General features: G+C 70.5%; 50 protein-coding genes, 1 other RNA gene and 5 pseudogenes (2 of these 56 cut by a window edge). 22 read left to right on the forward strand and 34 right to left on the reverse strand.

The annotated features are described in order from the left end of the window. Both OG858_RS13370 and OG858_RS13375 read left to right on the forward strand, forming a co-directional pair. Positions 1–133: the final stretch of an antitoxin VbhA family protein gene (locus tag OG858_RS13370; protein WP_328544861.1), read on the forward strand. It extends 218 nt beyond the left edge of the window; 133 of the gene's 351 nt are visible here — the last part of the coding sequence; its start codon lies off the left edge, out of view; the stop codon is at positions 131–133. Next, a complete protein-coding gene (locus OG858_RS13375) occupies positions 130–699 on the forward strand; it encodes a Fic/DOC family protein (protein ID WP_328544860.1) in 570 nt (189 codons plus the stop codon). The genes OG858_RS13370 and OG858_RS13375 overlap by 4 nt, the downstream gene beginning before the upstream one ends. A 209-nt stretch (positions 700–908) precedes the next feature. Here OG858_RS13375 and OG858_RS13380 read toward each other — a convergent pair whose 3' ends face one another. The 5 genes and pseudogenes from OG858_RS13380 to OG858_RS13405 form a co-directional block, all read right to left on the reverse strand. After that, positions 909–3479: a GmrSD restriction endonuclease domain-containing protein gene (locus OG858_RS13380; RefSeq protein ID WP_328544859.1), complete on the reverse strand. Its 2571-nt coding sequence runs from the start codon at positions 3477–3479 to the stop codon at positions 909–911. A gap of 434 nt (positions 3480–3913) precedes the next feature. Continuing rightward, positions 3914–4326: RNase P RNA component class A (gene rnpB / locus OG858_RS13385), an RNA gene on the reverse strand. A gap of 145 nt (positions 4327–4471) precedes the next feature. Then, a pseudogene (locus tag OG858_RS48135) lies at positions 4472–5251 on the reverse strand (DMT family transporter); the annotation flags it as partial. Between the two features lie 70 nt (positions 5252–5321). Then, positions 5322–6152: a helix-turn-helix domain-containing protein gene (locus tag OG858_RS13400; protein WP_319259177.1), complete on the reverse strand. Its 831-nt coding sequence runs from the start codon at positions 6150–6152 to the stop codon at positions 5322–5324. An 84-nt stretch (positions 6153–6236) separates the two neighbouring features. Further along, the gene (locus OG858_RS13405; RefSeq protein ID WP_408059392.1) at positions 6237–6392 is read right to left on the reverse strand and encodes a hypothetical protein; all 156 of its coding nucleotides are present in this window, start codon (positions 6390–6392) and stop codon (positions 6237–6239) included. 176 nt (positions 6393–6568) lie between these two features. Between OG858_RS13405 and OG858_RS13410 the strand changes: the two genes are divergently transcribed. Both OG858_RS13410 and OG858_RS13415 read left to right on the forward strand, forming a co-directional pair. Beyond that, positions 6569–7375 carry a MerR family transcriptional regulator gene (locus tag OG858_RS13410; protein ID WP_319259180.1) on the forward strand — a complete coding sequence of 269 codons (807 nt, stop codon included), beginning with the start codon at positions 6569–6571 and terminating at the stop codon, positions 7373–7375. Then, positions 7372–7998: a hypothetical protein gene (locus tag OG858_RS13415; RefSeq protein WP_319259183.1), complete on the forward strand. Its 627-nt coding sequence runs from the start codon at positions 7372–7374 to the stop codon at positions 7996–7998. Before OG858_RS13410 ends, OG858_RS13415 begins: the two co-directional genes overlap by 4 nt. On the opposite strand, the pseudogene OG858_RS13420 reads toward OG858_RS13415, so the two are convergent. Further along, positions 7949–9417 (reverse strand): annotated as a pseudogene (locus OG858_RS13420) (RNB domain-containing ribonuclease). The gene OG858_RS13415 and the pseudogene OG858_RS13420 overlap by 50 nt on opposite strands. Before the next feature lie 212 nt (positions 9418–9629). Between OG858_RS13420 and yaaA the strand changes: the two are divergent. Then, the gene (gene yaaA / locus OG858_RS13425; protein ID WP_327723926.1) at positions 9630–10412 is read left to right on the forward strand and encodes a peroxide stress protein YaaA; all 783 of its coding nucleotides are present in this window, start codon (positions 9630–9632) and stop codon (positions 10410–10412) included. A gap of 90 nt (positions 10413–10502) precedes the next feature. After that, entirely contained in the window at positions 10503–11168 is a 666-nt protein-coding gene (gene eda / locus OG858_RS13430; protein WP_327723927.1) for a bifunctional 4-hydroxy-2-oxoglutarate aldolase/2-dehydro-3-deoxy-phosphogluconate aldolase, read from the forward strand. On the opposite strand, the gene OG858_RS13435 is transcribed toward eda, so the two are convergent. The 3 genes from OG858_RS13435 to OG858_RS13445 form a co-directional block, all read right to left on the reverse strand. After that, the gene (locus OG858_RS13435) at positions 11154–12989 is read right to left on the reverse strand and encodes a histidine phosphatase family protein (RefSeq protein ID WP_328544857.1); all 1836 of its coding nucleotides are present in this window, start codon (positions 12987–12989) and stop codon (positions 11154–11156) included. The two genes, eda and OG858_RS13435, sit on opposite strands and share 15 nt — an antisense overlap. Positions 12990–13068: 79 nt before the next feature. Then, positions 13069–13812: a zinc ribbon domain-containing protein gene (locus OG858_RS13440; RefSeq protein WP_086752384.1), complete on the reverse strand. Its 744-nt coding sequence runs from the start codon at positions 13810–13812 to the stop codon at positions 13069–13071. Continuing rightward, positions 13809–14732, reverse strand: coding sequence for a Nif3-like dinuclear metal center hexameric protein (locus OG858_RS13445; RefSeq protein ID WP_319321780.1), 924 nt, complete (start codon positions 14730–14732; stop codon positions 13809–13811). The genes OG858_RS13440 and OG858_RS13445 overlap by 4 nt, the downstream gene beginning before the upstream one ends. Before the next feature lie 194 nt (positions 14733–14926). On the opposite strand from OG858_RS13445, the gene OG858_RS13450 reads away from it, so the two are divergent. Beyond that, complete coding sequence (locus tag OG858_RS13450; protein WP_330346563.1) at positions 14927–16306, forward strand: hypothetical protein; 1380 nt, start codon at positions 14927–14929, stop codon at positions 16304–16306. A 131-nt stretch (positions 16307–16437) separates the two neighbouring features. Continuing rightward, on the forward strand, positions 16438–16602 hold the full coding sequence (locus OG858_RS13455) for a hypothetical protein (RefSeq protein ID WP_086749606.1): 165 nt from the start codon (positions 16438–16440) through the stop codon (positions 16600–16602). 858 nt (positions 16603–17460) lie between these two features. On the opposite strand, the gene OG858_RS13460 is transcribed toward OG858_RS13455, so the two are convergent. The 4 genes from OG858_RS13460 to OG858_RS13475 all read right to left on the reverse strand — a co-directional run bounded on the left by OG858_RS13460 (position 17461) and on the right by OG858_RS13475 (position 22038). After that, the gene (locus OG858_RS13460; RefSeq protein ID WP_328544856.1) at positions 17461–18459 is read right to left on the reverse strand and encodes an SMP-30/gluconolactonase/LRE family protein; all 999 of its coding nucleotides are present in this window, start codon (positions 18457–18459) and stop codon (positions 17461–17463) included. Between the two features lie 143 nt (positions 18460–18602). Next, positions 18603–19451 (reverse strand): aldo/keto reductase, encoded by an 849-nt coding sequence (locus OG858_RS13465; RefSeq protein WP_086749611.1) that lies wholly within the window; start codon positions 19449–19451, stop codon positions 18603–18605. A gap of 227 nt (positions 19452–19678) precedes the next feature. Beyond that, the gene (locus OG858_RS13470) at positions 19679–20701 is read right to left on the reverse strand and encodes an aldo/keto reductase (RefSeq protein ID WP_328544855.1); all 1023 of its coding nucleotides are present in this window, start codon (positions 20699–20701) and stop codon (positions 19679–19681) included. An 83-nt stretch (positions 20702–20784) separates the two neighbouring features. Next, on the reverse strand, positions 20785–22038 hold the full coding sequence (locus tag OG858_RS13475) for an MFS transporter (protein ID WP_327723932.1): 1254 nt from the start codon (positions 22036–22038) through the stop codon (positions 20785–20787). Positions 22039–22843: 805 nt separating this feature from the next. Between OG858_RS13475 and OG858_RS13480 the strand changes: the two genes are divergently transcribed. After that, positions 22844–23779, forward strand: a complete 936-nt coding sequence (locus OG858_RS13480; RefSeq protein WP_086749602.1) for an NADP-dependent oxidoreductase — start codon at positions 22844–22846, stop codon at positions 23777–23779. Between the two features lie 210 nt (positions 23780–23989). Here OG858_RS13480 and OG858_RS13485 read toward each other — a convergent pair whose 3' ends face one another. From OG858_RS13485 to OG858_RS13500, 4 genes are all read right to left on the reverse strand, one after another. After that, entirely contained in the window at positions 23990–24388 is a 399-nt protein-coding gene (locus tag OG858_RS13485) for a MerR family transcriptional regulator (RefSeq protein ID WP_086749601.1), read from the reverse strand. Positions 24389–24605: 217 nt separating this feature from the next. Then, positions 24606–25613: a DJ-1/PfpI family protein gene (locus OG858_RS13490; RefSeq protein ID WP_086749600.1), complete on the reverse strand. Its 1008-nt coding sequence runs from the start codon at positions 25611–25613 to the stop codon at positions 24606–24608. Between the two features lie 91 nt (positions 25614–25704). After that, positions 25705–26415 carry an SDR family oxidoreductase gene (locus OG858_RS13495; protein WP_086749599.1) on the reverse strand — a complete coding sequence of 237 codons (711 nt, stop codon included), beginning with the start codon at positions 26413–26415 and terminating at the stop codon, positions 25705–25707. A 461-nt stretch (positions 26416–26876) separates the two neighbouring features. Next, a complete protein-coding gene (locus tag OG858_RS13500) occupies positions 26877–27506 on the reverse strand; it encodes a TetR/AcrR family transcriptional regulator (RefSeq protein ID WP_086749598.1) in 630 nt (209 codons plus the stop codon). A gap of 404 nt (positions 27507–27910) precedes the next feature. Between OG858_RS13500 and OG858_RS13505 the strand changes: the two genes are divergently transcribed. The 3 genes and pseudogenes from OG858_RS13505 to OG858_RS13515 all read left to right on the forward strand — a co-directional run bounded on the left by OG858_RS13505 (position 27911) and on the right by OG858_RS13515 (position 29376). Further along, a complete protein-coding gene (locus tag OG858_RS13505; RefSeq protein WP_086749596.1) occupies positions 27911–28684 on the forward strand; it encodes an SDR family NAD(P)-dependent oxidoreductase in 774 nt (257 codons plus the stop codon). A gap of 180 nt (positions 28685–28864) precedes the next feature. After that, positions 28865–29049, forward strand: a pseudogene (locus OG858_RS48140) (hypothetical protein). A gap of 33 nt (positions 29050–29082) precedes the next feature. Next, positions 29083–29376, forward strand: coding sequence for a Dabb family protein (locus OG858_RS13515; protein WP_086749595.1), 294 nt, complete (start codon positions 29083–29085; stop codon positions 29374–29376). Positions 29377–29588: 212 nt separating this feature from the next. Here the strand turns inward: OG858_RS13515 and OG858_RS13520 are convergent, their stop codons facing one another. The 8 genes from OG858_RS13520 to OG858_RS13555 form a co-directional block, all read right to left on the reverse strand. Then, entirely contained in the window at positions 29589–30467 is an 879-nt protein-coding gene (locus tag OG858_RS13520; RefSeq protein WP_327748965.1) for a helix-turn-helix transcriptional regulator, read from the reverse strand. A gap of 513 nt (positions 30468–30980) precedes the next feature. After that, entirely contained in the window at positions 30981–31574 is a 594-nt protein-coding gene (locus OG858_RS13525; protein WP_327748964.1) for a hypothetical protein, read from the reverse strand. 11 nt (positions 31575–31585) lie between these two features. Then, positions 31586–33121 (reverse strand): hypothetical protein, encoded by a 1536-nt coding sequence (locus OG858_RS13530; protein ID WP_327748963.1) that lies wholly within the window; start codon positions 33119–33121, stop codon positions 31586–31588. 230 nt (positions 33122–33351) lie between these two features. Continuing rightward, entirely contained in the window at positions 33352–33699 is a 348-nt protein-coding gene (locus OG858_RS13535) for a helix-turn-helix domain-containing protein (RefSeq protein ID WP_086749591.1), read from the reverse strand. 4 nt (positions 33700–33703) lie between these two features. Beyond that, a complete protein-coding gene (locus OG858_RS13540; protein WP_408059393.1) occupies positions 33704–34864 on the reverse strand; it encodes a tyrosine-type recombinase/integrase in 1161 nt (386 codons plus the stop codon). A gap of 204 nt (positions 34865–35068) precedes the next feature. Continuing rightward, complete coding sequence (locus tag OG858_RS13545; RefSeq protein WP_086749590.1) at positions 35069–36040, reverse strand: 3-oxoacyl-ACP reductase; 972 nt, start codon at positions 36038–36040, stop codon at positions 35069–35071. A gap of 35 nt (positions 36041–36075) precedes the next feature. After that, on the reverse strand, positions 36076–37152 hold the full coding sequence (locus OG858_RS13550; protein ID WP_319064655.1) for a Zn-dependent alcohol dehydrogenase: 1077 nt from the start codon (positions 37150–37152) through the stop codon (positions 36076–36078). A 180-nt stretch (positions 37153–37332) separates the two neighbouring features. Next, entirely contained in the window at positions 37333–38193 is an 861-nt protein-coding gene (locus OG858_RS13555) for a MaoC/PaaZ C-terminal domain-containing protein (RefSeq protein WP_086750962.1), read from the reverse strand. A gap of 483 nt (positions 38194–38676) precedes the next feature. Between OG858_RS13555 and OG858_RS13560 the strand changes: the two genes are divergently transcribed. The 3 genes from OG858_RS13560 (at position 38677) to OG858_RS13570 (ending at position 42196) form a co-directional block, all read left to right on the forward strand. Further along, the gene (locus OG858_RS13560; RefSeq protein WP_319320279.1) at positions 38677–39309 is read left to right on the forward strand and encodes a response regulator transcription factor; all 633 of its coding nucleotides are present in this window, start codon (positions 38677–38679) and stop codon (positions 39307–39309) included. 273 nt (positions 39310–39582) lie between these two features. Beyond that, positions 39583–41169, forward strand: a complete 1587-nt coding sequence (locus OG858_RS13565) for an MFS transporter (RefSeq protein WP_328544854.1) — start codon at positions 39583–39585, stop codon at positions 41167–41169. A 343-nt stretch (positions 41170–41512) separates the two neighbouring features. Next, positions 41513–42196: a class I SAM-dependent methyltransferase gene (locus OG858_RS13570; RefSeq protein WP_328545339.1), complete on the forward strand. Its 684-nt coding sequence runs from the start codon at positions 41513–41515 to the stop codon at positions 42194–42196. Between the two features lie 176 nt (positions 42197–42372). On the opposite strand, the gene OG858_RS13575 is transcribed toward OG858_RS13570, so the two are convergent. Further along, positions 42373–44508 carry a restriction endonuclease gene (locus OG858_RS13575; RefSeq protein WP_319064658.1) on the reverse strand — a complete coding sequence of 712 codons (2136 nt, stop codon included), beginning with the start codon at positions 44506–44508 and terminating at the stop codon, positions 42373–42375. A gap of 202 nt (positions 44509–44710) precedes the next feature. Here OG858_RS13575 and OG858_RS13580 point away from each other — a divergent pair, with 202 nt between their 5' ends. The 6 genes and pseudogenes from OG858_RS13580 (at position 44711) to OG858_RS13605 (ending at position 48716) form a co-directional block, all read left to right on the forward strand. Next, positions 44711–44995: a hypothetical protein gene (locus OG858_RS13580; protein ID WP_319064659.1), complete on the forward strand. Its 285-nt coding sequence runs from the start codon at positions 44711–44713 to the stop codon at positions 44993–44995. A 10-nt stretch (positions 44996–45005) separates the two neighbouring features. Then, positions 45006–46001 carry an N-acetylmuramoyl-L-alanine amidase gene (locus OG858_RS13585; protein ID WP_319259204.1) on the forward strand — a complete coding sequence of 332 codons (996 nt, stop codon included), beginning with the start codon at positions 45006–45008 and terminating at the stop codon, positions 45999–46001. Between the two features lie 60 nt (positions 46002–46061). Continuing rightward, positions 46062–46214 (forward strand): annotated as a pseudogene (locus tag OG858_RS13590) (N-acetylmuramoyl-L-alanine amidase); the annotation flags it as partial. Between the two features lie 169 nt (positions 46215–46383). Beyond that, entirely contained in the window at positions 46384–47220 is an 837-nt protein-coding gene (locus tag OG858_RS13595) for a DUF5336 domain-containing protein (protein WP_179201044.1), read from the forward strand. Positions 47221–47372: 152 nt separating this feature from the next. Continuing rightward, a complete protein-coding gene (locus tag OG858_RS13600; RefSeq protein ID WP_319064661.1) occupies positions 47373–48383 on the forward strand; it encodes an LLM class F420-dependent oxidoreductase in 1011 nt (336 codons plus the stop codon). Positions 48384–48428: 45 nt separating this feature from the next. Beyond that, positions 48429–48716, forward strand: coding sequence for a hypothetical protein (locus OG858_RS13605; protein WP_086748942.1), 288 nt, complete (start codon positions 48429–48431; stop codon positions 48714–48716). A 223-nt stretch (positions 48717–48939) separates the two neighbouring features. Here the strand turns inward: OG858_RS13605 and OG858_RS13610 are convergent, their stop codons facing one another. Genes OG858_RS13610 through OG858_RS13620 form a run of 3 tightly spaced genes read right to left on the reverse strand, consistent with a single transcriptional unit; the run spans position 48940 to position 52315 of the window. Next, positions 48940–50019, reverse strand: coding sequence for a prenyltransferase/squalene oxidase repeat-containing protein (locus tag OG858_RS13610; protein ID WP_060907193.1), 1080 nt, complete (start codon positions 50017–50019; stop codon positions 48940–48942). Further along, positions 50016–50762 (reverse strand): class I SAM-dependent methyltransferase, encoded by a 747-nt coding sequence (locus OG858_RS13615; RefSeq protein ID WP_086748941.1) that lies wholly within the window; start codon positions 50760–50762, stop codon positions 50016–50018. The genes OG858_RS13610 and OG858_RS13615 overlap by 4 nt, the downstream gene beginning before the upstream one ends. Continuing rightward, positions 50756–52315: a glycosyltransferase family 4 protein gene (locus tag OG858_RS13620; RefSeq protein ID WP_086748940.1), complete on the reverse strand. Its 1560-nt coding sequence runs from the start codon at positions 52313–52315 to the stop codon at positions 50756–50758. The genes OG858_RS13615 and OG858_RS13620 overlap by 7 nt, the downstream gene beginning before the upstream one ends. Before the next feature lie 217 nt (positions 52316–52532). Between OG858_RS13620 and OG858_RS13625 the strand changes: the two genes are divergently transcribed. Continuing rightward, complete coding sequence (locus tag OG858_RS13625) at positions 52533–53171, forward strand: TetR family transcriptional regulator (protein ID WP_086748939.1); 639 nt, start codon at positions 52533–52535, stop codon at positions 53169–53171. A gap of 488 nt (positions 53172–53659) precedes the next feature. Here OG858_RS13625 and OG858_RS13630 read toward each other — a convergent pair whose 3' ends face one another. From OG858_RS13630 to OG858_RS13650, 5 genes and pseudogenes are all read right to left on the reverse strand, one after another. Further along, positions 53660–53899 (reverse strand): hypothetical protein, encoded by a 240-nt coding sequence (locus OG858_RS13630; protein ID WP_256960506.1) that lies wholly within the window; start codon positions 53897–53899, stop codon positions 53660–53662. A 78-nt stretch (positions 53900–53977) separates the two neighbouring features. Further along, positions 53978–55201: an RNA-guided endonuclease InsQ/TnpB family protein gene (locus tag OG858_RS13635; RefSeq protein WP_086748945.1), complete on the reverse strand. Its 1224-nt coding sequence runs from the start codon at positions 55199–55201 to the stop codon at positions 53978–53980. Positions 55202–55376: 175 nt separating this feature from the next. Continuing rightward, positions 55377–55853, reverse strand: a pseudogene (locus tag OG858_RS13640) (tetratricopeptide repeat protein); the annotation flags it as partial. Positions 55854–55917: 64 nt separating this feature from the next. Next, entirely contained in the window at positions 55918–56151 is a 234-nt protein-coding gene (locus OG858_RS13645) for a ferredoxin (RefSeq protein ID WP_319259225.1), read from the reverse strand. Positions 56152–56153: 2 nt separating this feature from the next. Next, a protein-coding gene (locus OG858_RS13650) for an aldehyde dehydrogenase (RefSeq protein WP_327748957.1) crosses the window boundary here: on the reverse strand, positions 56154–56813 show its 3' end. The gene runs 852 nt beyond the window's last position; only the last 660 of its 1512 coding nucleotides appear in the window; its start codon lies beyond the right edge, outside the window; it ends in the stop codon at positions 56154–56156.

Genomic DNA, 56813 nt, shown 5'->3' on the forward strand with positions numbered 1-56813 from the left:
CGAGGGGCTCCATGCCTCCAATACCTCAGACCGCGACACCGAGGCATACGTGAAGGGCGACCTCGACGTGGACACCCTTGTGGCCCGCGCGATCGCCCGCCACCAGCAGACTTCGGAGCGTCGGGCAGGGTGAACGATCCGTACGCCATGCCGGGCGGCGTGCTGCGCAACAAGCTCGGTATCACCGATCATCAGCTGCTCGCGGCAGCGGAGGCGGACATCACCCGGGCGCGCCTCGTCATGCTCGCCGAGCGCCCCCTACCCGGCGCGTACGACCTCGGCCATCTCCAAGCGTTCCATGCCGCGATCTTCGGTGACATCTATCCGTGGGCAGGCGAGTTACGCACCGTGAACATCGCCAAGCGCACACCGTTCTGTCCGGCGAGAAACCTGATGTCCTACGCCGGAGAGGTATTCGGCCGTCTCGCCTCATCCGGCCGGCTGCGGAGTCTCCCTCGGCAGGAATTCATCATCCAACTGGCCACGTTGTACGGCGACCTGAACGTCCTCCACCCGTTCCGCGAAGGCAACGGCCGTGCCCAGCGGGCGTTCCTGGCCCAGCTCAGCACCGACGCGGGATACGCCCTGAACTGGTCGGGCATAGACCCTCAACGCAACGAGGACGCCTCGGTGAAGAGCTTCCTCGGTGACAACAATCTGTTGGAGCAGCTACTCGACGAGCTGGTCACCACGAGCTGACGCCTGTCACTCCGGCCGGCAAGGAAGCCCGGAACAGGGCGTCGCCCCTTGGGAACACCAGAGATCTTCAGGTGGGGAATCCGCCGTGGGTCAGGCCGCGCTGGGAGGAGAACCCGCTCCTCGCCGAGCACGAGCCCTGGCACGGCGCTACGTGCGGCGCGAGACGCGTGGCGCTCGCATCGGACGGTACTTCCCGCCCTCCCAGCGACTCAGACGGGGTTCCGGTCCTGCCAGCGGTCCCGGAACCAGGTGAGCGTCTCAATCAGCAACTCGCGGTTGCTGCTCTCCGCCAAGTGCACCAGGCGGAAGTTGGGCCGCAGTTCGAGCTTGCCCTCCGGGATGTCGACGCCCGCCAACTCGTTGAGCCGCGCTAGGAGTTCGGCGCGTAGCGCACGGTCCGTGAACGGCTCCCGGGTCGCCATGTGCTGGAACACGACTTCGGCAGTACCGCCCCGACCACCGCCCGGGTACAGGGTGAGCGGCCAGACGCCTCGGCCCGGGAGGCCCGCTTCACCCAGCATCAGGAAGGCGCTGGTCGTGACCTTCCCAGTGCCGTAGCCGATCCAGCCGCCGAGTTCTTCCCACCGCGCCAGCACCTCACTCACCGCGCTCACGGTCTCCGCGCTGTCGTCCGCCGCGAGCTGCCGGAGGAACCGCGCGGCCCGGGTCTGCAGGGCCTGGCCCCCGGGAGCGGGCCGTGCCACCTCCCCGGCCTCCTCCGGCTCACCCTCCGCGTCGGCAACGAGCAGCGCGAGGTCGTCACTGGTGAGCCGCTGGGCGGGATCGGCGGCCCCGGTGATCGTGAAGTGGATGCCGTCGGCCGTCAGTAGCGCGCGGACGTCACCCTGGTCCTCGGAGCCCCAGCGAAAACCGTCGGCGACCTTGCCCTCCGCGTTGAGCACCCGGTACACGTTGGCCACACCGGCGGTACCGGCAAGGTGGTTGCCCACGGCCTGGGCTCCGGAACCGATGAACCCCGCAAGATCGCCGTACGACGTCCAGGTGCCGTGCGGAAGCGCGGCGAGAACCTGGTGGGCAAGGTGCCAGTCGCGGCTGCGCTCGGCACGGCCGACGCCGCTCAACGGGGCGGGCCACAACATGATCGCCCGGTCGGCGAGATCGTCGGCCCGGGCCAGGACCTCCTTCACACCCCAGCGGTCGGTGGCAGCGATACGGCGGTTCATTTCCAGATGGCTGCCCTGCAGCAGTCCCTGTTTCCTCTCGAAGGGATGGTTGGACAACTCCGAGTTCACCGTGGTCAGCGTGAGGTTCCCGAGGGAGTGGATCAGCCGGGCGTGCAGGTCCTCCGCGCTCTCGCCGTCACCCGCCTCCTCCTCCAGCACTCTCATCCACTCCTGTCCGGGGGACTGGGGCATGACGTGCTCGATGGTGAGCTGCGCCAAGGCGAAGTCCACCGGCTCGGGGTGGCCGTAGCTCTCCTCAAGGCGTTGCAGCACACGCCTGCGCTGATGCGGGAGGCCGTACCGGTAGAAGGGCGCCTCCCGGACCTTCGTACGCAGCTCCTCGTCGTCGGGCCAGAAGCGGTTCTCCGCGGAGAGCAGCTGATGCAGGCCGTCCGCGACCGGAACGCCCTGCGGGAACTGTGCGGGGACGGCCTGGAAGATCCTGTTCAGGTTGTTCGGCGGCACCCGGCAGATCGTCCGGCGCACGAGGAAGCTCTCGATGTACTCCATGGCCCGTGCCGTCTCCGCGGCGTCCGCCTCCCCGCGTGCCCGACGGTCGAGCAGCAGCATCAGCGCGGGGTAGGCCACCACCGCCTGCCAGTCCTGCAGCCGGATCAGGTGCCCTCGTACCAGCGGATCGGGTTCGTTCTTGGGGCGGACGATCCGGCGGAAGTGGGCGCTGCGGCGGTGGAGTTCCCTGATGTACGCCTCGATGTCGGCCTCGCTCACCTCCGGGCGCTCGAATCGCTGCTGCTGCGCGGCATAGAGGTCCTGGCGGCGGACCCGGTCGTCGCCGTCGAGCACCAACTGCAGCCACATGAGCTGTTCCAGCTCGCCGTTGCTCAGACTGTCCTGCATGGGCAGCCAGTACGTTTCGTACACCTGCTCCCCGAGCGTCGGCAGCCGCATGAACAGGTAGTTCCGCAGCAGATCCGCCTGACTGAGCTTCAGGCCGGTGTTGTTGAGGGACTCGAAGATGCGGTGGACGTTGTCGCCGCGTTCGGCGGTCACCGAGACCAGCGTGAGACGGGACGTGATCGCCTGCTCGATGCGCAGCACATTCTGGAACGCTGTCGGATCGTGCGCTTCGACAACTTTGCGGCGGAAGAAGCGGTAGGCAGCGGCCACCCTGTCCCCCGCGCTCTGCTCCTCCTGGGCCACACGAATGTGCGCGGCGTACTGTGCACGGTCGGCCTGGGTCGGCAGCAGGCGGAAGTAATCGCTGCCGCGCTTGCGCTTGTTGATGAGGTACTCCTCATCAATGCGCTCCGCTTCCTCCGGCTGCGTGTCCGCGATGTGATCACGGATCGCGGCCAACGCCAAGGAGAGCGTGGTCAACCGCTGCTGGCCGTCGACAACGAGCCAGCGGGGAAAGGTCGCTTCGTTCTGCGGGGAGGGCGCGAGCACGACCGAGCCGAGGAAGTGTGTGCTCGCCTCCGCACCGGACTCCAGTAGTTCGGCCTGTTCGAGGATGTCACTCCACAACTGCGCCAGTTGCTTCTCCGTCCAGGAGTAGGTCCGTTGGTAGAGAGGAACCTGGAACTGCTGGGCTCGTCCCTGCACAAGGTCGGCGAACAAAGTCTCTTTGGCCTGCATGACGTCTTGCGCTCTCCATCGCTTCACCTGGTTGGCACTTGAGGCAGAAGAACCCATAGTGCCCTCCGAACAACGGGCGCGGGTTCCTCATCGACTGGAGCGGTGACACGAAGCAAGACCCGTCCCTGGTTCGCCGCGGGTTCGAATGGGCCGCGCGGACCGACACGACGGCCAACGCCGAGGCCGCGTAATCCCGCCGGGCCAGGACCGCCCGATGCCTCGGCTCCAACACCATGCTCCAACGGCTGTCGCCAACGCCCAGCCCTGAGGCCTCGCCCGCCCCTCCGCTCCAGGGACTTTTCAGGGACTTTCAGCTCTGTCCGACGGACTTCCGAGGGACTTTTCGCCGCCTAACACGGCAAGCTCCTGAAAGATCGGAAAGGGCCTCCGTCGCAGATCAGAGGCCCTTTCCCAGGCAAAGCCGCAGGTGGCGGCAGACGAGTCGGGCTGTACGCCGGGTTCTGTCGCCCGGTCGCCTCGCGGCGGCCGGGGAGACGGCCATCCATCTAGGGCCAGCGTTGCCACTGGCCTCGTGCGGTCTACCCGCGGACTCGGGCGGGCAGCCCTCGAACGTCCGCGCAGAGCCACCCTTCTTGCGAAGAGGCGGCCCCTCTTGACCTTGCTCCGGGTGGGGTTTACCTAGCTGCCCAGGTCGCCCTGGGCACTGGTGGTCTCTTACACCACCGTTTCACCCTTACCGAGGACCGAGGTCCCCGGCGGTCTGTTTTCTGTGGCACTGTCCCGCGGGTCACCCCGGGTGGCCGTTAGCCATCACCCTGCCCTGTGGAGCCCGGACGTTCCTCGGGGAGGTCCGTGAGGACCTTCACGCGGCCGTCCGCCCGGCTCGTCTGCCGTGTCGACCATGCTACCCGGCGCCCACCGGTCCTCTGTCCCGTCGATGCCGTCGATGCCGTCGAGGCCGTCGATGCCGTCGCCAGGAACGAGCCCGCCAGGATCAGGGCGAAGGACGCCAGGATTCCGGGTGTGAGGCGCTCGTCCAGGAAGAGCGCGCCCGCCGCTACCGCCACCGCCGGGTTGACGTACGTGAAGACCGTCGCCCGTGTCGGGCCCACCTCCCGGATCAGTTCCAGGAAGGCCACGAAGGCCAGGGCCGTGCAGATCACGCCCAGGGCGGCGAGGGAGACCAGGGCGGGCGTCGAGGGGAGGGTCGGTGGGCGGGTCAGGGCTGCCGCGGGGGCGTAGACCAGGGCCGACAGGAGCAGGACCGGGGCTATCAGCTGGAGGGTGGGGACCTGCTTGAGGTGGCGGGCCATGATCAGAGGGGCCGTGGCATAGCCGATCACCGTGATCAGGACCTCGGTGAGGGAGAGGACGTTGCCGCCGGTGAGGTGCGGGACGGTCAGGACCGCCACGCCCGCCAGGCCAAGGGCCAGGCCGGTAGTGCGGCGGGCTCCCAGCCGTTCCGTGTCGCCGAAGAAGCGGGCCAGGAGGATGCTCACGATCGGTACGCCCGCGATCAGGAGGCCGGCCGTGGAGCTGGAGAGGTGGCGTTCGGCGTCGGTCAACGTCCACCAGGGGCCGATGACCTCGATCACGGCGAAGGCGAGCATCGGGCGCCAGTGCTGCCTGACTACGGGGATCAGCCCTCCCTGGCGCATCGCGAAGGGGAGCAGGAGGGCCGCGCCCAGGGCACAGCGTACGAAGACGACCATGGACGGGGAGACCTCGTCCACCGCCACTTTGATCATCAGGTAGGGGATGCCCCAGAGGACTCCCATCAGGGAGAAGAGGAACCAGCCGCGTGCAGTCATGGGGTGAGTTTCGAGGCATGGGCCGTCATCCGTCTTGAACGCTGTTGCGCGCCCACTGCCCCCGGCGCCTCTACGGCCGCACGCTCGTCCGGTACGCCGCCGGCGTCACCCCCAGCACCCGTCTGAACCAGCGCGTCATGTGTGCCTGGTCCGCGAACCCCACCTGCCCGGCGACCTCCGCCGGGCGGGCGCCGGTCTCCAGCAGCCCCCGGGCCCGGCTCACCCGGTGCTGGGCCAGCCAGGCGTACGGGGGCATGCCCATCGTCGTGCGGAAGGCTCGCAGGAGTTGGTAGCGGGAGAGGCCCAGGTCCGTGGCGAGGTCGGCGAGGGAGGGTGGGGCGAGGAGTTCGTCGGCCAGACGGTCGCGTACGGCGAGGGCGATCGTGCCGGCGCCGGGGACCGTGTCGGGGGCTGCGCGGGACGTCGAATGGCGGCGGGCCAGGGCCGTGAGCAGCCAGGGGAGGCGGGACTCGGCCTCCAGGGGGTCGGGGCAGGTGCTCAGCTCGGCGTGGGCGGAGCGCAGGGCGGCGGCGAGTTCGGGGTCGTGGACGAGGGGGTCGCGGAAGTGCGGGGTGCCGCCGAGGATGCCGTCGGTGAGGAGGGCCGGGGTCGGGTAGAGGGCGCGGTAGGCGTAGGTGCCGTAGGCCGACTCTCCGGTGTGGACCTCGCCGGGGGCCAGGACGACGATCGAGCCCTCCCCCACCCTGAGGCCACCGCCCCGGTAGTCGATGCACGAGGCGCCGAGGACGCAGATGCCGATGCTGAATTCCTCGTGGGTGTGCGGGGCGTAGCGGTGGTGGTCGAAGCGGGCGGTGAGGAGGTCGAGGGGGCGGTCGGGGCGGCCGAGGGTGGCACGGGTCCACCGGGTCTGTCCGTGTCTTTCTTGTCCGCCGCCGCCCATCCTCGCGCACCCCTTTCCAAGGCTGTAAGGGGTGCAACACCTGGGAGTCCGGCTTTCATACCGCCGCCGCATGCCCCCCGGTACTCAGAGAAAGTCCGCCGTGTCCAGGTCGAGCGGCTTGCCGAAGGCACGCGTGCAGTGGTCGCGGTAGTCGTCCTTCTCCGGGCTGCTGAAGAGTGTGACCTGGGATGTGTCACGGTCGGCCAGCAGGTAGAGGGGGATGCCGCTGCGGGCAGTCATGTCACGCCCCTCCTTCTTCGGTCGCTCGCCGGACTGGGACATCGGCTGATCACCTGGCCGTGAGGTCGGGAACCGTTCCCTCGATCGTGGCACATGATCCCGGTCACCGTCAGTCGCCGCCAGTTACCGAATCCGTCGCTTGACCCTGCCGCAGCGTCAACGTTTCTACTGGTCGTATGCGGATCGGAGAACTCGCCGCGACTGTCGGGGTCACCCCGCGGGCCGTGCGGCATTACCACCACCTCGGGCTGTTGCCGGAGCCGGAACGGCGGGCGAACGGGTATCGGGACTACACGTTGCGGCACGCGGTCGTGCTGGCGCGGATTCGGCGGTTGACGGAGTTGGGGCTCGGGCTGGCCGAGGTGCGGGACGTGCTCACGGACGATGCCGGGCGTGAACTCGTCGAGGTGCTCGGGGAGTTGGACGAGGATCTGGCTCGGCAGGAGACGGAGATCCGGGAGCGGCGGGGGCGGTTGCGTGTCCTGATGGAGGACGCGCGCACCGGGCGGTTGCCGGTCGAGGGGCCGGTGTCCCCGGAACTCGCCGCCCTCTTCGGGAAGTTCGGGCCGGCGCCGCAGTCACCGATGGCCGCCAGGGACCGGGAGGTGTTCGCGCTCCTGGAGACGACCGCTACGCCCGAGGTGCGGGCGGGAATGCTGGCCGGACTGGAGAGCATGATGGCGGTCCCCGGCGCGGTGGAGCGGGCGCACGAGGCGTACGCGCTGCTCGACGCGCTCGCCGACGCCGAGCCCGACGACCCCCGCGTGGCAGAGGCGGCTCGCGTGCTGGCCGGTCTCATCCCGCCGGAGATGGTCCCGCCGGGCACCGACATCGACCTCGACAGCAGCAACAGCGGCACTGGCGGCAACGGCACCGGCACCGGCACCGGCAGCTTCCTGCGCGCCTTCTACGCCGACTTCGCCCCGGCCCAGGCGGAGGCCATCCGCCGCTCGCTCCGGATACTGATGGAGGACCGCCCATGAGAAGCGCCCACCGGATCGCCCACTCTCTCGTACGTCATGAACTCCTTTTGCTGGGGAGTGTGTTGCGCTGGATCGCGCGTCGACCGCACGGGATCGGCGATGGAGGGCGGGCGTTCGGGTACGCGCGGGGGCAGGGGGCCATGATGTTCGGGTTCGGCTTCGTGTGTGTCGTCGAGACCGTGACCATGTCCGTCCTGCTGCACGACCATCCGCTCGTGCACCAGGTCTTCCTCGTCCTCGACCTCTACACGATCCTCATCGTCGTCGGGCTCCACGCGGCCTCCGTGACCCGCCCCCACGTCCTCGCCGGCACGACCCTGCGCCTGCGCCGCTTCGCCACCGTGGATCTGTGCGTGCCGCTCACCGCTGTGGCGTCGGTGCGCCGTGAGCTGCGTACGACGCACGAGAAGCGGGACGGTGAGCTGAGCATGGAGGTCGGTTCCCAGACCACCGTCACCATCGAACTGGACGAGCCCGTCGCGTACTTGACCTTCTTCGGCCGTCGCAGGGAAGTACGCCTGGTGCGCTTCCACGCCGATGAGTCCGATCAGCTCGTACGCCTGCTGCGGGAGTTCACGCCGGAACGAACCGCACCTTCGCCACTCCCGGTTCCGCCTGCGTGAGCCGTACCGGAAGCCGCTCCCCCAGCGGCAGCCGGGGGTTCCCACCACGCGGCCGATGACCGCCGGAGACTCCAACTGCACGGTTCCGACGGTGGGTCGGTCCTCCTCCACGTCCACCACGCACCCCTCGAAGACCTCCCCCACGCGGTCCCTGAGCAGCGCCGCCTCGACGATGTCCACGCACTCGCCCTCCACGCGTCCGGCCCGCCGGGTGCCCTCGGCCATCTCGTCGGGCAGGGTGTCGAAGGCCGCCAGGACCCAGTCGGGGGTCGCGGTGCCGGTGGCCGCCGCGAGGCAGACCTCCGAGGCGTAGCGGTCCACGAGGCGGCGGAGCGGGGCCGTGCAGTGGGCGTAGGGGGCGGCGACGGCGGAGTGGGTGGTGATGTCGGGGAAGTGACCGTCGCGGAAGGGCGTGTAGTGCGCGCCACGCAGCAGGGTCGTGCACTCCAGGAGGAAGGCGGCGTGGCGGGGGTCGTGCGGGTCGAGGGAGCGGACGAGCTGCGCGTACGAGACGTGGTGCGGCCAGTCGATGCGCAGGGCCTTGGCGGTGCGGCGGAGGCGGCCCACCGCGCCGTCCGGGGCGGCGGGGAGGGTGCGCAGTACGCCGGTGCCGTGGGCGAGCATCAGTTCGGCGGCGGCCATTCCGGTGAGGAGGGAGATCTGGGCGTTCCAGCCGTCGGCGGGGAGGGGGACGCGGTACACCGGCTCATAGCTCTCGCCGCCGTCGCCCGGGGTGCCGTGCTCGATGATCTCCTGCTCGGGGATGTTGAGGGAGATGCCGCCCCGTTCGACTTCCAGGCGCTCGCGCAGTTCGCCGATCTCCTTGAGCAGGGCGAGGGGTTCCTCGGCGGTGCCCGCGTCGATCTGTTGCTGTACGCCGGCGTAGTTCAGCTTGGCACGGCTGCGTACGAGGGCTCGGCGGACGTCGACGGTCTCGGTGCGGCCGTCCGCGTCGAGGTCCAGTGTCCACAGGACCGCCGGGCAGGTGTGGTCCGGGAGGAGGCTGGCGGCGCCCTCGGAGAGGCAGGCGGGGTGGAGGGGGACCTTGCCGTCGGGGAAGTAGAGGGTCGTCACCCGGCGGTGGACCTCTGCGTCGAGTGCGCCGCCGGGGGTGACGAAGGCGGCGACGTCGGCGATGGCGTACCGGACGCGGTAGCCGCCATGCCCTCCGTCGCCCGGCCGCCGCGACAGGTGCATCGCCTGGTCGAGGTCGGTGGAGGCGGGCGGGTCGATGGTGAAGAGGGGGATGTCCGTGGCGTCGTGCGACGGCAGGCGCGGTGACTTCGCGGCGTGCTCCGCCTCGACGAGGACCTGGAGGGGGAAGACGTCGGGGACACCGAGGTCCCCGCGCAGCGCGCGCAGGGCCGCCCGCAGGGGAGCGTCTGCGGCGCCCTTGACGCGGAGATGGCGGCTGGGCATGGGTCGAGCGTAGGGCGGGGCGGGCGGCACGGCACCCCGGCGGCACCCCGGCGGCGGCATCCTGGTCTGCCGCATACCAGGAGCGCCTTGCCCGGAAGCCCGCACGCCCATGTCCCCTGGCCCCGGCCCTGGCCTGGCCCTGGCAGGTCCTCCTCTCCCCACCCCGTACGCTTTTGCGGAGCCCCGAGACCCCCCGAGAACAAGGAGCGCCCGTGCTCGTCCTGCTGCCCCCGTCCGAAGGCAAGGCCCCCTCCGCGGGTGGCGCTCCGCTGAAGCTGGAGGGGCTTTCGCTGCCGATGCTCACCGGGGCGCGGGAGGCGGTGATCGGTGAGCTGGTGGAGTTGTGTGCCGGTGACCAGGACAAGGCGCGTGAGGTGCTCGGGCTGAGCGAGGGGCTGCGCGGGGAGGTCGCCAAGAACGCGGAGCTGCTGACGGCCGGGACACGCCCGGCCGGGCAGGTCTACACGGGGGTGCTGTACGACGCCCTCGACCTGGCCACCCTGGAGACCGCGGCCAAGCAGCGGGCCGCTCGCTCGCTGCTGGTCTTCTCGGGGCTGTGGGGCGCGGTCCGCGTGACGGACCGTATCCCCTCCTACCGTTGCTCGATGGGCGTCAAGCTGCCGGGCGTCGGCGCGCTCGGCACGCACTGGCGTACGCCGATGGCGTCGGAGCTCCCCGAGGCCGCCGGCGACGGACTCGTCCTGGACCTGCGGTCCTCGGCGTACACGGCCGCATGGAAGCCGAAGGGCGAGGTGGCGGGGCGGACCGCGACCGTACGGGTACTGCACGCCCCCACCCGGAAGGTCGTCAGCCACTTCAACAAGGCGACCAAGGGCCGCATCGTGCGGAGTCTGCTGTCGGCCGGGATCGCGCCCAAGGGCCCGGCGGAGCTGGTGGAGGCCCTGCGGGACCTCGGATACGTGGTGGAGGTGGAGCCTGCGGCGGGGGCCGGGAAGGCGTGGACGTTGGACGTGCTGGTGAACGAGGTCCACTGACCCTCCCCCGCTGCCCTCCCTCGCCCTCTGGTATTGCAGCATGCGCAACGCTCGTTGTGCATGCTGTGACACCCGGGCAGGATGACAGGCATGCCCTCGTCGCCGCCCCCGTTGTCGTACGTCTCCGTCCTCGACCTGGCGCCCGTGCTGCCGGTGGTCGTCGTCGACGACCCCGCCGACGCCGTGCCGCTCGCGCGGGCACTGGTCGCGGGCGGGCTGCCGGCGATCGAGGTGACCCTGCGGACGCCGGGCGCGCTGGACGCCGTACGGGCGATCGCCGCGGACGTTCCGGCGGCGGTGGTCGGGGTGGGCACGGTCGTCACCCCGGCGCAGGTGACGGAGGCCGTCGCGGCGGGCGGGCGCTTCCTGGTCAGTCCGGGGTGGACGGACGTACTGCTGAAGGCGATGCGGGCGTCCGGGGTGCCGTTCCTGCCGGGGGTGTCGACCGCGTCGGAGGTCGTGGCGCTCTTGGAGCGAGGGGTGCGGGAGATGAAGTTCTTCCCGGCGGAGGCGGCCGGCGGTACGGCGTATCTGAAGTCGCTGGCCGGGCCGCTCCCGCAGGCGCGCTTCTGCCCGACCGGGGGGATCGGCGCGGGCAACGCGCCGGAGTATCTGTCCCTCCCCAACGTCGGCTGTGTGGGTGGCACTTGGATGCTGCCGGAGGCTGCCGTGGCCGCGCGGGACTGGGGGCGGATCGAGGGGTTGGCGAGGGAGGCGGCGGGCCTCCTCCGCGAGCGGCTTTCAGCGCAGGTGTGACGTGTCGTTGAGGAGGCGGAGGGTGGCGTTGCCGTCCGCGTAGTAGGCCAGGGCCGACAGGGACGCCGCCGAGAGTTCCATGCGGAACAGGGACTCCGGGGGTGCGCCGAGGGCCAGGCGTACGAGGGTCTTGATCGGCGTGACGTGGCTGACGAGCAGGACGGTACGGCCCCGGTGCGCCGCGACCAGCTCGTCGCGGGTGGCGGCGACGCGGTGGGCGACGGCCTCGAAGCTCTCGCCGCCGCCGGTGGGTTCGGCGTCAGGGGAGGTCAGCCAGGCGGTCATGTCGTCCGCGTACCGTTCCCGCACCTCGCCGAAGCTCAGCCCTTCCCACGCGCCGAAGTCCGTCTCCCGCAGCCCGTCCTCGACCGTCACCCCGAGCCCGAGCCGGGCCGCGACGATCCCCGCCGTCTCCCGGCAGCGGGCGAGCGGCGACGACACGATCTCCTGGATGGTCCCGCGGGCGGCCAGAGCGGCGGCGACCCGCTCCGCCTGGTAACGGCCGATGTCGGAGAGAGAAGGGTCCGACCCGCCGCTCCCCGAGAACCGCTTCTGCGCGGTGAGGGGGGTCTCCCCGTGGCGGAGCAGCACGAGGGTGGCGGGGGTTCCGAGATCGGGGGCGGTGGAAGCGACGTTCCTGGCGGCACGGCTGTCTGCGGCGGCTTTGGCCGACCGGGTGCCACCACCACCGGGCTCCGCCGCGCGGTCGGCCGGGGAAGGAACGGGGGCTGCGGACGAAACGGCAGGGGCGGTGGACGAGTCGGCGGGCGCACCGGACGAACCGCCAGGAACAGCGGACGAACCGCCAGGCGCACCGAACGAACCGCCAGGAACAGCGGACGAACCGCCAGGCGCACCGAACAAACCGCCAGGGACAGCGGACGAACCGGCAAAGACAGTGGACGAGTCAGCAGGCGCACCGAACGAACCGGCAGGTTCAGCGGACGTACCGGTGGAAGACGTCGCGGCCCGAGGAGGCGCAGCCGAGAGCGGGGAGGCCCCCACAGCGTCGGCGGTGCCTGGCGGGCCAGCCGGAGCCTCACCAACGCCCGGCAGGACAGCCGCAACCACGGCATCACCCGGCGGGACAGCCGCAACCTCACCAACGCCCGGCAGGTCGGCGGAAGCGGCCGTGGCTTCGCCGGGAACGCCGGGAACGCCGGGAACATCGGGAACGCCGGGCGACAGAAGGGGGTTCGGGGCGGCTTCGGCGGCGGTCGCCGGGGGCGATGTCGCCGCGTGACCCTTGGCCTTGGTTTCGCCCCGCGCTCCCGCCAGCGCCGCCCGCGCCCGCGCGGCGCCGGCTGTCGCGTCCCCGGGCGGGCCCGACGGCTCCGGGGGCATGACCTTCGCCGTCCCGTCGGCCCGTGTGCCCAACTCGGCGGTGGACGCCGACGGCGACCACCGCTCCCCCCGCTTTCCCGCGTCCATCGCCTCGTTGGCGAGCCGGTCGGCGTGTTTGTTCTGCTCTCGTGGCATCCACTCGTACGTCACGCGACCGGGCGGGAAGACGCGCGCGGCCTCGGCGGCCAGCGGCTTCATGTCGGGGTGTTTGATTTTCCAACGGCCCGACAGCTGCTCGACGACGAGCTTGGAGTCCATACGGACCCGGACGGAGGCCTCCGGGTCCAGCTCGTACGCCGCCTTCAGGCCCGCGATGAGCCCGCGGTACTCGGCGACGTTGTTCGTGGCGACCCCGATGTACTCGGCGGCCTCCACCAACGTCTCGCCCGTCACCGCGTCCAGGACGACGGAACCGTAGCCCGCCGGCCCCGGGTTGCCCCGGGAACCGCCGTCGGCCTCGACGATGAACTCCCGCACGCCAGAAGCCCCTTACTACCCTTGCCGCGCCAACTGTCCGCTACTGCCTGCTGCCGCCTACGGCTTCCTACGGCTGCCTCTAGAGGCCCGACTCGGACGTACGGACCAGGATGCGGCCGCAGTTCTCGCAGCGGACGACCGTGTCGGGCGACGCCTTGCGGACGTCGTTGAAGTCGGTGATCGACAGCTCCTGGCGGCAGCCCTGGCAGGTGCGCTGGTACAGCTTGGCCGCGCCGACGCCGCCCTGCTGGTCGCGCAGCTTGTCGTAGAGCTTGAGGAGGTCCGCGGGGACCGAGCCCGAGATGACCTCGCGCTCCTTCGTCACCTTCGCCACCTCGGCGTCGATCTCCTCGAACGCGGCGTCCCGGCGCGCGGTCGCGTCGTCGACCTTCCCCTGGACGGCACCGACCCGCTCGGTCAGCTCGGCGACCCGCTCCTGCGTGGACTCCCGGCGCTCCATGACCTCCAGAACGATGTCCTCCAGGTCACCCTGGCGCTTGGCGAGGGAGGTGATCTCGCGCTGGAGGTTCTCCAGGTCCTTCGGGGAGGAGACGGCACCCGAGTCCAGGCGCTGCTGGTCGCGGACGGCGCGCTGACGCACCTGGTCCACGTCCTGCTCGGCCTTGGTCTGCTCGCGGGCGGTGTCGCTCTCCTCGGTCTGCGCGGCCACGAGCAGGTCGCGCAGCTGGGTGTGGTCCTTCGTCAGCGACTCGATCTCGGCGTGCTCGGGCAGCGACCTCCGCCGGTGCGCGAGCTGCTGCAGGCGTACGTCCAGGCCCTGGACGTCGAGGAGGCGGATCTGGTCGGCGGGCGCGGCGTTCAGTTGGGGGCTCCCAGTGGGTCAGAAGAAGAAGAGTCGCGCGAAGCGCTCGTCGGAAGGGCGGTGGCGGGCGACGGGTGGGAGGACGCCGCGTGGGCGGTCCAGGGGTCGGTGACCGTCTTGGAGACGTGGACGCGCAGGTCCCATCCCTCGCGGTCGGAGATCTCGTCGAGCTGGGCGGCTGCCAGCTCGCACCAGGGCCATTCGGTGGCCCAGTGCGCCGCGTCGAGCAGCGCGAGAGGTGTGTGGGTGCCTTCCGTGGTGCGGGCGACGGCCTCGGAGGCCGGGTGGTGGCGCAGGTCCGCGGTGAGGAAGGCGTCGACACCGGCCGCGCGTACGTCGTCGAAGAGGCTGTCGCCGGAGCCGCCGCTGACGGCGACCGTGCGGACGAGCGCCTCGGGGTCACCGGCGACCCGGATGCCCTGCGCGGTGGCGGGCAGCCGCTCGGCGGCCCGCTCGGCCAGCTCCCGTACCGTCACCGGGTGGTCCAGCTCGCAGACCCGGCCGAGACCGCGCCGCCCGGTCGGGTCGGCGGGGTCCGGTACGAGGGGGCGTACGACCCTGAGGTCGAGCGCGCCGGCGAGGGCGTCGCTGACCCCGGGGTCGGCGGTGTCGGCGTTGGTGTGGGCGACGTGCAGCGCGATGTCGTTCTTGATGAGGGTGTGCACGACGCGGCCCTTGAAGGTGGAGGCCGCCACCGTGGTCGTACCGCGCAGATAGAGCGGATGGTGGGTGACCAGCAGATCGGCGCCCAGCCTCACCGCTTCCTCGACGATCTCGCGCACCGGGTCGACGGCGAACAGTACCCGCGTGACCTCCTGGTCCGGGTCTCCGCACACCGTGCCGACCGCGTCCCACCCCTCGGCCCTCTCTGGCGGCCAGAGGGCGTCGAGCGCGGCGATGACTTCAGACAGACGGGGCACGTACAAAGGCTACCCGCACTACTCCCGTCCCCGACCGGCCGCGGGTCACTTGACCAGCCGCCCTTCGGCCAGCACATCCATCGCCGTTCCCTCAGGTGAATCGCGGGACGTGCACCCTTATGTGTGAAGGGGGTCCGGGTTGTCCCATGTCTGTGCGTACGAAAACTAGCTTCGTCGCCGGAGGTGATCGAACGATGACGGCCTGTACACCACCCTCACCCGCGACGGGCCACGGGAACGAGACGGGACGGACGGGACGGGAGAACGACGGGAGGAGACCCGGCGCGGAAAGCGGCGGGAACGACACCACGGGCGGCGGCGAAGGCAGGGGCGGGAGCGAGGAGCCCCCGGCGCCCGGGTGTGTGATCACCGCCGACGGGACGTACGCGGCACGCCTCGCCCTCGACGGCGAGTCCTGGTTCCCCGAGCGCTGGACCCTGGACGGCCCCGAGCCGTACGCCGTGCCCCTGCCCGGCAACCAGCCGGAAGAGCCCGGCACGGAAGTGCTCCCCCTCACCGACGGCCGGGTCCTCATCCACCGGCTGGCCGCCGACCGGCACCTGTTCTCGCTCCTCTACCCGACCGGGCCCGGCACCGGTGAACTCCCGCTCGGCGCGGTCGAATGCGCCGATCCGGCGGCCGAGTTGCGGCTGTTGCCGCCCGCGCCGTCCGGGGAGCGGGCGTACGCCCTCGCCCTGGGCCGGAGCGCCACGACGGTGTGGCTGGTGGCGGGCGGAACGTTCGGCCCGGAGATGCTGGCGCAGGTGCCGGGACGGTGTTCGGGCGGGGTCTGGCTGGACGGGACGGGCCGGATGCTCGCCCTGGACCAGGAATGGGAGGGCCGGACGAAGTCGGTGGTGGTCGATCTGGAGCAGGGCGGCGCGGTCTCGCCGCTGCTGCAGATCGCGGACGACAGCAACGACCGGGTACTGCTCGCCGACCCCGACAGCGGACTGCTCCTGATCCGTTCGGACGCACCCTCCCCCGGCCAGGACCGGCTCGGCTGGGGCGTGTTGGGCAGTACGCTCCCGGTCCGTTTCCCGGAGTGCCTGCGGGTTCCCGACGGCCATCGCATCACCCCGTTCGCCATCCAGCCGGGCCAGATCCTGACCCCCGAGAGCTGCGGGGTCGCGCTGCGCGTGGACGGCCCCCGGGGCAGCTGGGTCGGCGTCTGGCGCCCGGCGGCGCGCCGGATCCTTCATCTGCGCGCCCCCGAGGGCTGGTTGGCGGGGGCGGGGCTGTGGAGCCGGGAGGGGGTGCTGCACCTGCCGTACGCGACGGGGGTGGTGCGGTGCGGGGTGGCTCGGGTGGGGGTGACCTGGGAACCGGAGGAGTCGGAAGAGCCACAGGAGGCGCAGGAGACACAGGAGGAAGCCCGGGAGGGTGCCCGGGAGAGGGGGCCGGGCTGCGAAGAGGCCCCGGGGCCGGAGGCCGCGGAGACGTCACCCCGGTCCGGGGCGTCGGGTGCGGAGCCCACCGGGGCGGGGCCGTCCGCGCCCGTTGTCGCTCGGCCCGTGCCGCTGCAGCAGGCGCCGCTGGAGGGGCGAGTGCCGGAGGAGGTGACCGTCGGGTGAACGTGATGTGCGGGCTGCGTGCGACATGGACGCGGCGTGGGCGACACGCCCTCGGGCGCCTTCGAAACATACCGGGCCGCTCGTTAAAATCACCCGCCGGTAAGAAGATCATTCGACGGGGAACACTTCCAATGAGCGACGTGCACACATTCCAGCCACCCAAGGCCAACCCCCACGAGGCGGACGGCCACGGCAAACACCGGGGCCAGCTCTCGGCCCAAGAAGCCGAGAAGCCGAGCCCTCGCGGGCGCCACCGCAAGCCGGCCGAACACACGGAGTCGACGACGTCCGCCTGAACGGCGACACGAATCCCCTCCGGTCACCTCTGGAGAAACGTCAATTCGACACCAGAACCGACCACCACGGCATCCGGCCCCGCTCGTCGTCGACGGGCGGGGCCGTCCCGTCCCGTTCCGGGTCCGGGTCCGGGTCCGGGTCCGGGGCCGGGTCCGGACCCGGGTCTGTAAGGGTCCGGCGAGAAGCCGACAGGTTCGCGGATTCCTGAGGGCCCAAGGCAGCGAACTGGCTGGCCACTTGAGGTCGAGACGGCGATCGTCCAGCCGGTTGAGGCAGCAGGGGCTCGTACGGCCTGTGCTCGGGAGGGTGTGGTGAAGGAGTGGTCTTCTTCCACATGAGGCTTCGCCTGGGCGAAGGGCTCGGGGAGCTCATGGAGGTGGGCGAGCGGTTTACCCCGCTCGCCCCGGTCGTTGCACCGTCGGTGGCCGTTGCCCAGGTAGGCGGCGCTCTGTGGCTGTTAGGTGTCGGCCCGGTCGGTCTGGCGCAGCGGCTGGGCTTCAGACTGCTGCTTTGTACAGCCTGGGCACGGTTGTGGGGATCGGCTCTTCCTGGGGCGTTGCGGCCATGGCGTCTTCGCGTGCGGGGGTGAGCGGCGTCTTTCACGTGTTGGCGTCCGACACCGCGGACGTCCTCGGCCACTTCCGGTCGGCGAGTTGTACGGGATCCGGCATTCCCAGGCCAAGACGCGAAGTGCCCTGGGAGTGCAGACGATCGGGCAACTGGCCGTGCTGCGTTGTGCGGCCACGCTGCGGTGGGGGAGAGCTGCGGCGGGCTCGGGACCACCTGGACGGTTCATGACACCGGCCGGTGGCGGCGACTTCAGCCCGCTTGGTGGATGGTCGGGCTCGCCGGGCGGTTCAGTGGTGCCGGGAGTGCGCGGTGAGGGCGTGGAGGTTGATGGTTCCGCGCTGCAGTTTTGCGTCGTGGGGTGCGTTGAATCCGGCGTTGGCGATGTACAGCTGGTTGCCGCGTACGGCGGTGGTGGTGGGGGAGGCGAGGCCGTCGTCGACGGTCAGGGCAGTCTCGTGGGTCCCGTTCGGGTGCACGACGCTGACCCGGTCAGTCGGGTCGTTCTGCGCGGCGAAGACGGTGTCTGAGTGGTTGTTGAGGAAGGAGAAGTCGTCGAAGTCGGGGAGCTTGTCGGCGACGGTCTGGATGGGGCCCGGGTCTTTGTGGGCGGTGACCGGGATCCTCAGCAGCGTGCCTTGGTTGAAGTTGCTCACCCACACAGCGCCCTTGTGGAAGCGGACGCCGTTCACGCCCAGCTTGAGGGACGTCTTGGGGTCGGGTGCGAGCTCCGGGCCGGTCAGCCAGACCCTCGCCGCCCCGCGGGAGACGGGCACGGCCCATACCGTGCCGTTGTAGCTGTCGGCGGCGTAGAGGGTACGGCCCGTCCGATCGATGGCCAGGCCGTTGGGCAGGCCGTCGGCGGGCAGGGCGGCCAGACGCTGGGGACGGCCGTGTGGGGGGAGTTTCCAGGTCCCGTTCCGGGAGGCGTCGTCGGAGTTCACGTTGTAGTAGACGGTGCCGTCGTTGCCGCGGGTGTTGCCGGTGATCTGATCGCCTTGGTGCCCGGTGACGAGGGTGGTGCGCTGCCCGGATGCGGTGATGCGCACGAGCTTGGGCGGCTTGTTCGCGGGGGCGCCCAGTAGGGACACGGTCAGGGAGCCGTCCGGGTTGGCGGTGATGTTCTCGGGTGAGTCGCCGGAGGCGAAGTTGAACGCGGCCGCGGTCTTCACCTGGGTGATGACCGGCTGTGAACGGTCTGCTGCGGTGGCGGCGGACGCCGACGGCGTCGAGACGAGAACGGCCGCGAGAGCAGGGATCGCTGCGGCGTGAGTGACGCGAATGCGCATGGTGTTGCTTCCTGTGCAAGCGGCTGGAGGACGACGGAGCGGTGCCGCACGTTCCTGGGCCGGATGGTTCCCCCGGCTGACCACCTGGCGGCGGGGAAACTGACTGCGGATGGGTGACCACGGGAGCGAGACGCGGCGCGGCATCAGGTGTCGAACCGCACCCCGCCGAGCCACGTGACCTTTTCGGGGTCGTGGTGGTCGAAGATGTGGCTGCGGCCCGTGTTCAGGCCGGCGATGCGTGCCATCTCGTCGGCGGTGAGCTGGAAGTCGAAGACGTCGAGGTTTTCTGCCATGCGTTCGGGCCGCACCGACTTCGGGATCACGACGATCTCGCGCTGGACGAGCCAGCGAAGGGCGATCTGGGCGACGGACTTGTCGTGGGCGCGGGCGATGTCGACGAGCACGGGGTTGTCGAAGAAGCCCTGGCCGCCTTCGGCGAGCGGCCCCCAGGACTCGTGCTGGACGCCGTGCTCACGCATCAGGTTCTGGTCGCCCACGCGCTGGAAGAACACGTGCGTCTCGATCTGGTTGACCGCGGGGACGATCTCGTGGTGGGTGATGAGGTCGGCAAGCCGGTCGGGGTAGAAGTTGCTGACCCCGATCGCCCGGGTACGACCGGCCCGGTTGAGGTCCTCCATGGCCCGCCATGACCCGTAGTAGTCGCCGAAGGGCTGGTGGGTCAGGTAGAGGTCGAGGTAGTCGAGACCAAGGCGGTCGAGTGAGCGGTCGAAGGCGCGCTCGGCACTGTCCTGGCCGTAGTCCTGGACCCACAGTTTGGTGGTGACGAACAGCTCGTCGCGGGGGATGCCGCTGGCGGCGATGGCCCTGCCCACGGCGCGCTCGTTCTCGTACGCGGCGGCGGTGTCGAGCAGGCGGTAGCCGGCTTCGAGCGCGGCCTCCACCGCCTGCTGGGTCTGGTCTTCGGGGATTTGGAAGACGCCAAAGCCGAGAATCGGCATCTGAACGCCGTTGTTGAGGGAAACCTGGGGGATCTTGCCGGTCATGGCGGAGACCTTCGCTTTCTGGCTGTGTGTGTGGGGGCGTCGGCCGGGCAGCAGCCGTCTGCTCAGCGGTGCTTGATGCCGGCCTGGGCGGAAGGGGCGAGGGTGGGTTCGGTGACGGAGACGTCGCCGAGGGCCTGGTCGACGGCCGCCAGCAGGTCGTCCGACAGCGTCACGCCGGAGGCGGCGGCGGTTCCGTGTTCCGTGTAAGTCCCTGGTCAGCGTCGGCGGGCCGCCGGTTCCAGGGCGGGGTTGGCGAAGCTGCTGTCGGCCGGGTTGATGACCGTGCCGGGGGTGACGATGGCGTCGATGCGGTCCAGGACCGCGGGGTCCAGGACCACGTCGGCCGCGGGCAGTTGCGTCTCCAGATGCTGGAGCGTGCGCGGGCCGATGAGGACCGAGACGACCGAGGGATGGTTGAGCGCGAACGCGATGGCCATCTCGATCAGCGTCACTCCGTTGTCCTCGGCCAGGTGGGCGAGGGCTTCGGCCGCCTCCAGCTTTCGCTGGTTGACCGGCAGGGACATGTCGAAGCGGTCAGCGAGGCGCTGCCGGGCCGGTGACGGGGTGGGCAGGTCGGCGTCCTGGCGCCAGCGGCCCGAGAGCCAGCCACCGGCGAGCGGACTGTAGGTGATCACTCCCATGCCGTGCCGGGCCGCGGTCGGCAGGACATCGGCCTCGATGCCTCGCACGAGCATGGAGTACGGGGCCTGTTCGCACACGAACCGCTCCAGGCACCTGTCGTGGGCGGCCCACTGGGCTTCGACGATCTGACTGCCGGGGAAGGTGGAGGAGCCGAGGTAGCGGACCTTGCCCTGGCGTACCAGGTCCGTCAGGGCGCCCAAGGTCTCTTCGATGTCCGTGTCGAGTGAGGGCCGGTGCACCTGGTAGAGGTCGATGTAGTCGGTTCCCAGCCGGCGCAGCGAGTCCTCGACGGCCCGCATGATCCAGCGTCGGGAGTTGCCGCGCTGGTTGGGGTCGTCCCCCATGGGGTTGTGGAACTTGGTGGCCAGGACGATGTCGTCCCGGCGGCCCTTGATGGCCCGTCCGACGATCTCCTCGGACTCGCCGTGGGAGTAGACGTCGGCGGTGTCGATGAAGTTGATGCCGGCGTCCAGGGCGCGTTGGATGGTCCGGGTGGCCTCGTCGTGGTCGGGGTTGCCCCACGGGCCGAACATCATCGCGCCCAGGCACATTTCGCTGACGGACAGGCCGGTCCGGCCCAGCAGACGGTGCTCCATGGTGATCTCCATCTGTCTTGTACGGCTTGCTCGGATCGAGGTGTCGGATGCGCAAGGGGAGGGCCTGGCCTCCCCTTGCGGTGTCAGCTCCGCGCTGATTCCGTCTTGCGGTGGGAGGAGGCCAGCAGGCCCAGCGGCAGCAGGGCCGTGAGAGCGAAGGCGAAGCCGGTCAGCGACGGGCCCTTGAGGCCCAGGCTGGAGGTCAGGGCGATGCCGCCGAGCCAGGAGCCCGCGGCGATGCCGACCTGGAAGGCGGACGTGGCCAGGGCCATGGGCAGGGACCGGCCGGCTCCGGCGATGCGGACGACCTCACCGACGACGATCGGGTTGTTGGCGAAGCCGGCTGCGCCGAGCAGCACGACCAGGACCACGGCCACGACGCTGTTGGTCGCCCACAGGGTGATGGCACCCAGGATCGCGGCCGTGACTGCGGTGGCCGGGATCAGCGTGGTGTAGGGCCGGCGGTCGCCGAGGCGTCCGCCGACCGTGGTGCCGGCCAGGGCGCCGATGCCGAAGCCGAGCATCGCCAGCGGTACCACGGCACTCGCGAGGTGGGCCCGCTCGGTCAGCAGCGGGGCGACGTAGCTGTAGGCGGCCATGATGCCGGCCTGGATGAGCGCGATGGCCAGGTAGACCAGCCACAGGCGCGGATGCTTGAGCGCGGCCGTCTCGGCGCGCAGAGATGTGTCGGCGCGTGTGGTGTCGGCGGGCAGCCGGCGGGCCACCACCACGGCGGCGGCCACGGCGAGAGCGGCGAGCATCCAGAAGGGGGCCTGCCAGCCGCCCAGCTGGCCGGCTGCCGTACCGAGCGGGACGCCGACGATGTTGGCGAGGGTGATGCCGCCGACCATCACGCCCGTGGCACGGGTGCTGGCGGCCGGTCCCGCAGCCGCGGTCGCCACCACCGCGCCCACGGCCCAGAAGGTGCCGTTGCCCAGCGCGGCGGCAACCCGGCCGACGATCGCGAGCCCCAAGCTGGAGCTGAGCGCGCTGACGACGTGCCCCGCGGCGAAGACCAGCAGCGCGGCGACCAGGGCCGAGCGACGCGGCAGGCGCCGGGTCGCCAGGGACATCACGGGCGCGCCGATCATCATGCCGACGGCGAAGGCGGTGATCAGCGTCCCGGCGCTGGAGACGCTGACACCCAGGGCGCCGGAAATCTCCGGCAACAGGCCCGAGACGACGAACTCGCTGGTGCCCATGATGAAGGTGATGGCACCCAGCAGCCACACCACCGGCGGCAGCTTGACCTTCCCGGCGGGCGCTGCCGTGCCGCCGTCACCTGTGAGGAGTGCGGCGGCCGAGGGATCCGGCTTCGTGGACGAGGGGGAACTCACTGACGATCCTTTCAAGAGAGCCGGCGCGGGCCCCGGTCATCCGGAGGCGTTCCGGTAAAGCGGCATGCGCGCCGTAGGTGGTGCGGGCGGAGCACTTCTGGCCCGCCGCAATCCACGAAACCAGCAGCCGAGCCCGGCAGACAGTCACGCTTGTGAGGGGTAACAGCAGAGACCCCCTCACGCCGAGAACGCGAGCGTGTACACCGCGAATCGGGGTAACGACTGCGGCACGGGAGGCAGGCCGTCCTCACCGATGCTCGCGCAGGTGGTCAGCACCGCCGCACGCCGGGCGGAGCAGATCGAGCCGGACCGCGACGGTGACGCCTCCTGCTACCTGCACGAGGCCGCCGCCCTGATCACCGACAGCGCCGGGCCGCGCCTGAACTGGGCTGCCCGCGCCCGTCACCCGCAGGGAGATCCACCTCGGTGCTGTACCCGGGCCTGCCCGAGAACAGGCTTACCGGAGCCCTCGGCGCGAGCAAGTCGACGCTGGCCCGTACCTGGCCGACCGCGCAGGTCCGCTCGCTCGATGATCTGCGCGGCGTCGTGGGTGACGACTTCCCTGCCCGTCCTGCGTGTCGTCCCTGCACCCCGCTCTACTCGACCGAGGGCTTGGACCATGGAGGAGAACCAGCTCGGCATGCTCGGCCTCATGCCGAACGCTGCCCGACTTGCACCTGACGTTGGCGTCAGGTTTTAGCGTGGTGGCTGTTGGCGCTCCGCGGCTCCCTGCGGACATCGCCTTTCTACGTCAGCGATCTTCCGCGTCTGCTGTGAGCAGGTGCGCCCGACAGCAGGAGTACTCATGCGCGCAGCCGTTTACCGTTCGCTCGGCGGCCCGGACGTCGTCGAGGTCGCCGAAGTCGACAAGCCTGTACCGGGCCTGAGCGAGATTCGTATCAAGGTCCAGGCGGCCGGGCTCAATCCGACCGATGTGGCGGCTTGGAGCGGGGGCTTCTTCCCCGCTCCGCCGGAGGGGGTCGCCTATGGCCTCGGCTGGGATGTCGCCGGCATTGTCGACGCCGTCGGCCCGGGGATCCACTGGAAGCCCGGACAGAGCGTCATCGCGTTCAGCCACGGCTTGCCCCTGGGGCTGAACCGGGGCCAGGCCGAGTACATCGTGGTTCCTTCCCAGGCGATCGCCGCGGCGCCCGCCGGTGTCGACCCCGTCCACGCCGCCACCATCCCCCTCAACGGCCTGACCGCCGCCCAGTCCGTCGAACTGCTCGGCATCCAGGCGGGCCAGACCGTGCTCATCACCGGGGCGGAGGGAGCGGTCGGCGGCTACGCGGTGCAGCTGGCCAAGCGCCGGGGAGCCGTGGTCATCGCCAGTGACCTCTCGTCCGACGGCGAGTTCGCGACGAAGGTGGCGGGGGCCGACGTATACGTGCCGGCGTCGCAGCCGCTCGTCGAGACCGTCCGCACGGTGCGCCCCGAAGGAGTCGACGCCGTTCTCGACACAGCCAGGCTGGGGCAGACCGCCATCGGTGCGGTGGCGGACGGCGGCAGGTTCGTGACCACACGGCTCGACGCCCTGCCTCAGACCGAGCGAGGCATCCGGGTCCTCCTGACGCAGGTCGGCCCGGACGCGGCGACGCTTTCGACGCTGTCCGATCTGGCCGCGGCCGGACACCTGGCGCTGCGCGTGGCCGAGACCTACCCGCTGCAGGATGCCGCGCAGGCATACGCCCGCATGATCAAGGGCGGGCTCCAGGGGCGTGTCGTCCTCACCATGGACTGAGCGCGACGCCCACCCTCTCGTACGACGGCCTCTGTCCCGGCTGGGACAGAGGCCGCCGCTGTCCGGTACCGGACGCACAGGCCGCGGCGAGGCCGTGCAGCCAGGCGGATGACGTTTCGCGCGCGGCGACCCCACCGAGGCGACGATGGGGTCGGTAGCTGAGGCGGTCTTGGCGCACACCACTGATGAGTGGTGTGCGCCAAGACCGCCTCAGGCGGTACTGGCGGCGATGCCGCCGCGTACGGGGTGGCTGTGGTGCGGGTGGCTGGGGTCCGTCGCCACCTCGATGATCTCGTCGAGGCGGGCGCGCACTGCCGTCAGGTCGTTGATCTGGCGGTCGATGCGGGCCCGTTCGGTGATGAGGCTGTCGCTGAACCCGACGGGCGAGGGGCCCTCGTTCATGCACCGCGGCAGGACCTCGCGAACAAGCCTGCTCGCCAGGCCGGCGGCGTACAACTGCTGGATCATCCTGACCCGGGCGACCGCGCCCTCCGGGTACTGACGCTGCCCCCCACCGGTACGGGTGGCACCGAGCAGCCCCTGCTCCTCGTAGTACCGCAGTGCCCGGACGCTCACCCCCGCCTGTTCGGCGACCTCTCCGATCCGCATTGCTCCTCCTTGCCGGGTTGGCGTGGCGCCAGAGTTGCCCCTGACGTCAGTGTGAGGTTTCAGCGTAGCTGACGTCGTCATCACGGGCCCTTCTTCTTGTCCGGGCAGGAGCGTGCCGGATCACGGTGAAATCAGGTGGACATGCCGATCTGGCGCATGCCATCCGTGGATGGCATGCGCCAAGTCTGTGGTCCCGGCGGTGCCGGGAGGGTGAGGGTCAGTGGCTCGGCAGGAGGGTGCGCAGGCGTGCGGTGTGCTCGTCGATGGCCTGGGGGCCGTTGCTGGTGAGCAGGCGGACGCCTTCCTCCCAGATGACCTTGATGGCGGTCGGGTTGGTAGTCGTCTCCACCTTGTAGCCGGCGTTCCTGAGGGCTTCGTCGATGAAGTAGCCCATCCGCACCTTCTTGCCGGGGATCTTGAGGTAGCCGTTGCTGAGGACGAAGAGTTCGGCGGACTTGGCGACCGTGGTCACCCGCACACCGTTGAAGGCGTGGTCGAGGTCGGTGATGACGGTGCCGTCGGTGCTCACCCGGTACTTGGCCGAGGCCATGGCGATGGGGGCGTGGCAGATCAGCGAGATCAGCACCTGGTTCTCGCGCAGGGTGTGCAGGAGTTCGCCGAGCCAGGGGTTGTCGACGAAGTCGACCATGGGGGCGTGGCCGCCGGGCATGTGCACGAAGTCGAACGCGCTCAGGTCGAAGGTGTCCTCGGGGTCGCGGTGTCTGTGCACGAGTTGCTCGATGGACAGGTAGCTGTGCTCCGGCAGGTCCTGCATCGACTTGATCAGGTCGTCACGCAGCACCACGACCTCTTTGTCGCTGCCTGGCAGCGACTCGGAGACGGGCAGGCGGCCCAGGTAGCGGCGGGCGAGGGCGAGTTCGCTGTCCCGGCGGGCGACGAGTCCTGGCCGTTTGGCACGGAAGGTGTCGACATCGAAGCGGAACGCCTGTGCCGCGGTGGCGGAGACCGTTGCGGAGCTGAACTTGGCGCCGGCGTGCATCGACAGGGCCAGGCCGTTGATCTCGAGCTGCGGGACGAGCCCGCCGGGGGTGGCGAAGGTGAAGTCGTACTCGTCGCCGAATTCCATGAGGATCTGCGCCAGTTCGACCAGATAGAACCCGGTGGAGACGCCGGGGTGGTCTGCCGGTGCGGTGAGCGGGAGAAGAGCAGCCGACGGGACGACGATCAGTGCCTTGGGCCTGGACGAGGAGGTGGGGGCGTTCATGGCGGGCCTTCTTTCATGCTGCGAGCTGGGGGAATGGAGGGCGCGCTTATCGGTCACGGACCGTCGCGCCGTGGTGGGCGATCCTGGGATGTCAGGCGGCGGTCGCGGCCGGTGTGTAGACCACGGCGGGGTCCAGAGCCAGGTTGGCCTTGGCCCGCGCGGACAGCGCGTCGGCGATGACCTCGGACTGCTTGGCCTCGACCCCGTCGAGTGCGGCCCTGACAACGTCGGCCGGATCGTTCTTCTCGAACGGCTGACCTTTAGCCATGTCGGTGTCGGTGGGTCCCAGATACAGGCCGGTGACCAGGGTGTTCTGCCGCGAGAGTTCCAGGCGGACACTGTTGGTCAGGCTCCACGCGGCGGCCTTGGCCGCGCTGTAGGCGCCCCAGTGCTCGGAGGGGACCCAGGATGCGACCGACAGGACGTTGACGATCGCCCCGCCGCCGCCCGCCTTCAGGATCGGGGCGAAGGCACGGATCATGTGCAACGGTCCGTAGTAGGCGGTGTCCATTTCCAGTTCGATCTGGTCCAGGTCCCCGTTGACCAGGTCATTGATGGTGATGATGCCGGCGTTGTTGACCAGCAGCGTCACGTCCGAGGCGGCTTCCGCCACGGCGGCGACGGAAGCCGGGTCGGTGATGTCGAGTGCCAGCACCTCCGCTCCGGGCAGATCAACGCTCTCGGGGTTGCGTGCGGTGGCGTACACCTTCGTCGCTCCCCGCTCCAGCAGCTGGGTGACGAAGTGGCGGCCGAGGCCGCGGCTCGCACCGGTGACAAGGGCGACGGAGCTGGCGATGTGCATGGGGGTGGTCCTTCACGTAGGTATGCATCGTCGGCAGCGCCCTGATGGGCCCGACAACAGCCACGCTAGAACCTCACGCTAACGTCAGGTGCAAGTCTTTTCAGGGTGAGACGAGAAGGCAGACGCCGCTGCCTCACGGTGATCCCCGCGCCGTCGCGCGGGCGGGCGGCGGCCGACCAGCAGCACCAGGCCGGAGTCGGGCCGGGTGGCTTCAAAGCCTGGCCTGGGTGCGGGATTCGGAATGCTTGTCCGCCCCCGGCTTACGGTGAACTCCCCTGCGGCACGGACGCGACGGCGGCGCGGGGCGTGTAGAGCTGGGGCGCGAAGGTGTTTTCCTCCCAGCCGCATGTCCGTCGATCCCCGCTGCCCAGCCTCTCCTCCAGCCCTTCGCGCTGTCGACTGCGGTCTTAATCGTCGTTCGCGGGCGATTCTTCTCGAGGCTCGCGAGCCGCAGGATCACCTCATGTTGCGGCATGCCGGGCGTCGGTGGGGTGGTGGGTGACGAGGAGTTGCCAGGTCAGTTCGGCCATCTCGTTCGGTGTGCGGGGGCTGTCGCGTTGGAGCCAGTCGGTGGCCACACCGAGGAGTGCCCCGGCGGTGAATGCGGCGGGTACGTCGTGGGGGATGTCGGTCGTCGAGACGCTGTCCGGCGCAGCGCCGGCGTTGAGGCGCACGGTGACGTGGACGTTGGCGGAGATGCGGCTGCGGATGTGGTCGATGACGCGGGCGCTGCCCTGTGGTCCCAGGAGGCTGCGGTAGAGGCCGGCGTGTTCGGCGAGGTTCTCGAAGAACGCGACGAGTGATCGGGCGGGTTCCGCATCCGGGGCCGCCGGAGCGGGGTCGAGGGCGGGGAGGGACTCGATGAGGGTGTCGATCGTCGCGGTGCAGGCGGCCTCGGCCAGTTCGTGCACGTCCCGGTAGTGGTCGTAGAAGGTCGTGCGGTTCACCCCGGCCTGTTCCGCCACGTCCGCGACGCTGATCTGCCCCAGGTCCTGCTCCTCGACGAGCTTGATCAGTGCTCCCTGCAGGGCTGCGTGAGTACGCCGTACGCGGCGGTCGCCTGCCGGTGCGTTCCGTCGGGACGTGGTCATGGCCCACACTCTACCTAACCGACAAGTGTTGGTTTTCCGACGAGTGTCGGATACTGTGTTATCTGAAGTAGAGCTTCCGGTCGAATGACGAACCCCCATGGAGCTCACCGTGGACGAAGCCAAGTGGGCGCCAGGCAGTGCGCCCTGATCGCCCCGACGTCTTTGATCACCGGGAAGAGGGAGACATCGTCGTACTGCTGACCGAGGCTCCCGGGGGACTGGAGGAGGCAGCCCTTGGTACCGCAGGACTGATCTGCCCCGCCGGGTTCCACCCGCAAGGGGCTGAGAGCGCGGACGACGGTCCCCAGTTCGAGATTGCGGGTCGACATCAGACCCGCAAATCCCCCACGAGGCGTTACCAGCAGACGATCGCTGCGGCGCCGGAACAGACAAGGAGTAGTGCAATGCAGGGACTCAACACAAAGCGCATCGTCGTCGCCGGAGGTGCCTCCGGGATCGGCGCGGCCACCGCCGAGCGGCTCGCGGCCGAGGGCGCGGCGGTCGTGGTCGGTGACATCAATATCGACGCGGCCGAGGCCACCGCCAAGCGCATCACCAGTACGGGCGCAACGGCTTTCGCCGTCGAGTTCGATCTCGCCGATGAGCGTTCGGTTCGTGCGCTCGTCGACACCGCCGTCTCCCAACTCGGCGGCGTCGACGGCCTCTACAACGTCGCCGCCGACGTCTCGGCGGAGACCTTGGGCCGTGACGGCGATCTGCTCGACATGGACCCGGCCGTATGGCGGCGCACCCTGGAAGTGAACCTGATCGGCTTCGCGCTCACCAGCCGCGCTGTCCTTCCCCTCCTGCTGGAACAGGGCGGTGGTGCCATCGTCAACACCTCCTCCCTCGCGGCGCACGTGGGCGACCACCAGCGCGCGGCGTACCAGACAAGCAAGGCGGGGATCAACGCACTCACCCGTCACATCGCCTCCCGCTGGGGCAAGCAGGGCATCCGCTGCAATTGCGTGTCTCCCGGAGTCGTCTTGACCGAATCCGCGCAGACGATGGCTCTGAGTCCGGAGGCGCTGGAATTCACCCGCATGACGCTTCCCAGCCCCCGCTTCGGCAAGCCGGAAGACCTGGCCGGCATCGTGGCGTTCCTCCTGTCCGACGACGGCGAGTGGATCAACGGGCAGGTCTGGTCGGTCAACGGCGGCGCGATGCTCCGCGAGTAGCGACCACGAAGTCCTGCGAGTCCTTGGGCCTGCTCGCGGTTTTGATCGTGAGGTTGAGACAGGTCTTGGCCCAGTCGACGAGGGTGCCGGCGCAGGCGCGGTCGGGTACAAGTAGTTGCGCTCGAAGTCCGCGCAGTCTGCGGTCGCCGTCTCCAGGCCGCCCGCGCTCGTGTCGACCAGGTGGGCCGCAAAGACGGCGCGGCCCTCAGCCTCCAACGCGTCCAGCTCGTGGTCTTCGTGCTGTACGTGATGTCACGGACCCGGGAAACGCCGTCGGCTACGTCCAGACAGGGTTCGAGGGCATCTCGAACCCGGCTCAGTCCGTCGGCAACTTCTTCACCTGGCTCGCTGACCAGGCTGAGTAGCCCCCCACCCCTTACTCCCCTCCTGGAGCTCATATGATCCGCCACCTGATCCTCTTCAAGCTCAACGAGGGCGTCGAGCGCGATGACCCGCGGGTCATGAAGGGTGTGGACGCCCTCCGCGCGCTCGACGGCAGCATCAAGGAGATCCGCTCCTGCGAGCTCGGCTGGAACTTCACCGACCGCCCCATCGCCTACGACTTCGCGGCCAACTTCGCGTTCGACGACGTGGACGCGCTGCACACGTACTTCGACCACCCGGGCCACCAGGCGGGCGTGGCGCTGTGGCGCGAGATCGCCACGTGGATCATCGCCGACTACGAATTCTGAGCCGTCCGCCGAACTCTCGAAGGGTACGGCCGCGCCTTCCCGCCCCGCTCTCGCACGGTGCGGGGCTTTTTACACCGCTGCGCCTCCTGTCTTGAACTCTCGCTTAATAGCCGGAGCTGACGTGACGCCGGGTGCGACGAGCGTGAGATGCAGCGGACCGAACGGCCTGAGGGCGGTGCCGGGGCGGGGAGTCCCGCAGGTGCCGACCGGGATCAGTGCTCGGTGTCGGCCTCAGAGACGGCCGCGTCCCGGTTCTGGCTCGCTGCCCAGCTGGCCAGCAGCTTCAGGGCGTCCGCGGCCAGGGTGCCGGGCTCGGCGCTGTACACGGTGATGGACAGCCCCTCGTCGCCGGGCAGGGCCAGCGACTCGTGCACCAGCTCCATCACGCCCACCGCCGGATGGTGGAACCGCTTGGTTCCCTCGGTGAAGACGTGCACGTCATGCGCGCCCCACATGGTGCGGAACACGTCGCTGCGGGTGGACAGCTCACCGATCAGGTTCGACAGCTCCCGGTCGTAGGGGTTCTTGGCGACCTCGACCCGCAGCACCCCGACCCCGTCGCGGGCCACGCGTTCCCAGTCGGGGAACAGCCGGGCGGCGCGGGGGTCGAGGAAGACGAACCGGCAGGTGTTGACCGGCTCCGCCTCGAACACCTCGCTGAACAAAGCGCGGGCGAGCGGATTGGCCGCCAGGATGTCCATGCGGTTGTTGCGCACGTACGCCGGCTGATCGTGCAGGCCCTCGACGATGCGCAGCACACTGGGCCGCACGGTCGCCTTCTTCGGGCGGCGTCGGACCCGGGCCCCACTGGTGTTGGCCGCCCGCGCCAGGGCGTAGAGGTGATCCCGCTCGGTGTCGTCCAGCCGCAGCGCCTGGGCGAGGGCGTCCAGGACGCTGTCGGAGACCCCGGTGAGATTGCCGCGCTCCAGACGCGTGTAGTACTCGACGCTCATCCCGGCCAGCATCGCGACCTCACCGCGGCGCAGCCCGGGCACCCGCCGCTGTCCGTACACCGGCATGCCCGCCTGCTCCGGCGTGATCTTGGCGCGGCGGGACGTGAGGAATGCGCCGACTTCAGCCCGGTTGTCCATGGAACCCAGCGTAGGAAAACAAAGCGATCAGTGGGGGTCCCTGTCAGTACCCCTCACCGCAGGGTCTCCCACAGCAGGGCCGGAGGCGATCCCTTGGGGATTGCCCCACTCCCAGGATCCCGGCCGGGCCGCACCGTAGCGGCCAGTGCAACACACCGTCCGCACACCGGCCCTCATGCCACGCGACTTGCGTCTGGCTCGGTCCGGCTGGCGGAACGTAGTCAGCCCCGGCCACCGCTTCCCCGCCGGGGGCCCGGCACTCGCTTCGGGGTGCGCCGATCACTTGCGTGGCCGACCGTGTAAACGTACGCGGCGACCGCCAGGGTGTGCCCGTAGCGCAGATTGCCCAGAATCGTGTCATCACCTTGGGCAAGAACAAGGGCCAGAGCCCCTCGGCCGCCGCTCGGCTCACTCGCCGAGGCCGCAGGCACGCGAGCGGAGTGTGCAGTTCCTGCAGACAGACAGCAGGATCCGCTGCTCAAGTACCGGCACCGCAGGACGGCCGGGCCGTGCTCAACTAGCGTCCCAAGTGGGAGTGCCCAAGTTCCTCACATTCCTACAGCTCGTGCTGCTCAGGACGTGATCGGGTCGTGTTGGCTGCGGTGCGGGTGTGCGGCGTGGATGTACTTCATGGCGGTGCGGGGAGAGAGGCCGAAGAGGCGGATGAGGTGGAGGGGGTCGTCGGTGTGCTGGGCCTCGTAGGATGCGGTCCACCCGCAGGCGGCCGGCCTGGTGGCCGTGGGCGCGCAGGGGCTTGTTGATCGCCTGGATCGATACCGGGGGCTGGCTGTCGTCGGTGGCGGTATGGGCGGTGACCAGCAGGTAGGGGTTGGTGGTGGTGGGCCAGCGTCGGTGGCGTTCGGCGAGCCACTGCCGTGCCAGGCGGTAGGTGAGTTCGTCCAGGTAGATGGTGTGGACGGGCTTGACGGTGCGGCGCGCGAGGAGGGTGGCGCGGCTGTGGTCGAGGTCGTCGAGCAGCAGATGGCGCTGGTCGTGGGTGCTCAGAGCGTGCACGGCGGCGAGCACGAAGCTGAGCCGGTCGCGGGCGTGGGGGAGGCGGTCGAGAGCACCACGCAGCATGTCGTCGGCCAGCGGTCGCGGCAACACGACGGCGGTGGTCAGGGAGACAGTGCGGGCAGGGTCGCGGAAGATGAGCTTTTCGCGTTTGAGGGCCCGAAACAGTGAGCGCAGGGCAGTGGCCCGGGACTTGGCGGCTTCTGCCTGGACCGGTTCGAGGGCCTGCTCGATGTGGGTACGGGTGACGGCTCGCAGGTCGGTGACGCCGTCCTCGTACCAGGTGCGCAGCGGGGGCGCAGGTAGGAGCAGACGGTCGACGGGGCGAGCGGCCGGCTGGGGCGTGGAGCCGTGCCGCACAGGACGTCGATCCACCGGTTGAGCGGGCCGCGGTACGGGGCGGGAGCGGTGTCAGCGAGGTGCCGGGCCCGGGCCAGGGTCGCATCCGAGTGCTGGTCGGGGGCGAGGCGTCCGGTCAGGCGCAGGTAGTGGACGACGCGGGCGCCGTGGAAGTGCTTGCGGCGGGCGATCAGCCGCACGTCCTCCTCCGGCAGCGGGGCGTCGGCTCCGAGGTGGGCGAGCAGGACGCGCAGGGTGCGGATGCTCCCGTTCATGCGGCCGGCGTCCCAGCCGCGACTCTTGATGTGGGCGACGAACCCGTTCAGCAGGATCCGGGCGGCCGGGGTCAGGGCCGGGAGATGTCGTTCGTCCAGGCGGGTCCAGTCGCGCGGCAGGTGGAAGAGCTCCAGCTGGCCCGGCAGCGCGAGATGTTCGGAAACAGGGCGGGCGGCCCGCGAGGCACGGATGGCTTCACGGCGCTTGCGCTGAAGACGGCGGCGCCCGTAGAGGCCGCCTTTCCTGCTGCGTGGAGCAAGGGGACCGCCGAACCAGAGCTGGTCGCCGCCGTCCAGACGGATGCCGTCGAGGTCGTAGTCGGTCTCCGCGACGGTGAGCACGCATCGCCGGCAGTGGTCGTCGCGCAACGGCAGCCACCGGCCGCACCGGTGGCACGGGGCAGCCTGGAGGCCGGCGCCCCAGTCCAGGCAGGGCGCGCACCGCTGGTCCCGCTCGTTCGTCCAGGCCAGGCACTCGCGACAGCTGCCCAGGCCGGCGGACATCCAAGAGGGCACCAGCCGCGGCCGCGGCGGTGCGAGCAGCCCGGCCCGCTTCAGGGCCTCGTGCAGGGTCGGCGCCATCTGCGGGAGATCCGCGAGCGTCTCGGGGTGTACCAGGCGCTCATCCGGGGGCCGGGCGGCCAGCGCGAGCCGGGCGCCCTCCTGCGTGTGGAAGTGCCAGGTCTGCCCGACGCGGCGTTCGGCGGCCATCTCCTGGAGCACCGCCTGGACTTCGGGGAAGTCGGGGATTGTCCGGCCGCGGATGCGCTTGCCGTGGGCGCGGGTAAAGGTCCTGGGCCAGGGCGCGAACAGCCCGAGCTGGCCGGGGACTTCCTCCACGCACACCACGGGGTCGTCAAGGGCTGGCGGTACCCGGCCGCGGGCCCACGGCGCGAGCCTCTGCCGCCGGCCCGAGGCGGCGCGGTTGCGCAGCGGGTTGCTGTTCAGCGCCAGACCTTCGATGCGCACGGCCAGTTGCAGCGGCCGCCCGGCAGGCAGGGCGCGCCGTTCGAACTCGGCATGCACCCACGCCGGGTCCTGACCGAGCCGGACCGCGATCCGGCATCCCCGGCAGGTGCCGTCAGCGCCGACGATCCCCGGCCAGCCGCACCGACGGCAAACCGCCTCCCGCAGCCCTCCCGCAACCCTCTGGTAAGAGCCGCTACGGCACTCGCAGCACATGCCGGAACCCGTGATGGCGCCCCAGGCCGCACACAGGCCGCACGAGCCAGGACTGTTCACCCGTGCCACCCGGCTCAGTTCGGCGGCAGGCGCCGCACGGCGCCCTTGCCGCCGCTCTGCTTCGGCACCGGCCGCTGGCCGCTGCCCGCACCCGAGCCCTGGCCGACCGCCCGCTGCCCCTCCTGCTCCCCGGATTCGCTGCCAGCGAGCGGCTCGGCCTCCATCAGATCGGCGACCGTGCACTTCAACGCAGCGCAGATCATGTCGAGATCATCCAGCCGCACGGTCACCGGCCGGGCCGACCACAGCGCGCACACCTTGCTCAGCGACGGGGTGAACCCGACCGCCTCGAACGCGGTCTTCAGGTCACTGGGCCGCCAGATGTCCTGCCTGGCCGCCACCCAGCGCAGATTCCACTTCACGCCGTCACGTCTCCCCGCTCAGCCGGCGCACCGCGCGCCGGGACGACTCCAGACTGGCCCGCTCCGGGTCCGCTTTCGCACTCGCCAGATAACCGACCGTCGTGGTCGGCCAGGTATGCCCCAGCAGCACTTGAACGTCCCAAAGCGGCATCCCCGACTCGTAGTTGTGCGTCGCGCAGACGTGCCGCAGCAGATGCGGGAACAGCACCGTCACCGTGCCCTTCAGATGGGCAAGCGACGCCGCCCGCAGCGACCGGCGGAAGGTGTCGGCGCAGACCGGCGGCGCAACCGCTACCTCGGCACCGAGCGCGGACGGCAGCCGCTCGGAAGGAAACAGCGGAGCGTACGGATCCAGCGCATCGTCCGGGAACAGGCCCCGGACCTCCTCGATGTACCACCACAGCAGCTCGCGGCCCTCCGCGAACATGAACGCCTCGCGCTCGCGCGGGCCCGACCCGCGCGAGCCCTTGCCCTTGACGAGGAAGCGGCCCCACTGGCCGTTGTCCCAGTACAGGTCACCCAGCCTCACCAGGCACAACTCGGTTGCCCGCACCCCGGAGATGTAGGCGGTCTTGGCCATCACGTAGTTGCGGACCGCGACCGGATACTTGCGCGCCGAGCCCAGTTCCTGGCGCCACGCGGCGAAGAACGCCGTCATCTCCGCGCGTGAGGGCGGGATCCGCAGCCCGAAGTCCCCGCGGTGCCGGGGCCGGTTGAAGGCATCGATCGGTGACTCCACCACTGTCCCGAACCGCCGCCGGATCTCCCCGGCGTATCGCTGTTCGAGGAACGCGAAGTACAGGTCGATGCTGGTGATCTTCTTACGGACCGTGGTGTGACCGCGCTTGCCCGCCCCGGCGAAGTACTGGTCCAGTTGGCGCGGCGACAGCTCCCAGGGCAGAGCGTCGTAGAAGGTGCACACCTCGATCACGGGCTGTACCAGACGGTTCAGCGTCGTCGGCGCGAGCCCCGCTACATCCCGCGCCCAGCAGTACTCCGCGAGCGTGTCCTGGTAGAGCGCCTGCTCCGCCTCCCGCGACGACGGGTGAACACCGCGACGCTGAAGGGTCAGGACGTCGGCCAGGCCCTCCTCCTGCCCGGGAGGCTGGCCTGGCGAGCCGCGCCCGCTGATCAGCGAGAAGCGGCGAGTATCGGAATCCGCCACGGACACGCAAATTACGGAAGTAACGCCCGGAATCTGCGAGTTACTGGCAGAACTTCACCCTTTCGAGTGGACGTGACTCCCGATTCGCCAGCCAGCGTGAACAGGTCGAACGCCCGGTAGCCGGATGAGGTCGAACCCGTCGGTACTCCAGTTTCCCACCTGGTGCCGGGCGTCGCGACGGGGCGGACGTTGCCTGCCGCGGCACTAGACCTCGGCTGCCCCCCGCCCGTGCCGCAGCCCCAGCACCTCCGCCGCCGCGAACGTCTCCCCCTCCGGCCGGTCGGCGTAGTGCGGCGTGAGCAGCCCGTCCAGTTCGTCGTACGTGAACGCGTCCTGCTTGGTGTCGAACTTGGCCTGCACGCGCGGCCGTTCGACGATCGCGACCATGCCGCCGTGCACGACGAAGAGCTGGCCGTTGACCTGTGCGGCGGCGGGTGAGGCCAGGTAGCCGACGAGGGGGGCGACGTGCTCGGGGGCGAGGGGGTCGAGACCGGTCCCGTCACCGGCCGCCGCCCCCGGCAGGCCCGCGAAGACGTCCTCGGTCATCCGGGTGCGGGCGCGCGGGCAGATGACGTTCGCGGTGACGCCGTACTTGGCGAGCGCGAGGGCCGTGGAGGTGGTCAGCCCGACGATTCCGCCCTTCGCGGCAGCGTAGTTGGGCTGACCGGCGGAACCGGCGAGGAAGGCCTCGGAGGAGGTGTTCACGACGCGCCCGTACACCGGCCCGCCCTCGCCCGACTTCGCCCGTGCCCGCCAGTGGGCGGAGGCGAACCGGATCGTGTTGAAGTGCCCCTTGAGGTGCACCCGCACGACCGAGTCCCACTCCTCCTCGGACATGGAGAAGACCATGCGGTCGCGCAGGATGCCCGCGTTGTTGACGAGGATGTCCAGCCTGCCGAAGCGGGCGACCGCCAACGTGACCAGTTCCCGGGCCTGTTCGTGGTCGGACACGTCACCGATGTGCGCCACCGCGCGGCCGCCCGCCGCGCGGATCGACGCCGCGACCTCCTCGGCGGGCCCGGTGGACACCTCACCGGAACCGTCCCGCCCCGGCCGGCCGTAGTCGTTGACGACGACGGCCGCGCCCAGCCGGGCCAGCTCCAACGCCTCGGCCCGGCCGAGCCCGCGGCCCGCGCCGGTGACGATCGCGGACAGTCCTTCAAGCGGCAATGCCATTCCCGAGCCCTTCCCCTCTCGCACCCGCGTGGTGGTCAGATCTCGATGCAGGTCCGGAGGGCCACCCCGGTGCGCATCTGGTCCAGTGCCTCGTTGATGTCGGCGAGGGGCACCCGGTGGGTGATCAGGCCCGCCAGGTCGATGCGGCCGGCCCGCCACAGGGCGATCGTCCGCTCGTAGGAGCGCAGGACGTCTCCACCGCCGTACATGGACGGCAGGATCCGCTTCTCGTCGAAGAACAGCTCGAACATGCTGAGCTGGAGGAAGTCGTCCAGCGCGCCCGCGCCGACCACGACGAGCGTGCCGCCGCGCCGGGTGGCCTCGTACGCCGTGCGGGCGGTGGTCGAGCGGCCGACGACCTCGAAGACGTAGTCGAAGCCCTCACCACCGGTGACGGACTGCTTGGCGTCGGCCAGCTCCTCCGGCGAAATCGCCTTGGTGGCACCGAACTTGAGGGCCGCCTCGCGCCGCGAGACCACCGGGTCGACGGCGACGATCTCGGCGGCGCCCTTGAGCCGGGCCCCCTGGATCGCCGAGATGCCGACGCCTCCGCAGCCGATGACCGCGACCGACGAACCGGCCTCCACGTCGGCGGTGTTGAGGGCCGCGCCCAGCCCGGTGGTGACTCCGCAGCCGATGAGGGCGGCGATGTCGAAGGGCACGTCGTCCGGAATCGGCACCGCGCAGCCGGCGTCGACGACGACCTCCTCGGCGAAGGTGCCGGTGCCGGCGAAGCCGAAGACGTCCCCGGCGGGCCGCCTGAAGTTGGGCGTTCCGGCGTTGAGGAATCCGGCGAGACAGAGCTGCGTCTGACCGCGCTTGCAGGCGGGACAGGTGCCGCAGGCCGGGAGCCAGCACACGACGACCCGGTCGCCGGGCTTCAAGTGGCTCACGCCTTCCCCGACTTCGACTATCTCGCCCGCCCCCTCGTGCCCGGGCACGAACGGTCCGGGCTGCGGCAGCACCCCGGCCATCGCGGACAGGTCCGAGTGGCACAGCCCCGTGGCCCGCACCCGGATCCTCACCCGTCCCGGCCCGAAGCCCACCGCCTCGATGTCGTCGAGCACGTCGAGCTTGTCCTGGCCGATCTCGTGCAGTACGGCTGCGCGCATGGTGCGGCTCCCCTCAGGAGTACCTGACCTACGGTTGTGCTGAGCTGGTCTTTCGTCGGCGCGTTCGGTGACTTGCTCGTCGGCATGTTCGGTGACTTGCTCGTCGGCGCGTTCGGTGGCTCGTTCCTCGGCACGTTCGGTGACTCGTTTTTCGGTTCATTCCTCGGCGCGTTCGTCCGCTCATTCGTGCTCGACGAGGGTGTCCGCCAGTACCGGCGCGTCGTCCCGCTCGACGGCGGTCACCGCCACCCGCACCGAGCGGTCGTCCGGCCGCCACATCCGGATGCGGAGGGTCTCGCCGGGGAAGACGACGCCCGCGAAGCGCGTGCCGTACGAGCGGACGCGGGCGACGTCCCCGCCGAGCACCGTGTCCACCACGGCCTTCAACGTCATCCCATAGGTGCACAGCCCGTGCAGGATCGGCCGGTCGAACCCGGCGCGCCCGGCGAACTCCGGGTCGGCGTGCAGCGGGTTCCAGTCACCGGAGAGGCGGTAGAGCAGCGCCTGGTCCTCGCGGACGACCCGCTCGACCTCCTTGTCGGGCGCATGCGTCAGCGGTTCCTGCCGGGCGGACGGCCCGCGCTCACCGCCCCAGCCGCCCTCTCCCCGTACGAAGATCTGCGCCTCGTTCGCCCACAACGGACCCTCGACGTCGGCGACTTCGGTCCGCATGACCAGGACGGCCGCCTTGCCCTTGTCGTACACCGCCGCCACGCGTGAGGTCGCGGTCGCCCGCCCCTCGACCGGGATCGGCCGGTGGAGCTCGACGCGCTGGCCGCCGTGCAGGACCTTGGCGAGGTCGACGTCGACGCCGGGTGCGTTGAGGCCGCCGATGACGTCCGGTGAACCTGCGCCCGCGACGGTCGCGAAGCTCGGCAGAACGTGCAGCCGGGACTCCAGCGTGTAGCGCAGCTCGTCGGGGTCGGTCGCGGGGATACCGGCGCCGATACCGAGGTGGTAGAGCAGGACGTCCTTACGACTCCACGCGATCTCGGCGGAACGGGGCTCGGCCGCGAGCGCCTTGGCTGCGTCGATGGGCATGGGGCTCCTGTGTGCGGTGGGGACGGAGAACGAAGGGCTGACAGTGGAAGGCGGGTGGCGGAGGCGGGTGGCGGAAGGCGGGTGGCTTGCGTTGAGAAACCTCGGTACGACCGTCCGCACCAGCGGTCGCACCGAGGTCGTCACGGCCGACCCGGAACCCGCCCACCTAGAACGCGTTCCAGTCCGGCGACCCTCTGTATAGCCGAGCCACGTGCACTTGTGAAGACTCCTGACAGTGCGTCAGATGCGCGTGGCGGACAGAAGTGGGACTGGGAAACGGGACGGGCAGCACGTTGTCCGGCTGCGGGCACGTGGGGGCTTGTCGCGCGGTTCCCCGCACCCCTGAGAAGCAGGGGCCGCGCCCCGCGCTTCTCAGCCCGCAGGGGCCGTGTCTTTCAGGGGCGCGGGGAACTGCGCGAGCAACCACACCACCCACACCCGACCGAATCGCCGCCTTCGCCCTACTCTTGGGCCGTGAGCGAGATGCCCCGGGATCACCGGACCGCCAAGTCCATCAGGGTGCTGCTCGCCGAGGATCAGCGGATGACGCGGGGCGCGTTGGCGTTGCTGCTGGGTATGGAGGCGGACATCCGGGTCGTGGCACAGGTCGGGGCGGGGGACGCGATCGTGGACGCGGCGCTGACCCATCGGCCGGATGTCGCGCTGCTGGACATCGAGCTGCCCGGGATGAGCGGTCTGGACGCCGCCGCCGAGCTGCGGGACCAGGCGCCCGACTGCCGGGTGTTGATCCTCACCACTTCCGGCCGGCCCGGGTACCTCCGCCGGGTCATGGACGCCGGCGCCGCCGGGTTCCTGGTCAAGGACGGGCCCGTGGAGGAGCTGGCCCAGGCGATCCGCCGGGTGCTGACCGGTGAGACCGTCGTCGATCCGGCCCTCGCCGCGGCCGGGCTGAGCGCCGGGCCGAACCCACTCACCGCCCACGAACGCGACACCCTCAACGCCTCCGCCGACGGCGCCACCGTCGCCGATGTCGCCGCCCGGCTGCATCTCTCCGAGTCCACCGTCCGCAACCACCTCGCCTCCGCCATCGGCAAGACCGGCACTCGCAACCGCATGGAGGCGATGCGGGAGGCCCGGCGACAGGGGTGGCTGTAGTCCCGCGCCGCCCGGCAGGGCCGCCGGCCGCGGGGCGACCCCTCGTCCCGAGCCTGCTTCCGATCCCCCATGAGCACCTCCTAGATGGTTCTGACAGTCCACGAGGGCCCGGATCCGTTGCCTCGCCCACAAAAAACCCTCCGAACCTGACGACACGTCACTTCCTCATGGGCGAGTCAAGTTTTCCTTAGTCACTCAAAACAACGGAATAGTTGCCCAGGCGTACAAGGTTCAGACAGCACGTACCCTCACCCGGCCAGGAGGCCCCGCTCAATGACGCAGCCGCACACACCACCGACGGCCGATCGGCCCGCCCAGGGAGCCACAGGGGCCACACCCGCCTCCGGAGCGATGGTCCCGGTGCTGGCCTTCGCGGGAATCGTCGTCGCGGTGATGCAGACCCTGCTGGTCCCGGTGATCAAGGACCTCCCGCAGCTGCTGGACACCTCTCCCAGCAACGCGACCTGGGTACTGACCTCCACCCTGCTGTCCGGCGCCGTGGCCACCCCGATCATGGGCCGTCTCGGCGACCTCTACGGCAAGCGCCGCATGCTGCTCGCCAGCCTGTCCGTGATGGTGGTCGGCGCGCTGATCAGCGCTTTCACCAGCGCGCTCCTCCCGATGATCGTCGGCCGTACCCTCCAGGGCTTCGCCATGGGCGCGATCCCGCTGGGCATCGGCCTGATGCGCGACGAACTGCCCCGCGAACGCCTCGGCTCCGCCATGGCCCTGATGAGCTCGTCCATAGGCGTCGGCGGTGGACTCGCGCTGCCGCTCGCCGCCGCGGTCGCGCAGAACACCGACTGGCACGCCCTCTTCTTCGGTGCCGCCGGCCTCGGCGTCCTCGCCATCGTGCTGACCCTCGTCGCCGTACCGGAGACGAAGATGCGCGCGCAGGGCACCTTCGACCATCTCGGCGCGCTCGGCCTCTCCGCCGGCCTCATCCTCTTCCTCCTGCCGATCACCAAGGGCAGCGACTGGGGCTGGACCTCCGCGACCACGCTCGGCCTGTTCGCCGCGTCCGCCCTGGTCCTGCTCCTCTGGGGTGTCCTGGAGCTGCGTATCCCCGCCCCGCTGGTGGACCTGCGCACCACCGCCCGCCGCGAGGTCCTCCTCACCAACCTCGCCTCGATCATGGTCGGCGTCTCCTTCTACGTCGTCTCCCTCGTCCTGCCGCAACTCCTCCAGCTGCCGTCCTCCACCGGCTACGGCCTCGGCCAGTCGATGATCGTCGCGGGTCTGTGCGTGGCGCCGCTCGGCCTGACGATGATGTTCACCGCGCCGGTCTACGCCCGGATCTCCGCCAAGTACGGCCCCAGGAGCACCCTCATCCTGGGCCTGCTCATCATCGCGGTCGGCTACGGCGCCGGGCTCGGCCTGATGAGCGCCGCCTGGCAGACCGTGGTCGTGTCGGTGGTCCTGGGCGCGGGTATCGGTCTCGCCTACTCCTCGCTACCGGCGCTGATCATCGGCGCCGTCGACCCGTCGGAGACGGGCGCGGCGACCGGGCTCAACACGCTCATGCGTTCGGTCGGTACGTCCGTGTCGAGCGCCGTCATCGGCATGGTGCTGGCCAACACCGCGAACCATGTCGGCGGCGTCGCGATCCCGACCATGCACGGCTTCCGCGTCTCCTTCCTCATCGCCACGGCCGCGGTCGGCGTGGGCATCCTCGTGGCCGTCTTCCTCCCGAGCCGCCGCCCCGCGCAGGGGCTGACGCTCCGTGCGAGCAGCGAGGGCGGGACCGGGGGGATCGAGGGGACCAGGGGGATCGAGGAGATTGACAAGGCCGGTGAGACGGACGGCGTCGACGCGACCGACGCGACCTCCAGGGAGGACAGGGCAGCGGTCGCCCGCTAGGCCGAGCGCACGGCGTGACACCCGCCCGCCCGCGCGCTCGCTCGCTCGCTCGCTCGCTCGCCGAGAGTGGCACGTGCCCTCGCCCCTCATCCGCGGGTCCGGTGAGGGCTGGTCGCGCAGTTCCCCGCGCCCCTGAAAAGCAGGGGCTGCGCCCCGTGCTTTCCGGCGCGCGGGGCCGTGCCTTTCAGGCCCGCAGGGGCCAGGTCTTTTAGGGGCGCGGGGAACTGCGCGGCCAGCCCCCGCCGGACCCGCACCCGCCATCCGACCGAATCCCCCGAACCCTCCCGCCGATCACCGCATGGCAGCATGGGGATCCAGCGCGTACGACGACACGGAGGACCCCATGTCCGCGGCCCCCAACCCGAACCCGGCCACGCCCGCTCCCGCGCCCAAGCCGGAGATTCTCGGCTCCTTCGAGTCGGCCAAGGGTTTCATGCCGGTGGGTGAGGGGCTGGCGCTGTACGCGGCGGCGGTGGAGGCGGGGCGGCTGGGGCTGCCGTTGCTGGAGGTGGGGACGTACTGCGGTCGGTCGACGATCCTGCTGGCCGACGCCGCCCGTGAGGCGGGGGTCACGGCGATCACGGTCGACCACCACCGGGGCAGCGAGGAGCAGCAGCCGGGCTGGAAGTACCACGACGAGTCCACCGTCGACCCCGAGGTGGGCCGTATGGACACGCTCCCCACCTTCCGCCGTACCCTCCACCGGGCGGGTCTGGAGGACCACGTCGTCGCGGTCGTCGGCCGTTCCCCGCAGGTCGCCGCCTTCTGGGGCACCCCCCTCGGCCTCGTCTTCGTCGACGGCGGCCACACCGACGAGCACGCCGGCGCCGACTACGAGGGCTGGGCCCCGCATGTCGCCCCGGACGGTCTCCTCGTCATCCACGACGTCTTCCCGGACCCCGAGGACGAGTTCACCGGGCAGGCCCCGTACCGGGTCTACCTCCGCGCCCTGGCCTCCGGCGCCTTCACGGAGGTCTCGGCGACGGACTCCCTGCGGGTGCTGCGGCGCACCGGGACGGGAATCTGACCCACACCTCCCCGATACCTGAGCGGCCCCGTAATACCTACGCCACCTCTATGCCGTGGTCCTGGACCAGTTCCTCTTCACGGAGGTCTCGGCGACGGACTCCCTGCGGGTGCTGCGGCGCACCGGGACGGGGATCTGACCCACACCTCCCCGATACCTGAGCGGCCCCGTAATACCTACGCCACCTCTATGCCGTGGTCCTGGACCAGTTCCTCCAGGCCGCCCCGGTACCCCTTGCCACCGACGACGAAGTCCCAGTCGCCGTTGGCGCGGCGGCGGAAGGAGCCGAGGGTGAGGGCCGTTTCGTCGGCGCGGCCGTCGGACACCTCCAGGCGGCCCTGTTCGGCTCGGGAGGGGTCCAGGAGGCGGATGCCGGCGTCGGTGAAGCCGGAGAGGTCGGCGTCGGGGTTCACGGCCGGGTCGATCGCCGCCACGAGGACGAGGCGGTCGGCCTCCGCCGGCAGTGTGTCGAAGGAGACCTGGATCGCGGCCTTGTCGGGTGCGGTCGGCGGGACGGCACGGACCGTGCCGTCGGGGGTGCGGAGGTTGTTGTAGAACACGAAGTGGTCGTCGCTGAGGACCCGGTTGCCGTGGCAGACGAGCGCGCAGACGTCCAGGGCGACACCGCCGGTCCAGTACATGCCGAGCACGCTGTGGTCGTCCGTGGCCGGAGCCGGGTCCGCCCCGTTCGAGGTGTCCGCCGCGGTCCGCTGGGCGGGCAGCACCACGGTGGGGTCGGTCGAGGACACGGGAGCGGCAGCGGGGCGCTCGCCCGTCCCCAGGCGGCCCCGTAGCCCGTGCCGGTGGAGCAGGTCGACGAGTTCGCGGCCCGAGACCAGCTCCAGCGGCTTGCCGTTGGCGAAGGTGTGCGAGCCCGGTCCGAACTTGGACGTCGTCACCAGGACACCCTTGTTGGCGCCGGCGTCCTGGACCGTGCCGTAGAGGTCGCGGACGGCGGTCGGCGGGACGGTGTTGCGGTAGCGCTTGACCTGCACGACGATCTTGCCGCCCCGGATCGGGGCCGGGTCCAGGGCGTCGACGTCCACCCCGCCGTCGCCCGAGCGCTGGGTGGTGACGGCCTGCATACCCATGGCCCGGAAGAGTTCCGCGACGAGTGACTCGAAGGCGAGGGGGTCCATCTCCAGCAGGTCGGGCTCGTCCTCGCCGCCATGGGTGACGACGCCGTTGCCCACGTCGTCGGGCCTGCGCCCGGGGCGGACGGGGGTGCGCTGGTCCGGCCGGGCGGAGAGCTGGCCCCGGAGTCCGTCCGTCAGGCAGTCCACGGCGCTCACCTGCTCCAGGTGCAGGCCGGCGAAGACCGACCGGGGCACCATGACGGTCGCCAGGAAGATCTGGGCGCGGCGGCCGGTCGCCGGATCGTGGTCGTCCACGAACCCGTTCAGGACCACCGACTCCAGCGCGCCGAACTCGTCGGCGGCGAAGAGGTCGTGGAGCACCAGGAGGGCGCACTGCGCGAGGACGTCCCGGTACAGGGCCCGCCGCTGGGTGACCGGGCGCGGGCGCTCCTTGTCCTGGTCGACACTCGGCATGTAGACGACGGTCTTCGCCTCGGGGACGACGTCGTACCTGGGCAGCTCCCAGTCCAGGACCAGTTGCCGGGCCGCCGAGTCGTAGGCGGCGGAAACGCCCCGGGGGAAGCCCTCGGGCCAGGCGGGCGAGGCGTAGAGGGCGGCGGAGAAGTAGTCGACGGCGGCCTCCGGGTCGCCGTCGCGCAGTGCCGTCGCCATCTGCGCGAGCCCGGCGTTGTGCCGCCGGATCTCCGCCCGCTGCCCTTGCGCCCACTGCTCGTACTGCCGTTGGTACTGGGCCAGTTGGCGCTGGCGCTGGGTCTCGGCTGCCTGTGCCGCGTGCCAGTCGTGCTCGAATCGGGCGCGCGCCTCGGCCTGCGCCTGCGCACGGCGCTGTGCGGTCCAACCACCCTGCGCCTGATAGTGGTTGGGGTCCGGCATGGGCACCGGCTGGGCGAGCGGCCCCGGCGAGAACGGCTCCAGCCGCTCGGTGCGGGTGAGGGAGGCGGACCGGAACGCCGGGGCCCGGCAGCCGGCCACCAACAGCCCCTCCAGCGCCTGGACCTGCGCGTCCAGCTCCTCCGTACGCCGCCGCGCCTCGGCCTCGCGCTGCTGGCGGTACGCCGCCTGCTGCTCCCGCTGGCTGCGCGCCACCTCCCGTTGGTACGCGCGCTGCTGTCGCTCGTACTCGCGCTGCTGCCGGGCCTGTTCCTCCGACTGACGCTGCTGCTGGCGTTGTGCCTCGGCCCAGATCCCGGCCAACCCGTTGGAGCGACGACTCATACGCTGCAAGCCCTCCCACCGGAGCTCCACCGCCCTCGCGACGAAGCCCCGCCCCCACAACCAGACGTAACCGGACGACTTTATCCCGCGACGGCGCCTACGCCTACCGCTGGTCAGCGCCCTGCCCACCGAGGGCCGCGTTCCGGCGGACGGCGCGCGGCCGCCGGGTCGCCCGGCCGCACGGCCCGGTCCGGACGAGCAGGTGGACGAGCAGGTGGACGACGGCCGCCACGACGACGATCACGGCGGCGGCCGGGCGGTGGCTCGCTGGGAGAGCGGGCGCGGATGCATCGCGTACGCGGGCCGCTGCGACGACGGGCCTTCAGGGGGCTCCCCGGAGCAGGAGGCGGCCGGCCACGGGCTGACGAGCGGTACCCGGGACGGGGCGCGGGTCGGGAACGCGGGCGGGACGGCCGCACGCCCCGGAGCATGGCATCGGCCGCCACGCGAGGCGGGGGCGGCCGGTCCGCCGGGGCCCGACCCGTAAGGTGGCAGGCGTGTCGTACGTAGGCCCGGACTTCGATCCGCCCCAGCCCCGCCGTTCCGCACTTCGCCGTCCGCTGACCGTGGCGGTGGCCGCGGTCGTGGTGGGGGCGGTGGCCGGGTGGGGTGTCTGGCAGGCCGTCGGGGACTCCGGGGGCGGGGACGACGGATCGGGCAGCGTGGCGGGCCCGCAGACCCGGTCGGCGGGCACTCCGCCGACGTCCCCCGACCCGTCCGGCGGGCCGACCGCCTCCGACGACGGGAAGGACGGCAAAGACGGGAAGGACGGCGAGAAGGCGAGCCCCTCCGGTTCCTCCTCCGCGCCCGCCGCCACCGGCCCCCTCAAGGGCAAGGTCGTCGTCATCGACCCGGGTCACAACCCCGGCAACTTCCAGCACACGACCGAGATCAACCGCAAGGTGAACATCGGGACGAACGCCAAGGAGTGCGACACGACGGGGACGACCACCAACGACGGCTACCTGGAAGCCGAGTTCACGCTGGACGTCTCCCGGCGGCTGCGGACACTCCTCGAACAGGAGGGCGCCACGGTGAAGTTCACCCAGGACGACGACCGGCCCTGGGGCCCGTGCATCGACGAGCGGGCACGGATCGGCAACGAGGCGAAGGCGGACGCGGTGGTGTCGATCCACGCGGACGGCTCCGGCGCCGGCAACCGCGGCTTCCATGTGATCCTGCCTGGTTCGGTGAACGAGGGCGCAGCCGACACCCGGCCCATCGTCGCCCCCTCACGCGACCTCGGCGAGCGCATCACCGGCTTCTTCGTCCGCGCCACCGGCAGTGCCCCCTCCAACTACGTCGGCGACGGCACCGGCATCGTCACCCGCACCGACCTCGGCGGCCTCAACCTCTCCACCGTCCCCAAGGTGTTCATCGAGTGCGGCAACATGCGTGACAGCAAGGACGCGGCCCAGCTCACCAGCGGAGCCTGGCGCCAGAAAGCGGCCCGGGGAATCTCGGACGGCATCACGAGCTTCCTCGAAAATTGAACAACTCCCCCCTTCGGGGAACTCGGGCCGCTATCCCGAAGTACCACGGAATGAAGTGCGGGCGGTCTCAATCTGTCAACGGTTCCCGCCGTGTTCGTCGTGTGCGCCACGATGCGCGATATCCATGACCAGGCACCGTTGACCAGCGGTGCCTGGCGGCAGAAAGCGGCGCGGGGGGACTCTGAGGAAATCGTGAGTTTCCTGCGAGGGTAGCGGGCGGATCGTGATCATCGAGATGATCCCGGCGGACACCCAAGTCGGTCGGACGATAGGGTCGTCCTTACGATGAGGGGCCACCCCCGCGCATCCCACCACGGCCTGACGGCGACATGGTGACGGCGACGCCTCCACCGATGACGAGACGACTGACGAAGGACCTGAAGTGAATATCCGCTCCCTCACCAGAGGCGACGGCGTCGTGATCGGAGCAGCGGTATTGCTGTTCATCGCGTCGTTCCTCGACACGTTCGACGGCTCCGGCGACAACACACCCAATGCCTGGGACAACCTCGGCTTGGTGATGAGCATGTACGTCGGCGGCATCATCGGTGCGGTGCTGATCGTCATCGCCCGTGCGCTGCCTCAGCCGCCCAAGGTCGTCGGCCTCGACCTGGGCCAGCTCGGGGTGGCTCTGACGATCTTCGCCGCCTGGACCTCGTTCTGGTCGATCATCGACCCGTTCGGAGCGATGGAGGAGCTCTTCGGCACCTTCGGAGGCTCGGAGCCCGACTCCGGCGCCGGTCTCATCCTCGGTCTGATCGCCGCGCTGCTCCTGGCCGCCGCGGCCGTCGCCACCCCCCTCGTCCCCGCCCTCAAGGTCGCTCTGGTCGGCGCCCCGCGTCCGATCGCCCCGCAGCCGTACGGCGCCCAGCCGCCCGGTGGTTACGGCTACCCGGGTGCCGGTACGCAGGCCCCCTTCGGTGCGGGTCAGCCGGGACCCGGCCAGCCGCAGCCGGGTCCGGGGGCGCCGTTCGGTGGCGCTCCGCAGCAGCAGGCGGCGGCCCCGCAGCCGCCTGCCGGTGACTTCTCGCCGTTCTGGTTCGCGGTGCCGGTGGCCCGTCCGCTGTTCGCCGAGGACGGTTCGCAGTCGACGATCGCCGAACTGGCGCCGGGCACCTGGTACCTGGCGGTCGAGCAGCGCGGCCCCAACCTGGTGGCCCAGACCCAGGACGGCCGCCGTGGCGTCCTGCAGGACACCAGCGGCATCCAGCGCGGCTGATCACCCTCCGTACGAAGCCGCACAAAGCGGCACGAAGCCGTATCGAGCCGCACAGAGCCTCACGACCGGCCCCTCGCTCTTCCGAGCGGGGGGCCGTTGTCGTACAGTCGCTCCCGCCCCGAACAGCTGACGCACCGTCAGGAGGCAGGCGTATGCGGCTCGGTCTGGCACTCGGCTACTGGGGGCGCGGCCCCTCCGCGGACCACGTCCCGCTCGCCCAGGAGGCGGAGCGGCTCGGCTACGACTCGGTGTGGACCGCCGAGTCCTGGGGCTCGGACGCCTTCACACCGCTCACCTGGATCGCCGCGCACACCTCAAGGATCAAGCTGGGCACGGCTGTTGCGCAGATGGCCGCCCGGTCGCCCACCACCACCGCGATGCACGCCCTGACCCTGGACCACCTCTCCGGGGGGCGCGCCCTCCTCGGTCTCGGGCTCTCCGGGCCGCAGGTCGTCGAGGGCTGGTACGGGCGCCCGTTCCCGAGGTCCCCGCTGACCGCGACCAGGGAGTACGTCGACGTCGTACGCCAAGTCCTCAGGCGCGCGGCCCCCGTCGAGCTGGCGGGACGCTTCCACCCCCTCCCGTACGACGGCCCGGACGGCACCGGCATCGGGAAGGCGCTGAAGTCCATCACCCACCCCCTCCGTGCGGACCTGCCCGTACTGCTCGGTGCCGAAGGGCCGAAGAACATCGCGCAGACGGCCCGGATCGCGGACGGCTGGCTGCCGTTGTACTGGTCGCCGACGCGGACCGACGTCTACGAGGCGTCGCTGACCGAGGTGCCCGACGACTACCTCATCGCGCCCATGGCACGGGCGAAGGTCTGCGACGACGTCGCCGAGGGGCTGCTGCCCGTGAAGGCCATGCTGGGCTTCTACATCGGCGGGATGGGGCACGCCAAGCGCAACTTCCACGCCGACCTCATGGCCCGCATGGGGTACGCGGAGGAGGCCCGGCACATCCAACGGCTCTTCCTCGACGGGCGGCGCGAGGAGGCCGTACTCGCCGTGCCGGACGCCTTCGCCGACGAGATCTCGCTGGTCGGGCCGCGCGAACGGATCGCGGAGCGGCTGGAGTTGTGGCGGAAGGGGCCGGTGACGGACCTGCTGGTGCTCGCCCCTGACCCGCACACGTTGCGAGTGCTGGCGGAGCTCAACTCCTGAGGACACTTGAGGTTTCATCGAAGCCGGGCGGGCAACCCGTACGGCATGTCTCGAAACAGCGGCTCCAACCAGGCCGGCCGGGTCATAGCCATCGTCGCCGACATCATGGCCTTCATCCTCGGCCTGTGGATCCTGATGTACCTGTTGGATGCGAACGGCACGAACGACTTCGTGCAGTTCATCCATGACGCGGCCCGCTGGCTCGCCGGCTGGTCGCACGACCTGTTCACCTTCGACGAGCAGTGGGCGCGGGTAGTGGCCGGCTACGGCCTGGCGGCCGTCGTGTACCTGTTCGTGGGGCATGCGATAGCGAACCGGATGCACCGGCACTGAGCGTGGTCGCTCCGCTGGGTTGGGCCGTCGCACCCCATGGCTCGGGGGTGCGGGTGTGTGGGCGGGTGCGGGTGGTTCGTGGTTGCTCGCGCAGTTCCCCGCGCCCCCGAAGGACACCGGCCTGCGGGCCGAAGAGCCCGGGGCGCAGCCCCCGGCTCTTCAGGGGCGCGGGGAACTGCGCGAGAAGCCCCACCGGGCCGCAGCCGACCACGCACCCCTCGGCTCAGCAGCACTCCGAGTCGTCGAAGTCGTCCAGGCCACGCGGCAACCGCTCACCGCCGAACACCGCGCACGTCGCCTCGTCGCCGCCCAGCGCGGCCACGGCCAGCAACAGGGACCCCGCGGTCCAGGAGGTCAGTTCCTCGGGCCAGACGGCGTGGTCCTCGAAGACGTAACCCGTCCAGTACAGGCCCGAGTCGGCGTCGCGGAGGTGCTGGATGGACTGGAGGATGTCCAGGGCACGGTCGGACTCGCCCATCGCCCAGAGGGCCAGGGCGAGTTCGGCCGACTCACCGCCGGTCACCCACGGGTTGGGGACCACGCAGCGGACGCCGAAGCCGGGCACGACGAAACGGTCCCAGCCCTCCTCGACACGGGACTTGGCCTCGATGCCGGTGAGCGCGCCGCCGAGCACGGGGTAGTACCAGTCCATCGAGTAGCGGTTCTTGTCGAGGAACCGCTCGGGGTGCCGGCGTATCGCGTGCCGGAGCGCGCCGACCGCCAGTTCCCAGTCGGGCTGCGGTTCTTCGCGCTGTTCGGCGATGGCGAGCGCACAGCGCAGCGCGTGGTGGATCGACGAACTGCCCGTCAGTAGCGCGTCGTTCACCGGCGTGCCGTCGTCCTCGCGCTTCCAGCCGATCTGGCCGCCGGGCTGCTGGAGCCGCAGGACGCATTCGATCGCCGCGTAGACGGCCGGCCACATGCGGTCGAGGAAGGTGTCGTCGCCGGTGGCCAGGTAGTGGTGCCAGACGCCGACGGCTATGTACGCGACGAAGTTGGTCTCCCGGCCGCGGTCGGTGACGTCGTCGGCGTCCCCGTCGGCGTACGCGGCGTACCAGGAGCCGTCGCCGTTCTGGTGCCGGCGCAGCCATTCGTAGGCGCGCTCGGCGGCCTCGTGCTCGCCGGCCGCGTCCAGGGCCATGGCCGCCTCGGTGTGGTCCCACGGGTCGAGGTGGTGCCCGCGGAACCAGGGGATGGCACCGTCCGCGCGCTGCACCGCGAGGATGCCGCGCACCGTGGCGGCGGCCTCCTCTGCGGTGAGGACCCCGGGCAGGACCAGGTGTTCTGTCCGGGGAGTCGTCACTTGACGTCCGCCGAGGCCGCGGCGACGGGCAGGTGCGGCTTGGTCGCGTACGCCACGAAGCTCTTGCCGATCAGCGGGTTCAGCGCCTCCTCGGCGACCCGGGTGGCCAGCGGCTTCTTCATGATGTCCCAGACCAGCAGCTTGTGGTACGCCCGCACCGGCAGCGCCTTGTCGTTGTCGACGCCGAACGCGCACTTCAGCCACCAGTACGGCGAGTGCAGGGCGTGCGCGTGGTGGGTGCCGTACGGCTTGAGGCCCGCCTCGCGGATCTTGGCCAGGAGTTCGTCCGCCTTGTAGATGCGGATGTGGCCGCCCTCGACCTCGTGGTACGCGTCGGAGAGCGCCCAGCAGACCTTCTCGGGGCCGTAGCGCGGGACGGTGATGGCTATACGGCCACCGGGCCTCAGCACCCGGACCATCTCGGCGAGTACGCCCTTGTCGTCGGGGATGTGCTCCATCACCTCGGAGATGATGACGACGTCGAAGGACTCGTCGGGGAAGGGCAGCGCGAGGGCGTCGCCCTCCATGGCCGTAGCGGTGGCGCCCTCGGGGGCCTCGCCCGCCTCCTTCATCGCCGCGAACCACTTGGCGACCTCGCGGATTTCCTCGGCGTTCTGGTCGAGGGCCACGACCTGGGCGCCGCGCCGGTAGCACTCGAACGCGTGCCGGCCCGCTCCACAGCCGAGATCCAGGACACGGTCCCCCGGTGCGAGCGGGAACCGGGAGAAATCGACGGTCAGCACGTGGCCCTGCTTTCGCGGTTGGCGCTTTCGCGGTTGGTCTCGACTGCTTCGTCGACAACTTCGACAGCCTCGTGGGCTTCGGCAGCCTCGTGGGCTTCGACGGCCTCGTGGGCTTCGACGGCCTCGTGGGCTTCGACAGCCTCGTGGGCTTCGACGGCTTCGACGAGTTCGGCGGCTTCGGCGGTGTGCTCCGCCGCCGGTACGGCGCTCGCGGCGGCCCCCGCCGGACGGCCCTCGGCGCGGGCGATCGCCTCGCGGTAGTGGGCGACCGTGCCCTCGGCGGCGCGGGCCCAGGTGAACCGGGTGAGGACCCGCTCGCGTCCCGCGCGGCCGAGCCGCCGCCGGAGTTCCGGGTCGTCGAGGAGCCGGCTCAGTCCGGCGGCCAGGGCACCCGGGTCGCCCGGGGGCACCGCGAGGCAGGTCTCGCCGTCGCGTCCGGCGACCTCCGGTATGGCCCCGCCGGTGGTGGCGACCAGCGGCGTACCGGTGGCCATGGCCTCGGCGGCCGGCAGCGAGAACCCCTCGTACAGCGAGGGCACACAGGCGACTTCGGCCGAGCGGACCAGGTCGACCAGCTCGGCGTCCGAGATGCCCTTGACGAACTCGACGGCGCCTTCGAGGCCGAACCGCTCGACGGCCTGGGCGACCGGGCCCTCGGCGGGCCGCTTGCCGACGACGACCAGATGGGCCGCGGGGTGCTCGGCGCGCACCTTGGCGAGCGCCTCGACGAGGAAGACGAGCCCCTTGAGCGGCACGTCCGCGCTTGAGGTGGTGACGATCCGGCCCGGCACCTGCGCCACGGCCGGATTCGGCGAGAAGAGGTCGGTGTCGGCGCCGATGTGCACGACGTGCATACGGTCGTCGCGGACGCCGAGGTGGTCGACGATCTCCTGGCGGGAGGTACCGGAGACGGTGAGCACGGACGGCAGCCGCCGCGCGACCCGCTTCTGCATGCGCGTGAACGCGTACCAGCGGCGCACCGACATCCGTCGCTGCCATCCCTCGGCCGCGTCCAGCTCCAACTGCCGGTCGACGGTGATGGGGTGGTGGATGGTGGTGACGAGGGGCGCGCCCACGTTCCCCAACAGCCCGTACCCGAGGGTCTGGTTGTCGTGGACGATGTCGAACTCGCCGCGCCGGGCGCGCAGATGGCGGCGGGCGCGGAGCGAGAAGGTCAACGGCTCCGGAAACCCGCCGGTCCACATCGTCGCCACTTCGAGGGCGTCGACCCAGTCGCGGTACTCGTCCCGCTTCGGGGTGCGGAAGGGGTCGGGCTGCCGGTAGAGGTCGAGGCTGGGCAGCTCGGTGAGGGAGATGCCGCCCGGACCGTCGACGGGCACGGCGTCCTCGTCGAGCACGGGGTACGGCTGGGAACCGATCACCTCGACCCGGTGGCCGAGGCGCGCCAGCTCGCGTGAGAGGTGCCGTACGTAGACGCCCTGCCCCCCGCAGAACGGGTTCCCCTTATAAGTGAGGAGCGCGATGTTGAGCGGTCGCTCGCCGTCCGCAGCGAGGTCACGTCGGGACCCCGCCTGACTGGCCTCCGCGGTCACTCCTGGCCCCCTTCTCACTGCGATTTCCCGTGAGATTACGACGAGACGGTAATCTAGAACAAGTTTCAGAGTTGATCGTTCAAGAGGCTCTGAATCTACCGGCTGGTAGAACCGCTGTGAGAGGTGGATCGGGTGATTCACGCCACGGCCCGCGCCCTGGCATGCTATTTGATCTCATACCCTCACCGACCGTCACGACCGTCACGGAACGAGACCCATGCCTGCGGAAGTCAAGGTGGAAGCCGGCGCCGGGCGACCGGACTCACCGCCCCTCACGGAGCGGCAGGAGGCCCGTCGGCGCCGCATCCTGCATGCGAGCGCCCAGCTTGCCAGCCGGGGCGGTTTCGACGCCGTACAGATGCGTGAGGTCGCCGAGTCCTCGCAGGTCGCCCTGGGGACGCTCTACCGCTACTTCCCCTCCAAGATCCATCTGCTGGTCGCCACCATGCAGGACCAGCTGGAACACATGCACGGCACGCTCCGCAAGAAGCCCCCGAGCGGCACGACGGCGGCCGAGCGCGTCGCCGAGACCCTGATGCGCGCCTTCCGCGCCCTGCAGCGCGAGCCCCACCTCGCCGACGCCATGGTCCGCGCCCTCACCTTCGCCGACCGCAGCGTCAGCCCCGAGGTCGACCAGGTCTCGCACCAGACCACCGCGATCATCCTCGACGCCATGGGCCTGGAGAACCCGAGTGCGGAGCAACTGTCGGCGGTCCGCGTCATCGAACACACCTGGCACTCGGCCCTCATCACCTGGCTCTCCGGCCGCGCCTCGATCGCCCAGGTGAAGATCGACATCGAGACGGTGTGCCGCCTGATCGACCTGACGGCGCCGGACCGGCGGCCGCAGACGTAGGACGCGGGCACGACAATGACCCGCGGGCACGGAAACACGACAATGACCCGCGGACACTGAAAACAGGACCCGCGGGCACGGAAAAGACCTACGAGACGGGTTCCCTGCGCCGGTACAGCTTGTCGGCCCAGGTGCCGAGGGTCACCGTCAGGTCCTGTCCTGCAACCTTCCGGCCTCTCAGCCCGACCGTCGACGTCGGCATCGGCGGATCTGCTACCTCGCGCCACTGTCGGCTACTCCGGTCGGCTCCCTCACTCGCCTCGTAGGCTGATTTCTACGATAGAACACCCATGCGGGAGCACAACCCCCTTAAGGGTATTTTTTTCGAGCAATTCGGACGGCGGTAGATCGCCCTAACCCACGGCTTCCAGACCGCTCCAGCTCCGCCCGACCGCCTTCTCCCCCGCCCACTGGTCGAGCAGCCTGCGGGTCTCGCCCTCCGGGGCCGCCACGAAGACACGCTGGGCGCCCGCGTGGGTGGTCCGGGGCTACTTGTGGAGGGTGCCCTCGCTGCAGCAGGCGCAGTGTGTCGTCAGGCTGCCGGCGGGCTCCGCGCCGAAGTCGTGATCGGCGAAGAGGGTGGTGAGGGCCTCCAGGTCGGCGGGGTCGCCGGCCGCGACCGTCACCTGGAAGGTGGGCAGGTCGGACGGCTCGAAGAGGAGCAGTTCGTCGAAGACGGGGAAGGTCGTGCCGTCGACGACGCGTTCGCCGTTGGGCTGGCCGTTCATGGAGGACGATCTCGCCTTGACATGCTCCTCGCCCTGAAGGGCGAGGATTCTGGCCTTCCTTGACTGGTTGCCGTGCCGCTACGCGGCACGGTTTCCGGTGCGGAATCCGTGGCTTCCTGTTTCTTCGCGCTGTGCCGGGATCGCTCCCGGTCCTACCGGCGCTCCGCAGGCCGATACCGCCAGTCCGGCGGCCGTCTTCACGTTGATCGCGGCGTTGTGGTCCCGGTCGTGGACGGTGCCGCAGGCGGCACAGGTCCATTCCCGGACGTTCAGCGGTTTGGGCCCGTCCACGGCGCCGCAGGCCGAGCAGGTCTGGGAGGTCGGAGTGAACCGGCCGATCTTCACCAGGGTGCGGCCGTACCGTCTCGCTTTGTACTCCAGCATGTGCACGAACGACGACCAACCCGCGTCATGGACGGACTTGGCCAGGCGGGTGCGTGCCAGTCCAGCCACCGACAGGTCCTCCACAGCGATCTCTTGGTTCTCGGAGATCAGCTTCGTGGAGAGCTGGTGGTGGAACTCTCGGCGGGCGTCGGCGACCTTGGCGTGAGCGCGGGCGACCTTCAGGCGGGCTCTGGCCCGGTTCTTCGATCCCTTCTGCTTGCGGGACAGCTCCCTTTGGGCCTTCTTCAGCTTCTTCTCCGCGCGCCGCAGAAAGCGCGGAGAGTCGATCTTCGTGCCGTCGGACAGGACAGCGAAATGCGTGAGGCCGAGATCGATGCCGATGGTGCGGTCGGTTTCGGGCATCCGTGCCGCGTCGGCGTCCGGGTCGGTATCGATGACGAAGGAGGCGAAAAACCTGCCGGCCGCGTCCTTGACGACGGTGACCGAGGAGGGCGTGGCGGGCAGCGCGCGGGACCACTTCACCTTCACCGCGCCGATCTTCGGCAGGTTCAGGCGTCCCTTGCCGGTGATGGACCAGCGGGCGTTGGCGGTGAACCGGATCGACTGCCGGGCGTCCTTGCGGGACTTGAACCGGGGCGGGCCCAGTTTCGGTCCCTTCCGGGCACCCTTGAGGGAGGCGAAGAAGTTCCTGTAGGCGGTCTCGGCATCCCGCAGGGACTGCTGGAGGACGACTGCGGAGACCCGGCCCAGCCAGGCGCGCTGCGGCGTCCGTTTCGCCTCCGTGATCAGGCGTGTGGACAGCTGACCGGCCGTCGGGAACGGCTGCCCGGCATCACGGGCCTCCTCACGGGCACGCACGGCGTCGTTGAACACGACGCGGGCGCACCCGAACGCCCTGGCCAGCGCGGCCTGCTGAGCGGCGTCGGGGTACAACCTGAAGGCGTACCGGAGCTGCATGACGATCACACTAGGCACGTCGAACCCACGCCGCTATCGGGAACATGCGAACGATCCGTCACCGTCCCGAAGCAGGGTCCGGCTCCGCCGGAACGACACCGCGACGCTCCGCGTCGCGACCACGCGATTCGCTTCACCTCCGGCCTGAAGGCCGGAGCACTACGAATGATGTCCGGTAGCGGCGGCCGCCGGTCACGGGGACGTTCACCACCCGGCCGCGCGTCGGGCACAGCCGGTCGATCCACACCACCTCGCGTCGGCCGTCGGTGTCCAGGCGCACGCAGGCCTGGCCGAAGCGGCCGTCGATCTCCCCCTCGCCGTCGGGCAGCTCGATACCGAAGCCGGTCCAGGCGTCGCGGGCGGTGGCCCAGTCGCGGCGGATCGTGGCGGCGATGCCGAGGTTCCAGTACGCGGGGTCGCCCTCGCCACGCGGTGCGCGGGCGGCGGCCTGGATCCCGAGTTCGTACGCCTTGTCCCAGTTGCGCAGGAACTTGTGGCCGAGCGCGGCGTCGTACCACCACTCCGCGCTCGGCTTCTCGTCCGGGAAATGAGCGAGCACCTGCTCGTAGAGGTCGGCGGCGCGCTGCCACTCCTCGGCGTCCCAGGCCGCGTACGCCTGGTTGATCAGCTCCTTGGCCTCGGACTTGCGCACGCTTCCCCGCCCCGACTTCCCGATCGTTCCTGTGCCGACCTCAGAGCGTAGGCCACCACACCCCCTAGTCCTCCGGCGGGAACACCGGATCCCCGCTGCCCAGCAGGGTGATCGCGATCGCCTCCACCGGGCAGCCCTCGGCCGCCTTCAGGATGCGTTCGCCCGCGTCGGTGTCGGGGGTGGCGGGGTGGGACTGCATGGCCGAGTCGAGGCGGAAGGCTTCCGGGGCGAGGTGGGTGCACTGGGCCGAGCCGATGCAGAGGGAACGGTCGACCTCCACGTGCCAGCGGTCGCCCATGCCTACGCCTCCCCGGCCGCGGATCCGTCCGTCGTCCCCGTCCCACCGGCGGCGGCGGGCGGCTCGTATCCGGCCGGGAGATGGATCATCTTGTGCTCCAGGTACTCGCCGTAGCCCTCGGGGCCGAACTCCCGGCCCAGGCCGGAGTTCTTGTAACCGCCGAAGGGGCCGAGCATGTCGAGGCTGAAGGTGTTGACGGAGTAGGTGCCGGTGCGGACCTGGCGGGCGATGTCGACGCCGTGTTCGTCGTCGGCGGTCCAGACGCTGCCGCTGAGGCCGTAGTCGGAGTCGTTGGCGATGCGTACGGCCTCGGCCTCGTCGCCGTACGGGAGGAGGCAGATCACCGGGCCGAAGATCTCCTCTCGGGCGATGCGCATGGAGTTGTCGACGTCGCCGAACAGGGTCGGTTCCACGTACCAGCCGCGTTCCAGGCCCGCCGGGCGGCCGCCGCCGGTGAGGATCTTGGCGCCCTCCTCCTGGCCGATGCGGATGTAGTCGAGGCTGCGGCGTTGCTGGCGGGCGGCGACGAGGGGGCCTAGTTCGGTGGCCGGGTCGAGGGGGTCGCCGATCTTGAGCGCGGAGGCGTAGGCCGCGAAGGCCTCGGCGAACTCGTCGTAGCGGCTGCGCGGGACGAGGATGCGGGTCTGGGCGACACAGGCCTG

Origin of the sequence: Streptomyces europaeiscabiei, from assembly GCF_036346855.1 — a bacterium.
Lineage (GTDB): Bacteria > Actinomycetota > Actinomycetes > Streptomycetales > Streptomycetaceae > Streptomyces > Streptomyces europaeiscabiei.

Excerpts from the sequence above, each read along its gene's own strand:
- OG858_RS13380 (WP_328544859.1), bottom strand. The coding sequence starts at position 3,479 with ATGCAGGCCAAAGAGACTTTGTTCGCCGACCTTGTGCAGGGACGAGCC.
- OG858_RS13400 (WP_319259177.1), bottom strand. The coding sequence starts at position 6,152 with ATGGGCGGCGGCGGACAAGAAAGACACGGACAGACCCGGTGGACCCGT.
- OG858_RS13405 (WP_408059392.1), bottom strand. The coding sequence starts at position 6,392 with ATGACTGCCCGCAGCGGCATCCCCCTCTACCTGCTGGCCGACCGTGAC.
- OG858_RS13410 (WP_319259180.1), top strand. The coding sequence starts at position 6,569 with ATGCGGATCGGAGAACTCGCCGCGACTGTCGGGGTCACCCCGCGGGCC.
- OG858_RS13415 (WP_319259183.1), top strand. The coding sequence starts at position 7,372 with ATGAGAAGCGCCCACCGGATCGCCCACTCTCTCGTACGTCATGAACTC.
- eda (WP_327723927.1), top strand. The coding sequence starts at position 10,503 with ATGCCCTCGTCGCCGCCCCCGTTGTCGTACGTCTCCGTCCTCGACCTG.
- OG858_RS13450 (WP_330346563.1), top strand. The coding sequence starts at position 14,927 with ATGACGGCCTGTACACCACCCTCACCCGCGACGGGCCACGGGAACGAG.
- OG858_RS13455 (WP_086749606.1), top strand. The coding sequence starts at position 16,438 with ATGAGCGACGTGCACACATTCCAGCCACCCAAGGCCAACCCCCACGAG.
- OG858_RS13460 (WP_328544856.1), bottom strand. The coding sequence starts at position 18,459 with ATGCGCATTCGCGTCACTCACGCCGCAGCGATCCCTGCTCTCGCGGCC.
- OG858_RS13470 (WP_328544855.1), bottom strand. The coding sequence starts at position 20,701 with ATGGAGCACCGTCTGCTGGGCCGGACCGGCCTGTCCGTCAGCGAAATG.
- OG858_RS13480 (WP_086749602.1), top strand. The coding sequence starts at position 22,844 with ATGCGCGCAGCCGTTTACCGTTCGCTCGGCGGCCCGGACGTCGTCGAG.
- OG858_RS13485 (WP_086749601.1), bottom strand. The coding sequence starts at position 24,388 with ATGCGGATCGGAGAGGTCGCCGAACAGGCGGGGGTGAGCGTCCGGGCA.
- OG858_RS13490 (WP_086749600.1), bottom strand. The coding sequence starts at position 25,613 with ATGAACGCCCCCACCTCCTCGTCCAGGCCCAAGGCACTGATCGTCGTC.
- OG858_RS13495 (WP_086749599.1), bottom strand. The coding sequence starts at position 26,415 with ATGCACATCGCCAGCTCCGTCGCCCTTGTCACCGGTGCGAGCCGCGGC.
- OG858_RS13500 (WP_086749598.1), bottom strand. The coding sequence starts at position 27,506 with ATGACCACGTCCCGACGGAACGCACCGGCAGGCGACCGCCGCGTACGG.
- OG858_RS13505 (WP_086749596.1), top strand. The coding sequence starts at position 27,911 with ATGCAGGGACTCAACACAAAGCGCATCGTCGTCGCCGGAGGTGCCTCC.
- OG858_RS13515 (WP_086749595.1), top strand. The coding sequence starts at position 29,083 with ATGATCCGCCACCTGATCCTCTTCAAGCTCAACGAGGGCGTCGAGCGC.
- OG858_RS13520 (WP_327748965.1), bottom strand. The coding sequence starts at position 30,467 with ATGGACAACCGGGCTGAAGTCGGCGCATTCCTCACGTCCCGCCGCGCC.
- OG858_RS13545 (WP_086749590.1), bottom strand. The coding sequence starts at position 36,040 with ATGGCATTGCCGCTTGAAGGACTGTCCGCGATCGTCACCGGCGCGGGC.
- OG858_RS13550 (WP_319064655.1), bottom strand. The coding sequence starts at position 37,152 with ATGCGCGCAGCCGTACTGCACGAGATCGGCCAGGACAAGCTCGACGTG.
- OG858_RS13555 (WP_086750962.1), bottom strand. The coding sequence starts at position 38,193 with ATGCCCATCGACGCAGCCAAGGCGCTCGCGGCCGAGCCCCGTTCCGCC.
- OG858_RS13560 (WP_319320279.1), top strand. The coding sequence starts at position 38,677 with ATGCCCCGGGATCACCGGACCGCCAAGTCCATCAGGGTGCTGCTCGCC.
- OG858_RS13565 (WP_328544854.1), top strand. The coding sequence starts at position 39,583 with ATGACGCAGCCGCACACACCACCGACGGCCGATCGGCCCGCCCAGGGA.
- OG858_RS13570 (WP_328545339.1), top strand. The coding sequence starts at position 41,513 with ATGTCCGCGGCCCCCAACCCGAACCCGGCCACGCCCGCTCCCGCGCCC.
- OG858_RS13575 (WP_319064658.1), bottom strand. The coding sequence starts at position 44,508 with ATGAGTCGTCGCTCCAACGGGTTGGCCGGGATCTGGGCCGAGGCACAA.
- OG858_RS13600 (WP_319064661.1), top strand. The coding sequence starts at position 47,373 with ATGCGGCTCGGTCTGGCACTCGGCTACTGGGGGCGCGGCCCCTCCGCG.
- OG858_RS13605 (WP_086748942.1), top strand. The coding sequence starts at position 48,429 with ATGTCTCGAAACAGCGGCTCCAACCAGGCCGGCCGGGTCATAGCCATC.
- OG858_RS13625 (WP_086748939.1), top strand. The coding sequence starts at position 52,533 with ATGCCTGCGGAAGTCAAGGTGGAAGCCGGCGCCGGGCGACCGGACTCA.
- OG858_RS13630 (WP_256960506.1), bottom strand. The coding sequence starts at position 53,899 with ATGAACGGCCAGCCCAACGGCGAACGCGTCGTCGACGGCACGACCTTC.
- OG858_RS13635 (WP_086748945.1), bottom strand. The coding sequence starts at position 55,201 with ATGCAGCTCCGGTACGCCTTCAGGTTGTACCCCGACGCCGCTCAGCAG.
- OG858_RS13645 (WP_319259225.1), bottom strand. The coding sequence starts at position 56,151 with ATGGGCGACCGCTGGCACGTGGAGGTCGACCGTTCCCTCTGCATCGGC.